Consider the following 57,493-nt stretch of genomic DNA (forward strand, 5'->3'; position numbering starts at 1 on the left):
GGGGCTGCTTGAAGGCGGGCGAGGGCGGGCGAGTTCGGCCGCAGGGCTGCTTGAAAGCGGTCGAGGGCAGGCGAGTTCGGCCGCGGGATTCCCCGATGGCGGGTGGAGTGGGGGCGGGACGGCGGCAGAGCCTTTCGACGGTGAGGGGGGTGGTGCGGCTTCGGGCTCGGGGTTTGTCGAAGTCGGGCGGGGTGGCTCGGGCCCGGGCGTGGGGCTGTCCGATGGCGGGACGGATGGTGCCGGGATGGCGGCGGGGCTTCTCGATGGGGTGCGGCAGTGGCTTGCCGAGAGCGGTGCCGAGCCGACGCCCGCGCGTGTGGCGCAGGCACTGCGCGAGCAGGGGAGGGTGCTCGGGGACGCCGAAGTCCTGGGCGCCGCCGCGCGGTTGCGTTCCGAGCTGGTCGGCAGCGGACCGCTGGAGCCGTTGCTCGCCGACCCGTCCGTGACCGACGTACTGGTGTCGGCACCGGACCGGGTCTGGGTCGACCGGGGCGGTGGGCTTCAACTGACCGGCGTCACCTTCCCCGACGCCGCGGCCGTACGACGGCTCGCGCAGCGCCTGGCCGCGGTGGCCGGGCGGCGACTCGACGACGCGCGGCCCTGGGCGGACGCCAGGCTGCCCGACGGGACGCGGCTGCACGCAGTGCTGCCTCCGGTGGCCGTCGACTGCACCTGTCTGTCCCTGCGGGTCGTGCGACCGCGCGCGTTCACGCTCGCCGAACTGGTGACGGCGGGCACGGTGCCGCCGGACGGGGACCGCGTGCTGCGGGGACTGGTCGACGCTCGGCTGTCGTTCCTCATCAGTGGCGGCACCGGCACCGGCAAGACGACGCTGCTGAGCGCGCTGCTGGGGCTGGTCGGGCCGGGGGAGCGGATCGTGCTCGCCGAGGACTCCGCGGAGCTGCGGCCCGACCACCCGCACGTCGTACGCCTGGAGAGCAGACCGGCCAACCAGGAGGGCGCCGGCCTGGTCACGCTCCAGGATCTGGTGCGGCAGGCCCTGCGGATGAGGCCGGACCGGCTGGTCGTGGGCGAGGTGCGGGGGCCCGAGGTAGTGCATCTGCTGGCCGCGCTGAACACCGGCCACGAGGGCGGGTGCGGGACCGTCCACGCCAATGCCGCCGCCGACGTGCCGGCTCGGCTGGAGGCACTGGGCACGGCCGCCGGGCTCGACCGTGCCGCGCTGCACAGCCAAGTGGCGGCCGCGCTGTCTGTCGTGCTGCACCTGGTGCGCGACCGGGCCGGGCAGCGGCGGATCGCCGAGGTACGGGTGCTGGAGCGGGACCCGTCGGGGCTGGTGCGCACGGTGCCGGCGCTGCGGTGGGGCGCGGAGGGTTTCGTTCATGAGCGGGGGTGGGAGCGGCTGCGAGGGCTGCTCGGACTGTCCGGAGAGGGATGTCATGGCCGGGGTGAGTGAGATGTCGGTCGGTGCTGCCGCGGCCTGCGCGGGGGCGGTCGTCTGGCTGGTGGGAGGGCCCCACGTCGGTGCTCGGCGGGCGCGGTTGCTGTTCGCGGGGAGCGGCGGGGTGGCTGGGACCGGGCCGCCGCCCCTGTGGGAGCAACTCGGGGGTGAGGTAGGCCGGTTGCGGGGGCGTCTGGGAGGCGAGTGGTGGTCGGCGGCGGCCGGGGTGGTGCTCGCCGTGCTGGGGACTTCGGTGGTGCCGCTGGTCATGGGGCTGGCCGGGGTGCCGTTGCTGCGGCGGGTTCGGCTGACACGTCGGGCGCGGCAGGCGCAGGAGCGCCGCGGGGACGAGGTCATCGCGCTGTGCGGGGCGCTGGCCGGAGAGGTACGGGCCGGACGGCAGCCGGGGCAGGCCCTGCTGCGGGCGGCGCGCGACGGCGACGGGCTCGGTGACGCCCAGCCGGCGGTGCTGGCGGCGGCGCGCTTCGGCGGTGACGTGCCGGACGCGCTCGCGGTGGCGGCACGGCAGCCGGGGGCCGACGGGCTCCTGGGACTCGCGGCGTGCTGGCGGGTCGCCGTGGACCGGGGCGCGGGGCTGGCCGCGGGGGTGGACCGGCTCGAAGCGGCACTGCGCGCCGAGCGGGACCAACGCGCCGATCTGCGCGCCCAGTTGGCGGGGGCCCGCGCCACGGCCGTGATGCTCGCCGGTCTGCCGGTCCTTGGCCTGCTGCTCGGTACGGCTCTCGGCTCCGACCCGCTGCACGTCCTGTTGCACACCGGGCCGGGGCTGGGGTGCCTGGTGGTGGGCGGGGTGCTGGAGGGGCTCGGGATGTGGTGGGCGATGCGGATCGTGCGGGGAGCGGAGGCGATGTGAGTACGGAAGTTGTCCACAGGCTGGGGGCGGTCGTGGGGAGCGTGCTGGTCGTGGCGTGGTGCGTGCGGTGGGTCGAGGGGGTCCGGCGCGAACGGCGGGTACGGCGGCGACTGGCTCGGCTGGTGGCGCGAGGGAGTGAAACTGCCGGGCCGCGGGGCGAGGCGCGGAGAGCCGTACGGCGGTGGCTGCCCTCGGTGGGGGTGGTGGCCGGCGGGTGGGCTCTGGTCGGTGGTGTCGCCGGGCTCGTGGTCGGGCTGGTCGTCGCCGCCGGGTTGTGGTGGTGGCGGAGGCGGGGCTCGGCCGCGGGCGCCGACGAGGAGTACGACGTCGAGGGGGCCGCCCGGCAACTGCCGCTCGCCGCCGATCTGCTGGCGGCCTGTATCGCGGCCGGTGCCGGTCCGGTGGTCGCGGCGCAGGCCGTGGGTGAGGCGCTGGGCGGACCGGTCGGGGAGGCGTTGGCGCGCGGGGCGGCGGAGGTGCGGCTGGGCGGTGAACCCGGTGACGCCTGGCGGCGACTGGCCTCGATGCCGGGGGCCGGGCCCCTGGCGAGGCTGCTGGAACGGGCCGACGTGACCGGGCTGCCCGCAGCCGTGCCGGTCGCCCGGCTCGCCGCGGAGGCCCGTGCCGACTGGGGACGCACCGCGACGGCACGGGCCCGGCGGGCCGCCGTCCTCGTGACCGCGCCGGTGGGGCTGTGCTTCCTGCCCGCGTTCATCGCGGTCGGGGTGCTCCCCGTGGTGATCGGGCTGGCGGGCGGGGCCTTGGGCGGGGGTGGTGGATGACGGGTACGGGCGTGCGGCGGTCGCCGTGATCGAGAAGAACGAGAAGAGCAAAAGGAACGAGAAGAACGAGAAGAACGAGAAGAGCAAGAAGAGCAAGAAGAACGCGACGAAGCAGGCAACAGAATTGATTCCTACGGGGGTTGAGATGTGCAAGGTGGTACTCGCGCGGCTGCGGGCGGCGCGGAGGGACGCGGGGATGGTCACGTCGGAGTACGCGATGGGGATCGTCGCGGCGGTGGCGTTCGCGGTCGTCCTCTACAAGGTGGTGACCAGCGGGGCCGTCAGCGCCGAGCTGCAGGGCATCGTGAAGCAGGCCCTCGATGCGCGGATGTGAGCGGGGCGCGGACCGGGGGTTCGTGACGGCGGAGTCGGCCGTGGTGCTGCCCGTGCTGGTGATGTTCGCGACGGCGCTGGTGTGGGGGCTGCTCGTGGTGGCCGCCCAGATCCAGTGCGTCGACGCGGCCAGGACGGGGGCCCGGGCGGCGGCCCGGCAGGATCCGGCCGACGCGGTCGTCGAGGTGGCCCGCGATGCGGCGCCGCGGGGTGCGCAGGTGACCGTCAGCCGGGAGGAGGCGCGGGTCAGGGTCGTGGTCGTGGCCAAGCCGCCGGTGCTGCACGGGTTGCCGTTCGAGGTGCGGGAGGAGGCCGTGGCCTCGGTGGAGGGCGGGACATGAGCGGGCGCGGGGCGCGCCGGCGCGGTCTCGGTTCCGACCGAGGCTCCGCCACCGTCTGGAGCGTCGGTGCGATCGCCGTCCTGTGCGTGGTGTTCGGGGTCGTGCTCGCCCTGGAGCAGGCCGTGGTGACGCGGCACCGTGCGGCCGGCGGGGCGGATCTGGCGGCGCTCGCGGCGGCGGACCACTGGGCGGACGGCGGGGCTGGGGCCTGCGAGCGGGCGGGGCGGGTGGCCCGCGCCCAGGGCGTGCGGCTCGTGCGGTGCACGCTTGTGGGCGAGGTGTCGGACGTGACGGCCGCGGCGGGGCGGGGGCCGTTCACGGCGGAGGTCAGGGCACGGGCGGGACCTGCGGAACAGCCGCTTCCGATGCCGTCTCCTGTGCCGGTGCCTGCGGGGTCTGCCCCTGCGCCGGCCCCTGCATCGATCCCTGCGGGACCTGCTCTTGCCCCGTCTCCTGTGCCGGTGCCCGCGGGGCCCGCTCCCGGGCCGCCCTGACCACAGACGCCGGTGTCTCTGCGGGCACCGAAGCTTCCGCAGGCACCGATGCCTCAGCAGACGCCTGAGCCTCTGCAACCTCCGGGGCTTCCGAGGCATCTGCAACCTCCGCAGCCCCTACAGCCCCTACAGCCTCCGGAGCTTCCGCAGCCCCTACAGCCCCTACAGCCTCCGGAGCTTCCGCAGCCCCCGGCTCCCCCGCCACCCCCTCCGTCCCAGGCGCGCCCCGCAGCAGCACCGTGAGCAAGCGCACCGCGCCCCTCTTGTGCAACGGGTCGTTGCCGTTGCCGCACTTGGGGGACTGGATGCAGGACGGGCAGCCGGCGTCGCACTCGCAGGAGGCGATGGCCTCGCGCGTGGCGGTGAGCCAGGCGCGGGCGGTGTGGAAGGCGCGCTCCGCGAAGCCCGCGCCGCCGGGGTGGCCGTCGTAGACGAAGACCGTCGGGAGGAGGGTGTCGGGGTGCAGGGGGATGGACACCCCGCCGATGTCCCAGCGGTCGCAGGTCGCGAAGAGGGGGAGCAGGCCGATGGAGGCGTGTTCGGCGGCGTGCAGGGCGCCGCCCAGGATCTCGGGGTTGATGCGGGCCTCGTCGAGCTGGTCCTCCGTGACGGTCCACCACACCGCGCGTGTGCGCAGCGTACGAGGAGGGAGATCGAGTTTCGTCTCACCCAGAACCTCACCGGTGATGAGGCGGCGGCGCAGGAAGGAGACCACCTGGTTGGTGACCTCGACGGAGCCGTAGCACAACCGGCCGTCGCCCCAGGGGACTTCGACGTCGGTCTCCAGGACGGCGATGGCGGTCGTGTCGCGGGCCACGGTCGAGTACGGCGGGTTCGCCTCCTCCACCAGCGCCACCGAGTCCTCCAGGTCCAGCGTCCGCACCAGATAGGTGCGGCCCTGGTGGAGGTGGACCGCGCCCTCGTGGACGGTCGTGTGGGCGGCGCCCGCGTCGACCGTGCCGAGCAGGCGGCCCGTGCCGGACTCGACGATCTGGACCGGGCGGCCGCCCTCGCCGCGGATGTCGGCGAGGTCGGCGGCGGATTCCCGGCGGGTCCAGTGCCAGGCCTTCGTGCGGCGGCGGAGCAGCCTCGCGGCCTCCAGCTGGGGGAGCAGTCCCTCGGTCGCCGGGCCGAACAGCTCCAGGTCCCCCTCCGTCAGGGGCAGTTCCGCCGCCGCCGCGCACAGGTGCGGGGCCAGGACGTACGGGTTGTCGGGGTCGAGGACGGTCGTCTCCACGGGACGGTCGAAGAGGGCCTCGGGGTGGTGGACGAGGAAGGTGTCCAGGGGGTCGTCGCGGGCGACCAGGACGGCCAGGGCGCCCTGGCCGGAGCGGCCCGCGCGGCCCGCCTGCTGCCACAGGGAGGCGCGGGTGCCCGGGTAGCCGGCGATGACCACGGCGTCCAGGCCGGAGACGTCGATGCCGAGTTCCAGGGCCGTCGTCGCGGCGAGGCCCAGCAACTCGCCCGAGTGGAGGGCCTGTTCCAGGGCTCGGCGTTCCTCCGGGAGGTAGCCGCCCCGGTAGGCCGCCACGCGGCGGGCCAGCGAGCGGTCGACCTCGGCCAGTCGTTCCTGGGCGATGACCGAGATGAGCTCGGCGCCGCGCCGGGAGCGCACGAAGGCGACCGAGCGGACGCCCTGGACCGTCAGGTCCGTCAGGAGGTCGGCCGTCTCCGCCGTGGCCGTGCGGCGGACCGGGGCGCCCTTCTCGCCCTGAAGCTCGGTGAGCGGGGGCTCCCAGAGGGCGAACACCAGTTCACCGCGCGGGGAGGCGTCGTCGGCGACCTCCACCACCGGCAGGCCGGTCAGGCGGCGGGCGGCGACCGCGGGCTCGGCGGCGGTCGCGGAGGCCAGCAGGAAGACGGGGGAGGCGCCGTAGCGGGCGCAGAGTCGGCGCAGGCGGCGCAGGACCTGGGCGACGTGGGAGCCGAAGACGCCGCGGTAGGTGTGGACCTCGTCGATGACGACGTACTTGAGCGCTTTGAGGAAGGAGGACCAGCGGGGGTGGGACGGGAGGATGCCGCGGTGCAGCATGTCCGGGTTGGTCAGGACGTAGTTGCCGTACTGGCGGATCCACTCGCGTTCCTCGAACGGGGTGTCACCGTCGTAGACGGCCGGTCGAACTGAATTGCCCAGCGGTTGTGAAAGTTCCTTCACGGAACGGCACTGATCTGCCGCGAGCGCCTTCGTGGGCGCCAGGTAGAGCGCGGTGGCGCCGCGGCCGTTCGGGGCCTCGGAGCCGTCCAGGAGGGCCGTCAGGACGGGCGTGAGGTACGCCAGGGACTTGCCGGAGGCGGTGCCGGTGGCGACGACCACCGACTCGCCGTCCAGGGCGTGCTCCGCGGCGCGTGCCTGGTGGGCCCAGGGGTGCTCGATGCCCGCCGCCTGGACGGCCGCGAGGACCTCCGGTCGAATCCGGTCAGGCCAGACGGCATGGCGGCCCTCGCGCGGGGGCAAGTGCTCCGTATGAGTGATGCGCGAAGCACGGCTCGGCCCCGAGGCGAGCCTGCCCAGCACCGTGCTCGGGTCCACCCGGGATACGGCGTCCGTCGGGGATCGATCGGATCGGTGATTCTTGGCCATCGGCACCGAGTGTGTCACCGGCGTGACGGACAATGGGACCAAGGCGTCGTGCACGCCTGCCGGTAAGTGATTGAATGCCATCGCGGCTGGCGAACCGTCCTGGGGGCTCTGCCGAGAGTCCTAACGGGCGACCGCTCGATAGCAAGGTGCTGGAGGATCCGTGGACCTGTCCCTGTCGACCCGTACCGTCGGCGATCGTACGGTCGTCGAGGTCGGTGGCGAAATCGACGTATATACCGCGCCCAAGCTGCGCGAGCAGCTGGTCGAGCTGGTGAACGACGGGAGTTTCCACCTCGTCGTCGACATGGAGGGCGTGGACTTCCTCGACTCCACCGGGCTCGGCGTGCTGGTCGGCGGCCTGAAGCGGGTGCGTGCCCACGAGGGCTCGCTGCGCCTGGTCTGCAACCAGGAGCGCATTCTGAAGATCTTCCGCATCACCGGTCTCACCAAGGTGTTCCCGATCCACACCTCGGTCGAGGAAGCGGTGGCGGCGACCGACTGAACCACCGGACCGGGGGCGGTGACCTGAACCGCGCCCGGGACGGCTGTAGTAGAGGGGGGTCCGGACTTTCGGCGGTCCGGTCCCCCGACAGCACGCCCGTAGTTCCGAGGGGGATGCATGGCCACCGTTGAACTCCGCTTCAGCGCGCTGCCCGAGCACGTCCGGACCGCCCGACTGGTGGCGGCAGCGGTGGCGCGCAGGGCCGGAGTGGACGAGGCCGTTCTCGACGAGGTGAGGCTCGCCGTCGGCGAGGCCTGCACCCGTGCCGTCGGACTGCATCAGAACAGCGGCATCACCGCACCGGTGAAAGTGCTGCTGATCGAGGAGGAGAAGCAGTTCTCCATCGAGGTCGGCGACGAGGCGCCGCGTTCGGCCCCGGGCGACCGGGCACCCGGCGCGGCCGCCGAGGACCCGGACGCGGAGACCGAGGAGGACGAGATGGGCCTCGCGGTCATCAGCGGTCTCGTCGACGACGTGGAAGTCACCGCGGGGGAGCACGGCGGGTCGATCCGTATGACTTGGCCGACCACTCCGCCGGCCGCGACGCTCCCCTGACTTCCGGCCTCACCCACCCTTCTTGCCCCGAAAGGCCCTACTCGGTAGGGCCTTTCGGCATGTCCGGGGGCCGGTGCGCGCTCATAGACTGATCGCGCACGGAATTCGTGAAGGAATTCACGATCAATCACGCGATAATTCGATCAAGTGTCAATGCCTTTGGGGCATTAGCTCTTTCGGGTTCCGTGGCGTGACGTCGATCATTTGCTGAAGAGCATGTGAAGGCCAATTCCGTTTACCGCGCACTGTTTTGATCAGGTTCCGGTACCTACAATCCGTCCACATCTTGAGCTCAGCCCAAGCGTCAAGGAGGACGAATGGCGGGGCTTTCTACCCCTCATCAGCTGGACCATCCCACCACCCTCGCAGCCGCGGTCCTGACCGACGACAACCGGATCATCATCTGGGTGATCGCCGCCGTCGCACTCGCCGCGCTCGTGGTCGCGGGCGTCCTGGTACGCCAGGTGCTCGCGGCGGGCGAGGGAACCGACAGCATGAAAAAGATCGCATCAGCCGTACAGGAAGGCGCCAACGCCTATCTGGCCCGGCAGTTGCGCACGCTCGGCGTATTTGCCGTCGTCGTGTTCTTCCTGCTCATGCTGCTGCCCGCGGACGACTGGAACCAGCGCGCCGGTCGATCCGTCTTCTTCTTGATCGGCGCGGCGTTCTCGGCGGCCACCGGTTATATCGGCATGTGGCTCGCCGTGCGCAGCAATGTGCGCGTTGCCGCGGCGGCACGGGAAGCGACACCTGCGGAAGGTGAGCCCGAAAAAGATCTCACCGCCGTCTCGCACAAAGCAATGAAGATCGCTTTCCGTACGGGCGGCGTCGTCGGCATGTTCACGGTGGGGCTCGGTCTGCTGGGCGCCTCCTGCGTGGTGCTGGTGTACGCGGCCGACGCGCCGAAGGTGCTCGAGGGCTTCGGACTCGGGGCCGCCCTGATCGCCATGTTCATGCGTGTCGGCGGCGGCATCTTCACCAAGGCCGCCGACGTCGGCGCCGACCTGGTCGGCAAGGTCGAGCAGGGCATTCCGGAGGACGACCCGCGCAATGCCGCGACCATCGCCGACAACGTGGGCGACAACGTCGGCGACTGCGCGGGCATGGCGGCCGACCTCTTCGAGTCGTACGCCGTGACCCTGGTCGCCGCGCTGATCCTCGGCAAGGCGGCCTTCGGCGACTCCGGGCTCGCCTTCCCGCTGATCGTGCCCGCGATCGGTGTGCTGACCGCCATGATCGGCATCTTCGCGGTGGCACCGCGCCGGTCCGACCGCAGTGGCATGTCCGCGATCAACCGGGGGTTCTTCATCTCCGCGGTGATCTCGCTCGCGCTGGTGGCCGCGGCCGTCTTCGCGTACCTGCCGTCGTCGTACGCCGATCTCGACGGCGTCACCGACGGGGCGATCTCCGGAAAGGACGGCGACCCGCGGATCCTCGCGCTCGTCGCGGTGGCGATCGGCATCCTGCTCGCCGCCGTCATCCAGCAGCTGACCGGCTACTTCACCGAGACCAACCGGCGCCCCGTCAAGGACATCGGCAAGACCTCGCTCACCGGCCCGGCCACCGTCGTCCTCGCCGGTATCTCCGTCGGTCTCGAATCGGCCGTCTACACCGCCCTGCTGATCGGCCTCGGCGTCTACGGGGCGTTTCTGCTCGGCGGTACGTCGATCATGCTGGCGCTGTTCGCGGTGGCGCTGGCCGGCACCGGTCTGCTCACCACGGTCGGTGTGATCGTCGCCATGGACACCTTCGGGCCGGTCTCCGACAACGCCCAGGGCATCGCCGAGATGTCCGGGGACGTCGAGGGCGCGGGCGCGCAGGTGCTCACCAACCTGGACGCCGTCGGCAACACCACCAAGGCCATCACCAAGGGCATCGCCATCGCCACCGCCGTCCTGGCGGCGTCGGCGCTCTTCGGGTCATACCGTGACGCGATCCTCACGGGCGCGCAGGACGTCGGGGAGAAGGTGTCCGGCGAGGGCGCCCCGATGAACCTGATGATGGACATCTCGCAGCCCAACAACCTCGTGGGCCTCATCGCGGGCGCCGCGGTCGTCTTCCTCTTCTCCGGACTCGCCATCAACGCCGTGTCGCGGTCGGCGGGTTCCGTGGTCTACGAGGTGCGGCGGCAGTTCCGCGAGCGTCCCGGGATCATGGACTACAGCGAGAAGCCGGAGTACGGCAAGGTCGTGGACATCTGCACCCGGGACGCGCTCAGGGAACTGGCGACGCCCGGACTGCTCGCCGTCATGGCGCCGATCTTCATCGGGTTCACGCTCGGTGTCGGCGCGCTCGGGGCGTATCTCGCGGGCGCGATCGGCGCGGGCACGCTCATGGCGGTGTTCCTCGCCAACTCCGGCGGTGCCTGGGACAACGCCAAGAAGCTCGTCGAGGACGGCCATCACGGCGGCAAGGGCAGCGAGGCCCACGCCGCGACCGTCATCGGTGACACGGTCGGCGACCCCTTCAAGGACACCGCGGGGCCCGCGATCAACCCGCTGCTGAAGGTGATGAACCTCGTCTCGCTGCTCATCGCGCCCGCGGTCATCAAGTTCAGCTACGGCGACGACAAGAGCATCGGCGTCCGGATCGGGATCGCCCTGCTCTCGCTCGCCGTGATCGTCGGCGCGGTCTATGTCTCCAAGCGGCGCGGTATCGCGGTGGGAGACGAGGAGAGTGCCAAGAAGGCGGCCAATTCGGCCGATCCCGCGGTGGTTCCGTAGGCGGTCTTACGACAGCCTGCTCACCGGGCGGGCGGTCGGCGCGCACAGGCGCGTCGCCCGCCCGTTCTGTGTGTGTTCACGCCCTCACCGTGAGCCTTCTCTCGCTTGGTGCAAATGGATATAAAAGGGTTCTTTGCGGATGCCCGGCATGCGGCCGTGGTCCGTCCGGCGTGTATCTTCCGGGGCCGAGAGCCATGGAAGGGACCAATCCGGTGAACAAGAAGCTCGCGGCCGCACTGTCCGGCGGTGCGGTACTGGTACTGGCGCTGTCGGGATGCAGCAGCGACGACAACAACGACAAGCTGAACTCCTGGGCCAAGCAGGTCTGCGACGCCGTGCAGCCGCAGGCCAAGAAGATCGAGGCCGCCAACGCCGCGATCCAGAAGCAGACCTCGGACAACAGCAAGCCGGAGGACGTCCAGAAGACCGACTCGCAGGCCTTCCAGGACATGTCCGACGCCTACAAGGCGATCGGGGCCGCGGTCACCAAGGCGGGCGCGCCGGACGTCGACAACGGCGAGAAGAAGCAGCAGGACGCGGTCAAGGAGCTCAACAGCATCTCCGCCTCCTACGCGTCCCTCAAGAAGCAGGTCGACGAACTCGACACCAAGGACCAGGGCAAGTTCGCGGACGGCCTCAAGGACGTCGCGACCGAGCTCGACAAGCTGAGCACGAGCGGCAGCGACGCCCTCAAGACCCTCGAAGAGGGCGACGTCGGCAAGGCGATGGCCGAGCAGGAGAGCTGCAAGAGCGCGTCCACCACGCCGTCGGCGACGAACGGCTGACAGCCCGCCCCGCGTGACCCCGGCGCCGTAGGCACCGCCTGCGGCGCCGCATTGCGTCCACAATGGGGTGGTGAGTGACTCCAGCCTTGCCTCTCTGCCCTCCGCCGACCGCCCCGACGTCGCCGCCGCGCTGCGCGACGCTCTCCTGGGCGCCTCCTTCACCGCCGACGGCCTGCTCGAACTGCTCGGCGCCCCCGCGTACGCGGCGCTCGCGCGCAGCGAGACGGTGCCCGCGCTGCGGGCGACCCGTGGGGACAGCGTGCTGGAGGTGCTCGTACGGCTCTTCTTGCTCCAGCAGCCCGCGCTCCACGCGCGCGTGGCGGACGTACTGCCCCTGGAGGCGTGTCTGGAGGCCGGGTGGCTGGTGGCCGCCGGCGCCGACGAAGTGGCCGCGACCGTGGACGTGCGGCCGTACGGCGGGCCCGCCGGCGAGGACTGGTTCATCGTGTCCGACCTCGGGTGCGCCGTCGGGGGCGCCGGGGGCATCGGCAGCCGTGACGAGGGCGTCGTCCTCGGCGTCGGCGGTGCCTCCACGACCCTCGCCGGGATCACCGTCCGCACGCCGGTCGGCTCCGCCCTCGATCTCGGGACCGGGTCCGGCATCCAGGCGCTGCACGCCACGCGGCACGCCACGCGCGTGACGGCGACCGACCTCAACCCGCGCGCGCTGCACATCACCGCGCTGACGCTGGCGCTCTCCGGCGCCCCGGCGGCCGAGCTGCGGGAAGGCTCGCTGTTCGAGCCGGTCCGCGACGACGAGACCTACGACCTGATCGTCTCCAACCCGCCCTTCGTGATCTCGCCCGGTGCGCGGCTGACGTACCGCGACGGCGGGATGGGCGGGGACGATCTGTGCCGGTCGCTCGTTCAGCAGGCGGGGGAACGGCTCAACGAGGGCGGGTTCGCGCAGTTCCTCGCCAACTGGCAGCACGTGGAGGGGGAGGACTGGCAGGACCGGCTCAGGTCGTGGGTGCCGCGCGGGTGCGACGCGTGGATCGTCCAGCGCGAGGTGCAGGACGTCACGCAGTACGCCGAGCTGTGGCTGAGGGACGCCGGTGACCACCGCGGGGACCCGGCGGAGTACCAGGCGCTGTACGACGCCTGGCTGGACGAGTTCGAGGCGCGCAAGGTGAAGGCCGTCGGGTTCGGCTGGATCACCCTGCGGAAGACGGGGGCCGCCGTGCCCTCGGTCGTCGCGGAGGAGTGGCCGCACCCCGTCGAGCAGCCCCTCGGCGACACCGTGCGGGCGCACTTCGAGCGGCTCGACTATCTGCGGGCGCACGACGACGCGGCGCTGCTGGAAGGGCACTTCAAGCTCGCGCCGGAGATCGTGCAGGAGCAGGTCGGGCTGCCCGGCGCCGAGGACCCGGAGCACGTGGTGCTGCGGCAGAACCGCGGCATGCGCCGGGCCACCAAGGTGGACACGGTGGGTGCGGGCTTCGCCGGGGTGTGCGACGGCTCGCTGAGCGCGGGGCGAATCCTGGACGCCATCGCGCAACTGGTGGGTGAGGACCCGGTGTTGCTGAGGGACCGCACGCCGGCGCAGATCCGGTTGCTGGTGGAGCAGGGGTTCCTGGAACCGGCGTGAGTGCGAAGCCTGCGCCCCGCGCGCACAACTGAGGCGCATGCGCCTGGTCTGACCTGATTGGTGAAGAAAAAGTCTCCTGTCAGTGGCACGTGCGAGGCTACCTTCGAGGGGCAGGCCCGATGCGTCCTCGGGGGAGGCGTACCCGCTCGGGCCTCGGGGGGAGGCGTGATGTCGGGGGAGACGCCGGATCAGGGTGAGGGCAGGGTCGTCGGCGGCCGCTACCGGCTGCTGCGGACACTCGGCGCGGGCGGCATGGGCCGTGTCTGGCTGGCCTACGACGACGAGTTGGCCTGCGAGGTCGCGCTGAAGGAGATCGCGCTCCCGGACGTGCCGATGGACGCGAGCGAGCCCGCGCAGCGCATCGCGCGGGCCCGCGCCGAGGCACGGCACGCGGCGCGGCTGCGCGGGCACCGCCATGTGGCGACGGTCCATGACGTGGTGGTGCACGAGGGGCTGCCCTGGATCGTCATGGAGTACGTGCCGGACGCGGTCGATCTCCAGGCGGTCGTACGGCGTTCGGGCCCGCTGCCGCCCGCCCAGGTGGCCCGCATCGGGCTGGCCGTGCTCGACGCGCTGACCGCGGGGCACCGGATCGGCATCCTCCACCGGGATGTGAAACCGGCCAACATCCTGCTGGGCTCGGACGCTTCGGGCGACCCGTACGCGCGCGTGCTGCTCACCGACTACGGCATCGCCCTGCAACCCGAGTCCCGCGAACCCCGGCTCACCGCCACGGCGGGCATCCTCGGCACGCCCGGTTACCTCGCGCCGGAACGCGCGCGGGGCGAGCCGCCGACACCGGCCGCGGATCTGTTCTCACTGGGCGCGACCCTGTACTGGGCCGTGGAGGGCCACGGCCCCTTCGACCGGCACGGCGACTACGCGACCCTGACCGCCCTGCTCGGGGAGGAGCCGACGGCACCGGTGCGGGCCGGTGAACTGACGCCCGTGCTCCAGGGGTTGCTGGTCAAGGACCCGGTGCGCAGGTCGTCGCCGGAGACCGTGGCGCGGGGGCTGGAGCGGGTGGTGCGGGGAGCGTCGCCGACCTGGCCCGCGGCGGCGGGAGGGGCCGACGCCGCTGCCGGGCAGGCGGGGTTCGGCGCGACGCCGGGATTCGGGCCGCCCGCCGACGGGTTCGGTGCCGGCGAGGGGCGGGGAGGACAGCCGGTCGGCTCCGGTGCGGCTGCGGGAGGCGGGGCGGTGGACGGCCCACCGCCGGGGTACGTCGCGAGCACGTCACCGGGGTGGGGCGCCGGTGGTGGTGCCGGTGGCGTGGGGCCCGGGGCGCCGCAGACGCCGGGCACCCCGCAGACACCGGGCGTCCCGGGCGCCTTCGACGTGCCGGGTACCCTGCAGACGCCCGGGACACCGCAGGCACCCGGGGTGCCGCAGGCGCCGGGCACGCCGCAGACTCCGGGCACACCGGGCGGGCCCTTCACGCCGGGTGCCCCGCAGGCGCCCCACACTCCGGGGGCCGCGTCCGACGGGGGCGGGGCGGCCACGCCCGGTGGGGCGCCGGGGGCGGCGTACGGCCCATGGCGGCAGAGCGCCGCCGCGCAGCAGCAGCCCGCGCCCGAACCCGGCAACCCCTACGCGCAGGGCCCCTACGGGAGCGGTGGCTCCGCGCCCTACGGCCCTTACGCGGGAAGCAGCGGCCCGTCGCCGTACGGGAACAGTCCGACGCCGCCCTACGCGGGCGGCCCGACGCCGCCGTACGGGGGCAACCCCTCTGTCGCCGCAAGCCCCACCCAGCCCTACGCCGGCGGCACTTCCGGTGCCGGCTGGGCCACCGGCGGGCCGGGGGCTCCTGGTGCGGGGCCGCCCGCTCCGCCCGGCCGCGACGACAGCGGCAAGAAGCGGCTCGCCCTGATCGCGCTCGTCGTGGCCGCCGTCCTCGTCGTCGCCGGCGGCACGTGGTTCGCCCTCTCGCTGACCGGCGGGGACGACGGCGGTGACAACAACACCACGGCCAGCAAGCCGCCCACCTCCAGCGTGCCCAGGACCTCAGCGCCGCCGACCGGGCCCGTGCTGCCGTACGGCGATGTCGTCGGACTCAGCAAGCCGCTGGAGACCGGGGACTGCGTACAGGCGGTCTGGTCGGGGACGCCGTTCAAGTCGGAGCCGAACCTCGGCGTGGTCGACTGCGCCGAGGACTGGCCGGACGGACAGGTCGTCGCGGTCGACACCGCCACCGACTACGCCGACGCGCGCGCGTCGGGCGCCCAGCGCTGCGCGAACCAGACACGCGCGGTCGTCGACGCCCTGCCCGACGCGGCGGTCTACGCCGTAGTGCCGACGAAGGCGGGGTTCACCGCGGCGAACAGCGGTACGGCATGTCTTGTACTGGGCCGCCATGCGGCGATCGGCGGTGAGGTCGGCCGGCTGCGCGACGAGGGCACGCGGCTGTGGGTCGGTCAGATGAGCATCGGCGACTGCTGGATCTACGAAGAGCAGGACGAGGGCTACAACGCCCCGCTGACCGACTGCGTGAAACCCCACACCGACCAGGTCATAGGCGTCGTTCAAGCACCCGCGGAAATGACCTACGAGAAAGCCACTGACAACGCGACCAAGCTGTGCGGCAACAAATTCGAGTCGACCTGGGCGCCGGGATCGGAGCGCACCGTGTACGGCTGGGTGGCCGACGAGGACGACTGGAACAAGGGGTTCAAGAAGGCCGTGTGCACGGTGAGCCGTGCCGACGGGGAGAAGACGACCGGAAAGATACCCGCGCCCGGCTCGGTCTGAGCCCGGTCGCGTCCGGTGGGGCAGGAACGGGCCCGGCGTCCCGCGCCCCCGTCGGTCCCGCGTTCACCTCGGGTTCGCCTGGCCGCCGCCCACGCGTGCCAACCTCCATGCCCGAGGCACGTGCGGTCGGGAGAAAAGGGGCACGGGGAGCCATGGAGAGCGGACCGGCGATCTTCGCCGGATCGGTGTTCGCGCTGTTCGGAGCCGGGCTGCTGACGTGGACCGTGGTCCGCGTACGGCACCGGGAGCCGGTGGCGCACGGTGTGAGCCCGGTCGCATCGGCGACCCTCGCGAGCTGTGCCGCGGTGATCGCGCTCGTGGTCGGCGCATGGTGCTTCACCCGCCTGTGACGACCATGAAAAGGCCGAGGTCCCGGTAATTGGGAGGGGGCCCTCCACTAAGGCTCGAAATGGCCGGTGGGTACTCCGGGCGGCAGGAATGGCGGTAGTCGGGTTACCGTTCGAGTGGCCGTTGCGGGCTTTTCCCGTTTGACACGGGGGCGGGATGTACCGTCACACTCCGCAGCGTCACCATGACCCGACCCCGGGGTCAAGCGACCCCGGGGAGGTGCAGGCACGTCCCCACGCCGCCCGGCACGCACTCTCGCCGCACCGGTCGAAGGCCCGAGTAGCTCCGCTACGAGGACCTCCCACCGGCACACCGAGAGCACGCACCGAACGACGCGGAAACGCACCTGCTCCTCCCCGGAGCCGCCTGCGCCTGGGGAGGCCCCAGCGTCGACCGGAGAGAAGAGCGAAGTTGTCCCCGACCAGCGAGACCGCACACGGCGGCCGCCGACTCGTCATCGTCGAGTCGCCAGCCAAGGCGAAGACGATCAAGGGCTATCTCGGCCCTGGTTACGTCGTCGAGGCGAGCGTCGGGCACATCCGCGACCTCCCCAACGGCGCCGCGGAGGTGCCGGAGAAGTACACCGGCGAGGTGCGCCGCCTCGGCGTGGACGTCGAGCACGACTTCGAGCCGATCTATGTCGTCAACGCCGACAAGAAGGCCCAGGTCAAGAAGCTCAAGGACCTGCTGAAGGACTCCGACGAGCTCTTCCTCGCCACCGATGAGGACCGCGAGGGCGAGGCCATCGCGTGGCACCTGCTCGAAGTCCTCAAGCCCAAGGTCCCGGTCAAGCGGATGGTGTTCCACGAGATCACCAAGGACGCGATCCGCGCGGCCGTCGCCAACCCGCGCGACCTCAACCAGCGCATGGTCGACGCCCAGGAGACCCGCCGCATCCTCGACCGCCTCTACGGCTACGAGGTCTCGCCGGTCCTGTGGAAGAAGGTCATGCCGCGGCTGTCGGCGGGCCGCGTCCAGTCCGTCGCCACCCGGCTCGTCGTCGAGCGGGAGCGCGAGCGCATCGCGTTCCGCTCCGCCGAGTACTGGGACCTGACGGGCACCTTCGGCACCGGCCGCGCCGGCGACCCGAGCGACCCGTCGACCCTCGTGGCCCGGCTCCAGACCGTCGACGGCAAGCGGGTCGCGCAGGGCCGTGATTTCGACTCCCTGGGGCAGCTGAAGAGCGCGAACACCCTCCACCTCGACGAGGCGAACGCCCGCGCCCTGGCCGCCGCGCTGGAGAACACCGACTTCGCCGTCCGGTCCGTCGAGTCCAAGCCGTACCGCCGCTCGCCGTACGCCCCGTTCCGGACGACGACCCTCCAGCAGGAGGCCAGCCGCAAGCTCGGCTTCGGCGCGAAGGCGACCATGCAGGTCGCCCAGAAGCTGTACGAGAACGGCTACATCACCTACATGCGTACGGACTCCACGACGCTCAGCGACACCGCTGTCGCCGCGGCCCGCGCGCAGGTCACGCAGCTGTACGGCGCCGACTACCTGCCGTCCGCCCCGCGCACCTACGCCGGGAAGGTCAAGAACGCGCAGGAGGCGCACGAGGCGATCCGCCCCTCGGGTGATCGTTTCCGCACGCCCGCCGAGACCGGTCTGACCGGCGACCAGTTCAAGCTGTACGAGCTGATCTGGAAGCGGACCGTCGCCTCCCAGATGAAGGACGCGACCGGCAACTCCGTCACGGTCAAGATCGGCGGCACCGCCGCCGACGGCCGGGACGTCGAGTTCAGCGCGTCCGGCAAGACGATCACCTTCCACGGCTTCCTGAAGGCCTACGTCGAGGGCGCCGACGACCCGAACGCCGAGCTGGACGACCGTGAGCGCCGGCTGCCGCAGGTCAGCGAGGGCGACCGGCTCTCCGCCGAGGAGATCACGGTCGACGGGCACGCCACCAAGCCCCCGGCCCGCTACACCGAGGCGTCGCTGGTCAAGGAGCTCGAAGAGCGCGAGATCGGCCGCCCGTCGACGTACGCGTCGATCATCGGCACCATCCTCGACCGCGGCTACGTCTTCAAGAAGGGCACGGCCCTCGTGCCGTCCTTCCTCTCCTTCGCCGTGGTCAACCTCCTGGAGAAGCACTTCGGGCGGCTCGTCGACTACGACTTCACCGCCAAGATGGAGGACGACCTCGACCGCATCGCCCGCGGTGAGGCGCAGTCCGTGCCGTGGCTGAAGCGGTTCTACTTCGGCGAGGGCACGGTGGGGGGTGCCGCCGACGCCGGCAACGGCGACGGGGACCACCTCGGCGGCCTCAAGGAGCTGGTGACCGACCTGGGCGCGATCGACGCGCGCGAGGTGTCGTCGTTCCCGGTGGGCAACGGCATCGTGCTGCGGGTCGGGCGCTACGGCCCGTACATCGAGCGCGGTGAGAAGGACACGGACGGCCACCAGCGGGCCGACGTGCCCGACGACCTCGCGCCCGACGAACTGTCCGTCGAGTACGCCGAGGAACTGCTCGCCAAGCCGAGCGGCGACTTCGAGCTCGGCGCCGACCCGGTCAGCGGCAACCAGATCATCGCCCGCGCCGGCCGCTACGGCCCGTACGTCACCGAGGTGCTCCCCGAGGGCACCCCGAAGACCGGCAAGAACGCCGTGAAGCCGCGGACCGCCTCGCTGTTCAAGTCGATGTCCCTGGACACGGTGACGCTGGAGGACGCCCTCAAGCTGATGTCGCTGCCGCGGGTCGTCGGCGCCGACGCCGAGGGCCAGGAGATCACCGCGCAGAACGGGCGCTACGGGCCGTACCTGAAGAAGGGCACGGACTCGCGCTCGCTCCAGACGGAGGAGCAGCTCTTCACCATCACCCTCGAAGAGGCGCTCGCGATCTACGCCCAGCCCAAGCAGCGCGGCCGGGCCGCCGCCAAGCCGCCGCTGAAGGAGCTGGGCACCGACCCGGTCAGCGAGAAGCCGGTCGTGGTCAAGGACGGCCGCTTCGGGCCGTACGTCACCGACGGGGAGACCAACGCGACCCTGCGCTCCGGCGACAGCGTCGAGGACATCACCCCCGAGCGCGGCTACGAACTCCTCGCCGAGAAGCGGGCGAAGGGCCCCGCGAAGAAGACGGCGAAGAAGGCGCCCGCCAAGAAGACGGCCGCGAAGAAGGCCGCCCCGGCCAAGAAGACGGCGGCCAAGAAGACCGCCGCGAAGAAGACGACGACGGCCGCGAAGAAGACGACCGCGAAGAAGGCGGCGGCTTCGAAGGCGGCGTCGGAGGACTGAGACAAGCCGCGATGCCCCATCGGGGCTTCGCAAAACGAACGCCCCGGCATCACTTTGGTGTCGGGGCGTGCGCACGTTCGGACGGGCGCCGCGTCCTGTCGGTGCTGCCCGATAGGCTGAAAGCATGACGCGAGCCGAGCAGCCAACGGCCCACCACCCGGCCCCCGACGACGCCCTTGCAGCGGACTCCCGCGAGCGCGCCGTCCGCGCCCTGCTGCGCCAACCTCAGCTCAGGCGGCTGTGGAGCGCGCAGTTGGTCGGTGGGATCGGCGACGCCCTGGCACTTCTGGTGCTGGTCGTCCTCGCCCTCCAGGCGGCGATCGCCGAGGGCTCCTTCGGAGGCGGTTACCGAGGTGTGGCGTTCGCAGTGGCGACCGTCTTCGGGGTGCGCATCCTGGCCACGCTGCTGTTCGGCGCGGTGCTCCTCGGCCCCCTGACGTCCCTCACCTCGCAGGAGGGGCCGCTCGACCGCCGCTGGACCATGGTCGGCGCGGACGGGGTCCGGGCGGCGCTGCTGATCGTCGCGCCCCTGTGGATCGACTGGACGCCGGAGAACGCGCTGGCGATGCTCCTGGTGACGGCCTTCGTCACCGGCGTCGCCGAGCGCTTCTGGACCGTGTGCCGGGAGAGCGCGGCGCCCGCCCTGCTCCCGGCCCCGCCGCCGGAGGGCGCGACGGTACGACCGCTGCCGGACCACCTCGACGCGCTGCGCCGCCTGTCGCTGCGTACGGGCTTCGTGGCGATCCCCCTGGCCGCTGCCGGGCTCGTCGCCGCCGCCCTCGTCAACAACCTGCTGGGTGCCGGGATCGACTGGTTCGACCAGCACCAGGCGGCGCTCGCGTCGTATGTCGCGGCCGGCCTGTTCGCCGCGTCGCTGTCCGTGCTGACCTTCCTGGAACTGCCCGACCTGCGCACCCCGCGCGCGCGGTCGCCGCTGGAGGGCCTGCGCCGCCCCAAGACGGGCACCGGCGTCGACAAGGGCCGCACCGGCGTGCTGCCGCTGCTGGTCCTCGCCTCCGCCGCCGTCGCGGGCGCGATCTCCGCCGCCGTCGCCGTGTCCGTGCTGCACGCCAAGGACCTGGGCGGCGGACCGGTGACGTACGGCCTGCTGGTGCTCGCGCTGACCGGCGGGGTCGTCGTCGGCATCCGCACGGCGCCCAAGGTGCTGGTCTCGCTCTCACGCCGCCGTCTGCTCGCGCTCGCGATCGCCTTCACCGGCGTCGCCCTGCTCGCCGCGGGCCTGGTCCCGGACGTCACCACCGTCCTCCTCATCGTCGCGCTGGCCGGGATCGGCGCGGGCGTGGCCGCCAACACCGGGCACGCACTGCTGGACCAGGAGACCGAGGACTACCGCCGCCCGCGCACGACCGAGCATCTGCACGCGGTCGTACGGGTCTTCGTGGCACTCGGCGCGCTCATCGCGCCTCTGGTGGCCGCGCTGATCGGACCGCACCGGCTGGAGAGCGGCAAGTTCGTCTTCGCGCACGGCGGGGCGGCTTTCACGCTGATGCTGGTCGGCGCGCTGCTGCTGCCGGTGGCCGCGCTGGTGCTCGCCAAGGTCGACGACCGCTCCGGCGTGCCGCTGCGGCAGGACCTGCGGGACGCGCTGCTCGGCGGCGACGACCCGGTGACGGCACCCGCCGCGAACGGCTTCTTCATCGCCCTGGAGGGCGGCGACGGCGCCGGTAAGTCCACCCAGGCCGAGGCGCTCGCCGAGTGGATAAGGGCCAAGGGCCACGAGGTCGTCGTCACGCGCGAGCCGGGCGCCACGCCGGTCGGCAAGCGGCTGCGGTCGATCCTGCTGGACGTGTCGAGCGCCGGTCTGTCCCACCGCGCGGAGGCGCTGCTGTACGCGGCGGACCGCGCGGAGCACGTGGACACCGTCGTCCGTCCCGCGCTGGAGCGGGGCGCGGTCGTCATCTCCGACCGGTACATCGACTCGTCGGTGGCGTACCAGGGCGCGGGCCGTGACCTGTCCCCGACCGAGATCGCCCGCATCAACCGGTGGGCGACGGACGGGCTGGTGCCGCACCTGACCGTCCTGCTCGACGTCTCCCCGGAGATCGCCCGGGAGCGGTTCACCGAGGCGCCGGACCGGCTGGAGTCGGAGCCCGCGGAGTTCCACGCGCGCGTGCGCTCCGGATTCCTGACCCTGGCCGCCGCCGACCCCGGCCGGTACCTGGTGGTGGACGCGGGCCAGGAGCCCGAGGCCGTCACCACCGTCGTACGGCACCGCCTCGACCAGCTGCTGCCGCTCTCCGAGCAGGAGATCCGGGAGCAGGAGGAGGCCCGGCGCAAGGCCGAGGAGGAAGCGCGCCGCAAGGCCGAGGAAGAGGCCGCGCGCAAGGCCGAGGAGGAGCGCCTGGAGCGCGAGCGCCAGGAGCAGCTGGAGCGGCTGCGCGCCGAGGAGGAGGAGCGCAAGCGGCGCGAGCTGGAGGAGGCGCAGCGGCGCGAGGCCGAGCGGCAGGCGGAGGAGGCCCGGCAGCGGGCCGAGGAAGCGCGCAAGCGGGCCGAGGAGGAGCGGGCCCGCCTCCTCGCCGAGGAGAAGGCGCGGGCCGAGGAGGAAGCGCGCCGCAAGGCCGAGGAGGACCGGCGGCGCAAGCAGGCCGAGGAAGAGGCGCGGCTGCGGGCCGAGGCCGAGGCGCGGCGCGTGGAGAAGCAGCGCAAGGCCGAGGAGGCGCTGCTGCGGGCCGAGGAGGCGCGGCGGCTCGCCGAGCAGGCGTCCGCGGCGGCCGAGGCGGGCCCGAAGAAGCCGACGCCGTCCGCGGTGGGGCCGGACGCGGCGACCGTGCCGACGCCGGTGGTGACGCCGACGAACGCGTCGGGCGGGCCGGTGGAGGAGACGGCGGTGCTGCGGAAGGTCTCCGACACGGCCTCCGGCGAGGCCTCCGCCAAGATTTCCGACAAGGTCTCCGACGAGGCGGGTGCCGGTGCGGGGCGTGCCGCTGAGGAGCCGTCGGCCGAGGGGCGTGGCTCCGAGGGGCGTGGCTCCGAGGGGCGGGTTCCTGACAATGAGGTGACCGCCGAGCTGCCCAAGCCTCCGCCGGCTTCGGCCGCTGACGAGACCGCGGTGCTGCCTCCCGTCGTGCCGGGCGCGGCGGACGAGACGGCCGTGCTGCCGCCGGTGGTGCCGGGGGCCGCTGACGAGACCGCGGTGCTGCCTCCCGTGGTGCCGGGTGCGGCCGACGAGACGGCTGTGCTGCCGCCCGTGCCGGGCGAGGCTCCGGTGGACCGGGTGCCGCCGGGGTTCTTCCGGGAGGAGCGGGCGCGGCCCGACGGGGCCGAGGACCGTACGCGGGAGATGCCTCAGGTCGACGAGACCGGGGCGCCCCGGCGGCGGCCGCGGTCGGACTGGGCCGAGGAGACCCCGCTGGACGATCTGCCGTCGCTCGCCGACGAGTTGCTGGGCCCGCGGGACGGCGAGGAGTTCGGTGACGGTCGCGGACGGCGTGGGCGGGGACGCCGGGGCTGAGGCCGGCGGTGGGGCGGCGTTGTCAGTGCCGCACCGCACAATGGATGCCGCGACCCCAACCGTGACGAAAGGGCGGCGACACGCATGACCGTCTGGGACGACCTCGTCGGGCAGGACAAGGTGAGTGAGCAGCTGAGTGCTGCCGCTCGGGATGCCGACGCGTTCGTCACCGCCGCCGCTTCGGACGCGCCGCCGCCCGTGGCGTCGAAGATGACGCACGCGTGGCTGTTCACCGGGCCGCCGGGCGCCGGGCGAACGCAGGCCGCGCGGGCCTTCGCCGCCGCGCTGCAGTGCGTGAGCCCGGACCGGGCCCTCGGCGGGGTCCCCGGGTGCGGGTTCTGCGACGGCTGCCACACCGCCCTCGTCGGGACGCATGCCGACGTCACCACCGTGGCCGCCGTCGGTACGCAGATCCTCGCCGACGACATGCGGGACACCGTCCGGAAGTCCTTCACGTCGCCGGCGAACGGCCGCTGGCAGGTGATCCTCGTGGAGGATGCCGAGCGGTTGAACGAGAAGTCGGCGAACGCCGTGCTGAAGGCGGTCGAGGAGCCCGCCCCCCGCACGGTCTGGCTTCTCTGCGCCCCCTCCATCGAGGACGTCCTGCCCACCATCCGCTCCCGCTGCCGGCACCTCAACCTGCGGACCCCCTCCGTGGACGCCGTCGCCGACCTGCTCGTACGCCGGGAAGGCATCGAGCCGGACGTGGCGGCGGCCGTCGCCCGGGCCACGCAGGGGCATGTCGCCCGGGCCCGCCGACTGGCCACCGACCCGGCCGCGCGGGAGCGCAGGGCCGCGGTCCTCAAGCTCCCCCTGCGCGTCGACGACGTCGGCGGCTGCCTCAAGGCGGCACAGGAACTCGTCGACGCCGCCGCCGAGGACGCCAAGCTGCTCGCCGAGGAGATGGACGGCAAGGAGACCGAGGAGCTGAAGGCGGCGCTGGGCGCGGCCCAGGGCGGGCGGCTGCCGCGCGGCACGGCGGGCGTGATGAAGGACCTGGAGGACAAGCAGAAGCGCCGCAGAACCCGGACCCAGCGCGACAGCCTCGACGTCGCGCTGACCGACCTCACCGGCTTCTACCGCGACGTCCTCGCCCTTCAGCTCGGCTCCCGCGTGGCCATCGCCAACGCGGACGCGGAGGACGCCCTGGAGCGGCTCGCGCGCGGCAGTTCCCCGGAGTCCACGCTCCGCCGCATCGAGGCGATCGCCGCCTGCCGCGATGCCCTCGACCGCAATGTGGCGCCGCTGCTCGCGGTGGAGGCGATGACGATGGCGCTGAGAGCCGGCTGACCGCCCGCGGAAGCGACCCGTACCGACGATCAACAGGGGGTTGACCAGGTAACTCGTACGAGCAGGATCGAGCACGGAGAGCATTCGTGCGGCTGCGCAGAGTTACGCTCGCCTGATGCACATCAGGCGCAGTCCCCGCTCCGCAGACCCGCTCGACCCGCCCCCCACCCCGCCCCGCCACCGGCGCACCCGCACCGGCGGTGCCGTGCTCGCCCTCGCCGCGCTGCTCGTCTCCGCGTGCTCCTCGGGGAGCGCGACGGGCTCCCCGAACTCGGCGGCGGAGGCGGCGCTGGCCGCGCTGCCGAAGGCCACGCCGGCCGCCCTCGCCTCGTACTACGGGCAGAAGCTGAGCTGGCGCAGCTGCGGTGTCCCCGGCTTCCAGTGCGCCACGATGAGGGCGCCGCTGGACTACGACAAGCCGGACGCCGGTGACGTGCGCCTCGCCGTGGCCCGCAAGAAGGCGACCGGCTCCGGCAAGCCGCTCGGCTCGCTGCTGGTGAACCCGGGCGGGCCGGGCGGCTCCGCGGTCGGCTATCTCCAGGCGTACGCCGGGATCGGCTACCCCGCCGAGGTCCGCGCCCGGTACGACATGGTCGCGGTCGACCCGCGCGGCGTCGCCCGCAGCGAGCCCGTCGAGTGCCTGGGCGGGCGGGACATGGACACGTACACGCAGACCGACACGACACCCGACGACACGGAGGAGACCGACGAACTCGTCGCCGCGTACCAGAAGTTCGCGGAGGGCTGCGGGGCCCGGTCACCCGAGCTGCTGCGCCATGTGTCCACCGCCGAGGCGGCCCGGGACATGGACATCCTGCGGGCCGCGCTGGGCGACGGGAAGCTGACGTACGTCGGGGCGTCGTACGGGACGTTCCTCGGGGCGACGTACGCGGGCCTGTTCCCGGACCGGGTCGGCCGACTGGTGCTGGACGGCGCGATGGACCCCTCGCTCCCCGCCCGCCGCATGAACCTGGACCAGACGGCGGGCTTCGAGACGGCGTTCCAGTCGTTCGCGCGGGACTGTGTGCAGCAGCCGGACTGCCCGCTGGGCAAGAAGGCGGACCAGGTGGGGACCAGGCTGAAGGCCTTCTTCGGCAAGCTGGACGCGCACCCGATCCCCACCGGCGACGCGGACGGCCGCAAGCTCGGTGAGGCCCTCGCCACGACCGGCGTGATCGCGGCGATGTACGACGAGGGCGCCTGGGCGCAGCTGCGCGAGGCGCTGACGTCGGCGATGAAGGACAACGACGGCGCGGGGCTCCTGGTCCTCTCGGACAGCTACTACGAACGGGACGCCGGCGCCCGCTACTCGAACCTGATGTTCGCCAACGCCGCCGTGAACTGCCTCGACCTGCCCGCCGCGTTCTCCACGCCGGACGAGGTGCGCGCGGCGCTCCCCGAGTTCGAGAAGGCGTCCCCGGTCTTCGGCGAGGGTCTGGCCTGGGCCTCCCTGAGCTGCGCGTACTGGCCGGTGAAGGCCACGGGCGAGCCGCACCGCATCACCGCGCGCGGCGCCGCCCCGATCGTCGTCGTCGGCACCACCCGCGACCCGGCGACGCCGTACCGCTGGGCGCGGGCGCTGGCGTCCCAGCTCACCTCGTCCCGCCTGCTGACCTACGAGGGCGACGGCCACACCGCCTACGGCCGCGGCAGCACCTGCATCGACTCCGCGATCGACGCCTATCTCCTGCACGGGACGCCTCCGGAGCGGGGCAAGCGCTGCTCGTAACCCCTCCTCCCGGCCCCGGAGCGGCTGCCTCCGGGGCCGGTGCGGAGCACCCCCGGAAACTGTGTAGACTTACCGACGTTGCTGATCGCACCATAGTGCGGTCGGCGCGCCGCCTTAGCTCAGATGGCCAGAGCAACGCACTCGTAATGCGTAGGTCTCGGGTTCGAATCCCGAAGGCGGCTCTGTGAGAAACCCCAGGTCAGTCCTCTGATCTGGGGTTTCTCGTTTGCGGTTGGCCTTGGGATTCGGGCCGATCGGGCAGGTCCGGTCTGCGCGTCGCCCTGTGCAGGTCTCAGCGCGTTCGAGCTGCGTCCCCGTGCTTGTGTCTTTCGCTGCCCCGTACATACGAAGGGCCCCGTCTCTCGACGGGGCACCGCGGGGTTCCTGGAGACAGTCGGTGGGTGAGGCCGGGCCCGGCCTCACCCACCGACGACTGCCTCACCATGGCTGAGGCAGTGTGCCGCCTGCGGATCACACGTGCGGCACACGATCCAGGGGCCCGCCCGACCGGCGGGGCCGGGTCTCAGCCGGCGGCCCGGCGGGCGAGGATTCCGACCGCGGCACGGCCCATGGTGCGGCCCTGCACGTCGAGCGTGACGTCCTCGAAGCCGGCCTTCACCAGCTCGTCGTGCAGCTGTTCCGGCGTGGTGTTCATGGTGTGCCGGTGGTGCACGATCACCAGGCGGCCACCGGGGCGCAGTACGCGTTGCAGCTCCGTGTAGGCCGCGGGGCGGTCCCACAGGGTCACGTTGTTGACGGAGAGCGCGGCCGACACGGAAGCGTCGGGCAGTCCCGTGTCCTCGGCGGTGCCCTCCCGGAGCGAGGCGTGGCCGACGGCGAGGTGCAGGGCGCAGTGCTGCCGGGCCATGGCACGCATCGTGGCCGACGGGTCCACCCCGATCGCCCGGCCGCCCGGCGCGACCGCCTCGGCGGCCAGCGCGAGACCGATGCCGGGACCCGGGCCCACCTCAAGGACCTGGTCCCCGGGCTTGAGGCCGGCCTGTTCGACCGCCCACGCCTCCTGTTCGGCGTTTCCGCGCTGCATGATCGCGCCTCCGATGAGGCCCGGAATTCCGCTGGGGCGTCCGAAGATCGGCCCGAGGACCGCCAGTAGGAGCGAGTTCATTCGGTCGGCTTCCCCATCTCTGTGAGTGACGTCCCCGGTGTGCGCCTGGTGCGTGCCCGGTGCCCGGGTCGGTCCTGCATCGGCAAAGGCCCTGCTGCAAGGGCCGGAACCAGAGCGTCGGAGGCGGGACTCGAGGATCACTGGAGAACTCTGTGTGACCAGGGCGCCGTGGCCGCGTCCGGCGTGCCGTCCAGTGAGGCTCGACCGTTCGTCTAGCACCCCCGCCGACCTTGGCGGCCCGTCGAGCGGAAGGGGAGTCATGAGCGGGTTCACCCTCACCGAGTTCCGGAAGGTCGTGGAGGCGTGTCTCGAGGGGGCGGATGCCGCCGCCCTCGACGAGTCCACCGTGGACACCGACTTCGGCGACCTGGGATACGACTCCCTGGTCGTCTACGAGATCGCCATGCGGGTGCAGGACGAGTACCGGGTCACCATCCCGGACGAGGCCTTCGACGACCTGCGCACGCCGGCCGCGTTCATCGCCTACGTGGACGCCGGGCTGCCGGCGGACCGATGACGGCCCTGCCCTACGAGGAGCTGTTCCAGTGAGCCGAACCGTCGCCATCACCGGCATCGGCGTGATGGCCCCCAGCGGAGTGGGCCGCAAGGCGTTCTGGGATCTGCTGATCTCCGGACGCACCGCGACCCGCACCATCACCAGTTTCGACCCCGCCCGATTCCGCTCCCGGATGGCGGCGGAGGTCGACTTCACCGCCGAGCAGAGCACCCTCACCCCCCGCGAGCTGCGGCGTCTTGACCGGGCCGCGCAGCTCGCGGTGCTGAGCACCCGGGAGTGCCTGGAGGACAGCGGGCTCGAACTCGACACCCTCGACCCCGGGCGGATCGGCGTCAGCGTCGGCACCGCGGTCGGCGGGACGACCAGCCTGGAGCGCGAGTACCTGGTGCTCAGCGACAGCGGCCGGCTGTGGGAGGTGGACGAGAGCTATCTGTCGCCCCATCTGTACGACGCCTTCGTGCCCAGTTCCTTCGCCGCCGAGATCGCCACGATGACCGGGGCGGAGGGGCCCGCGGCCGTCTTCTCGACGGGCTGCACCTCCGGCATCGACGCCGTGGGTCATGCGCGCGACCTCATCGTCGAGGGCACCGTCGACGTGATGATCGCAGGGGGCACGGACGCGCCGATCTCCCCGATCGCGGTGGCCTGCTTCGACGCGATCAAGGCCACGTCACCCCGGAACGACGACCCGGAGCACGCCTCACGCCCCTTCGACCGCACCCGTGACGGCTTCGTCATCGCCGAGGGCGCCGCCATGCTCGTACTGGAGGAGCTGGAGCACGCGCGGGCCAGGGGCGCCCATGTGTACGCCGTCATCGACGGGCACGCCTCGCGGTGCAACGCCTTCCACATGACCGGGCTGAAGCCCGACGGGCGGGAGATGGCCGACGCGATCACCAGCGCGCTGAACGAGGCGCGGCTCGCGCCGGAGGCCGTCGACTACGTCAACGCGCACGGGTCCGGCACCAAGCAGAACGACCGGCACGAGACGGCGGCCTTCAAGCTGGCGCTCGGCGAGCACGCCTACCGGACGCCGGTGAGCTCCATCAAGTCGATGGTGGGGCACTCGCTCGGCGCCATCGGTTCCATCGAGATCGCCGCCTGCGCCCTGGCGATCGAGTTCGGGGCCGTGCCGCCCACGGCGAACCTGCACGAGGCCGACCCCGAGTGCGACCTGGACTACGTACCCCTCGAAGCCCGCCCGCGCGACCTCGGCACCGTTCTGACGGTCGGGAGCGGCTTCGGCGGGTTCCAGAGCGCCCTGGTGCTGTCGCGCGAGCCGCGGGGGGTGCGGGCGTGATCGGCACAGAGACCTCCGTGCCCGCCGCGGGCCGGTCCTCCGCCGGCACCGCCCCGCCGGTCGTCACCGGTATCGGTGTCGTCGCGCCGAACGGGCTCGGCGTCCAGGAGTGGTGGGACGCGACCCTGCGCGGCGCGTCCGGCGTCCGGCTGGTCCCGGGGTTCGACGCCGCCCGCTATCCCTCGCCGCTGGCCGGCGTGGTCACCGGCTTCGACGCGGCGGCGATGCTGCCGGGGCGGCTGCTGCCGCAGACGGACCGGGTCACCCGGCTCGCGCTCGTCGCCGCGCAGTGGGCGATCGAGGACTCGGGGGCCGATCCGGCGGCGCTGCCCGAGTACACGACCGGGGTGGCGACCTCGAACGCGACCGGCGGCTTCGAGTTCACCCATCGCGAGGTCCGCAAGCTGTGGACCGAGGGGCCCGGCCGGGTCAGCGTCTACGAGTCGTTCGCCTGGTTCTACGCCGTGAACACCGGCCAGATATCCATCCGGCACGGTCTGCGCGGCCCCGGCAGCGTGATCGTCGCCGACCAGGCGGGCGGCCTCGACACCTTCGGCCAGGCCCGGCGGATGCTGGGCAAGGGCGCCGCCCTGGTGGTGTCCGGCGGGGTCGAATCCGCCCTCGACCCCTGGGGCCTGCTCTCCCATCACTCCGGCGGACGGCTCTCGGGGGTGCGTGACCCGGCCCGGGCGTATCTGCCGTTCGACGAGGCCGCCGCCGGGCATGTGCCCGGGGAGGGCGGGGCCCTGCTCGTGGTGGAGAGTGCCAGCGCCGCCGCCGAGCGCGGCGCCCGGCAGGTGTACGGACAGCTGGCCGGGCACGCCTCGACCTTCGATCCGCCGCCGGGCTCCGGCCGGCCACCGGGCCTGGCCCGCGCCGCGCGGCTCGCGCTCGCCCAGGCGGGGGTGGAACCGGCGGACGTCGACGTGGTCTTCGCCGACGCGGCGGCGCAGCCGGCGCTCGACGACATCGAGGCCGCCGCCCTGGCGGAGCTGTTCGGCCCCTACGGCGTCCCCGTCACCGCGCCCAAGACCCTCACCGGACGGCTGACCGCGGGGGGTCCGCCGCTGGACGTCGTCGCCGCGCTGCTCACCCTGCGGCACGGGCTGATCCCCCCGACCGCTCATGTGGAGCGACCCGTTCCACGGCATCGGCTCGACCTCGTACGCGGCGAGCCCCGCGCCGCCCGGGTGCGCACGGCACTCGTCCTGGCCCGTGGCCACGGGGGCTTCAACTCGGCTCTGGTCGTCACCGCCCCGCCCGGCAGTCCGGCGGACGCGGACCACGGCCCACGAACAGAACAGGAAGGCATCGCGTGAACGACATCGTCCTGCCGGAGCACTCCGGCCCCGAACTGCACCGCGACGGCCCCGAACTGCGGCTCGCCGATCTGCGCAGCGTCCTCGCCGAATGCGCCGGCGACCTGGACGACGTGGAACTCGGCGAAGCGGCGCTCGACCGGCTCTTCACCGACCTGGGCTACGACTCGCTCGCGATCCTGGAGACCGCCGCGGCGGTCGGGCAGCGCTACGGCGTCCAGCTGCGTGACGAGGACGTGGCCGACGCCGTGACCCCGCGGGCGTTCCTGCTGCTGGTCAACCGCAGCCTGGCGACCGCGGCCCAGGGGACGCCGTCATGACCGGGACGCGGGCCGCCGGGCCCGGCCCCGCTCTGGTGACCGGCGCGACCCGGGGCATCGGCCGCTCGGTGGCGCTGACACTCGCCCGCCGAGGGCACCCGGTGTTCCTGTGCGCGCGCGACGCGGACGCCGTCGCCGCCGAGGTCAAGCACCTCACCGATCTCGGCCACACGGCCGCGGGCGCCGCCTGCGACGTCACCGACGCGGCGCAGGTGCGCGCCTGGGTCGGGGCCGCCGTGGACCGCTTCGGGCCGGTGCGGGTCCTGGTCAACAACGCGGGCCGCAGCGGCGGCGGGCCGACGGCGCAGTTGTCCGAGGACCTCTGGGACGACGTGATCGCCACCAATCTGAAGAGTGTCTTCCTGGTCACCCGCGAGGTGCTGACCACGGGCGGCATGACCGGCCTGGACAGCGGACGCGTCATCAGCATCGCCTCGACCGGCGGCAAGCAGGGCGTCGTCCTCGGTGCCCCGTACTCCGCCTCGAAGCACGGCGTGGTCGGGTTCACCAAGGCCCTCGGCCTCGAACTGGCCAAGACCGGCATCACCGTGAACGCCGTCTGCCCCGGCTATGTGGAGACGGAGATGGCGGCGGAGGTGCGCAAGGGCTACGCCGATCTGTGGGCGACCGACGAGCAGACGGTCCTGGAGCGGTTCCAGGCGAAGATCCCGATCGGCCGGTACACGGAGCCCGAGGAGGTGGCCGCATTCGTCGGCTTCCTCGTCGGCGACGAGGCGGCCGCCATCACCGCGCAGGCGCTCAACGTCTGCGGCGGGCTCGGAAACTACTGACACGGGGAGGGGTCGGCCGTGCCGATCGATTCGACCACCACGACGACCGCCGCTGAGCACACGGCCCGGTACGCCGGGCCGGCCCACCGCGGCTACGGGCTGATCGCCGACGTGACCCGCTGGCCGGTCCTCTTTCCGCCGTGCCTCGCGGCCGAGGTGCTGGAGAGCGACCGGGACTCGGAGCGGATCCGGCTGTGGGCCGTAGCCGGTTCCGAGATCCGCACCTGGACGTCCCTGCGGATGCTGGACGAGGAGCGGCTGCGCATCGACTTCCGGCAGGAGGTGCCGGGACCGCCGCTGGAGTGGATGAGCGGGCACTGGCGGTTCGAGGAGCGTGACGGGGACACGGAGCTGGTCCTCGGGCACGAGTGGATCCTGGAGGCCGGGGCGGAGAGCGCGCGGACGACGGTCGCCGAGGCGCTGGGCCGCAACAGCGAGGCCGAGGTCGCGGCCGTGGCCCGCTGGGCGGGGCGGGACGAGGATGTGGAGGAGCTCCTGTTCACCGTCCGCGACGAGTACGTCGTACCCGGACCGCCGGCCGCGGTGTACGACTTCCTGTACCGGGCCGACCTGTGGCCGGAGCGCGTCCCGCATGTCGCCGGGCTCGACCTCCAGGAGGACGAGACGGCCCTGGTCGGCGGTGCCCGGGTGCAGACGCTCGACATGCGCACCCACGGCGCCGACGGCTCCGTGCACGGCACCCAGTCGGTGCGCCTGTGCTTCCCCGGCGAGCGGCTCGTCTACAAGCAGACGACCGTGCCGCGCGGGCTGCTGGGGCACAGCGGTGCCTGGCTGCTGACGGGGACGGACGACGGCACCCGTGTGGTCAGCCTCCACCAGGCCGCCCTCGACCCGGACGCGCTCGACGCGGTCTTCGGCGCCGGCACTTCGCTCGCCGGGGCCCGGGACCGGGCGGCCGCGCTGCTGGCCGGCAACAGCCGCCGCACTCTGGAGAGTTGCGGGGCGCACCTCAAGGCGGGGGCCCGGCGGTGAGCGCGTCCGGCACGGCGGCCGGGGCGGCGTACGCGCCCGTCGTCCTGGAGGAGATCGCCGACGGGGTTCACGCGTATGTGCAGGAGACCGGCGGCTGGTGCGTCAACAACGCAGGCGTGCTGCTCGACGAGGGCCGGGCGCCGGTCGTCGTGGACACCGTCGCCACCGAGGCACGGGCCCGCCGGTTCGGCGAAGCGGTCCGCCGGCTCGGCGGGGCGGCGCCCCGGGTGCTGGTCAACACGCACTTCCACGGGGACCACACGTTCGGCAACGCGCTGGTCGGCGGCCCCGACACGGTGATCGTGGCGCACGAGCGGGCCCGCCAGGAGATGGCGGCGGCCGGCCTCGGGCTCACCGGGCTGTGGCCGGGGGTGGACTGGGGCACCATCGACCTCAGGCTGCCGGACATGACGTACGACCGCCGTATGGAACTGCACCTGGGCGGGCGTACGGTCCAGCTGCTGCACCCCGGACCGGCGCACACCTCCGGGGACACCCTTGTCTGGCTCCCCGCCGACCGGGTGCTCTTCGCGGGGGACGTCGTCCTGCCGGGCTGTACACCGTTCCTCCTCATGGGTTCGCTGCGCGGCTCCCTGCGGGCCCTTGCCGAGCTGCGCGCACTGGCGCCGCGCGTCGTGGTCGGCGGCCACGGGCCCCTCGCCGGGCCCGAGGCGATCGACGAGACGGAGCGGTATCTGCGCTGGCTGCAGCGGACGGCCGAGCAGGCGCGGGCGGCGGGCCTCGCACCGCTGGAGGCGGCACGCCAGCTCGGCACCCACCCCTTCCAGGACTGGACGGACCCCGAACGCCTGGTGGGCAACCTGCACCGCGCCTACGCGGAGGCGGACGGCGGTCCGGACGGCGAACCCCTGGACGTGGTGCGGATCTTCGGCGAGATGGTCGAGTTCAACGGCGGCCGGTTGCCCGTGTGCCACGCGTGACGGCCGGGCCGCGGCTGCTGGGAAGGCTGCTTCCCGGCTGGGCCCGTGCGGTGGAGACGTCCGCCGACGCGCCGGTCACGGCGTTGCACGACGAGGAGCGTGCGCTGCTCGCCCCGGCGGCGGTGGAGCGGCGGCGACGTGAGTTCGCCACCGGGCGGGTGTGCGCCCGGCAGGCCCTCGCCGCCCTCGGGGTGCCGCTGTCCGGTCCGCTGCTGCGCGGGCCGGACGGCGCGCCCAGCTGGCCCGACGGCGTGCGGGGCAGCATCACGCACTGCCCCGGCTATCGCGCCGCGGCGGTCGCCTTCGCCGCCGACGCCCGGGCGTTGGGGATCGACGCGGAGCCGCCCGCACCGCTGTCGCCGGCCGCGACGGCGGCGCTGACCACGGCCGCGGAACGAGCGGCGCTCCCGCCGCCGCACGCCCGAGTTCCCTGGGAGACGGTGCTGTTCAGCGCGAAGGAAGCGGCGTACAAGGCGTGGATGCCGACGCTCGGGCCGGGGCGCTCCCTCGCTCTGCGGGACGCGCGGGTGCGCCTCGTCCCCGTCACCGCGCACAGCGGCCGCATCGAGGTCCGGCACGCCCGCCGGGAGGTGCCGCGACTGTGCGGTGCCTATCGGCTGACGTCAGACCTGATCGTGACGGCCGCCTACCTGCCGACGCACACCGACGCCGACGCTGTCGCCGCTGCGGGCGGGTGAGCGCGGCGGTGCGCAGGCCGTGACGGCCGCCATCGCCTGGTCGAAGGTCTCCGAGTCCGCCGGACCGCCGGTGCGGTGGGCCGGAGCGAGCAGGGGCAGGACCCGGGAGGCGCCGGCGCGCACGGCGGGGTGACGGCGGGCGGCGGCGCCCAGCGAGCGGTCGGGGGAGGCGTCGAGCAGCAGCAGCCCCGGATCGGTGCCCGAGGCGTCGAGCAGCGACTTGAGCGCGGGCCAGTACCGCACGGGCAGCGCGATCTGGTCGCCCCAGAACGCGGGGTCGACGGCCTCGCTGTCGCGCAGGGGCCGTGCCGTACGGCAGGACACCAGCGGGGCGCGGGCGGGCGCCGGGCGCAGGGCCGCCACCTCCCGGGTGAAGCGCCGTGCCGTGGCGGACACCGACGGGCTGTGGAAGGCGTGTCCGGAGCGCAGCGGCAGCACCGTGCGGCCCGCCGCCGTCAGTGTCGCGCGGGCCCGCTCCAGCGCGTCGGACGGACCGGCGAGCACCGTCTGGCGGGGGCCGTTCACCGCGGCGACCGTCACCGGCCCGAGCCCGGCGGGCAGTTCGTCCTCGGCCGCCGCCACCGCGAGCATCCCGCCCCGGCCGTCGTCCCCGACGACCCGCGCCCGGGCCGCCGCGAGCCGGCCCAGATCGGCGGCGCGGAACACCCCGGCCAGCGCGGCGGCGGCCAGCTCACCGGCGCTGTGCCCGAGCAGCAGCCCGGGCGGGCCCACGGTGGCGGCGACCGCCCGTCCGAGCGCGTACCCGACTCCGAGCAGGAGCGGCTGGGCGATCCGGGCGTCGTCGAGATCCGGATGGGGCGCGGGCCGCAGCCAGTGCCGGGCCAGTTGCTCGCCCTGCGCGCCGGGCGCGTCGAGCGCGGCGAAGAAGCCGTCCATGGCGGCGGTGAACTGCGGGTGCGCCCCGTACAGCCCCGCGGCCATGCGCTCGCGCTGACTGCCCTGTCCGGGGAGCAGCAGCACGGTCGTCGGGTGACTCACACGCGGGCTCCTTCCTGTTCTGTGGACCGGCCCTCGCGACCGGAGCCGCCGACCCTGCCCGCGGCTTCTCGATCCGGAGTGGACGCGGGCTCGAGCGGATCTCGTGTCCGGGTGCCGACACTCGCGGCCCGCGACCACGTCTCCGGAGGGACCATGGAGCTGTTCGACGACGTTTTCCGCGCCGGCCTCGACGACGCCTGGGACGTGCCGCCGCTGCAACCGGCGACCGTGCGGATCGCGGCCGACGGAATGACCGTCACGCCGGCCGACACCGACCCGCTCACCGGCGAGCCCGCGTTCGCACCCCCGGCACAGGGGCGCGGGACCGGTCCCGGCGACCACCTCGCGTGGGTGGCGCTGGCCCGCGGGCCGGGTGGCGCGCGGGGGTTCGAGGTGCCGGCCGACGGGACCGTGGAGTGCACGGCGACCCTGTCGGCGCGCGGCCTGGGCGGGGCCCGTCATCCCTTCGGTGCGGCGGTGCCCGATCCGGACGGTGACGTCCGGCTGGCCACCGCGGCGCTGATCACGATGGACCCGGTCACCCATGTGGTCTGCGACTTCCTGCTGACCAACACCCGTGTCCACGCCCTGTACGAGCGGGTGCCGTTCCCCGGCGAGCGGTACGCCGCCTTCTCGTACGCCGTCCCGGTCGCACCCCGCACGCCCGGCGCGTGGCACCGGCTCTCGGTCCGGTACGAGGCGGGCGGCACCCGGGTGGTGTGGCGCGTCGAGGGCGTGGAGGTGTTCCGGGTGGACCGCCCGGGGCTGCGGCCCGCGGACCGTGGCGGGCTGCTGCTGGACCACGGCGGGGAGGAGGGCGAGCCGGTGCGGCTGGGCCGGATGGTTCCGGCGCTCGGGCTGCTCACCCTGCTGGACGGCGCGGGCCCCGACGGCCGGGGGCTGGTCCGGCCGGCCGGCGGGAGCGGGACGTGGTTCGCCCCGCGCGAGGGTCCCCCGCACCACCAGGAGTTCGTGGGCGACGACGACCTGCTGAAGCAGTCGGCGTGGCGGCCCGGCGCCGTGCTCGGGGTGCGTCGGGTGACAGTGCGGGCCGAGGTTGACAGCGGGGTGCGGGGATCTTAGATTCGGCATTAGATTTGCTTTTAAAGCAAATAAAAGGGGACGGAGACTTTCATGAGTGAAGAGCAGGCAGACAGCGGTCTGAGCTGGAACGAGCGGGTCATCCAGGAGTTCCGGGCGAACAACGGCCGGGTGGGCGGGATGTTCGAGGGCGCACCGATGGTGGTGCTGACCACGATGGGCCGGAAGACCGGAAAGCCCCATGTGAATCCCGCGATCTACTACAAGGACGGCGACCGTTACCTGGTCTTCGCCTCCAACGCCGGGCGCGGCAAGAACCCCGACTGGTACCACAATCTGCTGGACAGTCCGCAGGTGACGATGGAGATCGGCACGGACGAAGGTTCCGTACGGCCGTACGCCACCCGGGCCCAGGTCCTGGAGGGCGAGGAGCGCGACCGGTACTGGGAGCTCCAGTGCTCCCTCGACCCCGCGTTCCGGGAGTACGAGGAAAAGGCGGGCCGCGCCATTCCCGTGGTCGCCCTGTACCCGCTCGACCTCGGTGTGATCACCGAGCGCAGCCGGATGATCGGTACCCAACTCCTCAAGCATCACGCCGACTTGAGGGCCGAGCTGGCGCGGGTGCGCGCGGCCGTCGACGAAACGCTCACCGAGGGCGGCGCCGACCCCCGGTCCATGGCGGACCTCTCGGAACAACTGCGCAAGCGCTGCCTGACGTACTGCTACGGGCTGCAGATGCACCACATCCGCGAGGACGGCTCGTTCTCCGCCTTCGAGAAGCGCTTCCCGCATCTCGTCCCGGCGATCACCCGGCTGCGCGAGGAACACAAGGTGGTGGAGCAGGCGTTGGCCGAGTTCGAGGAGCTGCTCGACAAGGGCGGTTTCCAGAACCCGGAGGACGTGGCGCGGCTCCGCGCGGAGCTGGACCGGGTCGTCGGCGGCCTGGAGGACCACTTCCGCTACGAGGAAGAGACTCTGCTGCCGGCGCTGGAGGTCTGAGCGATGACCGAGATGCGCTACCGCGTGCTCGGCAAGTCGGGCTTACGCGTCTCCGAACTCGCTCTGGGCACCATGACGTTCGGCGACGACTGGGCGTTGCCCGAGGGGCGCGCGGGCCGGCTCCTCGACCTGTTCGCCGAAGCCGGCGGCAATGTGATCGACACCTCCAACGAGTACGGGCGCGGCAGTGCCGAGTCCACGCTGGGCGAGCTGCTGAGCGGTCGCCGCGACTCCTTCCTGCTCACCACGAAGTACACCCTCCAGATCCGCCCGGGCGATGTGAACGCCGCGGGCAACCACCGCAAGAACCTGGTGGTCTCGCTGGAGGACAGCCTGCGACGGCTGCGCACCGACCACCTCGACATCCTGTGGGTGCACGCCCGCGACACCCTCACCCCGGTCGCCGAGGTGATGCGGGCCCTGGACGACCAGGTGCGGGCGGGCAAAGTGCTCTACGTCGGCGTCTCCAACTGGCCGGCCTGGGAGATCGCCCAGGCCAACACGCTCGCGGAGGCGCGGGGCTGGACCCCGTTCGCGGCCATGCAGGTGCACTACAACCTGTTGGACCGCGCCGTCGAGAACGAGTTCCTGCCGATGGCGCACGCCTTCGACCTTCCCGCCTTCGTCTGGGGACCGCTCGCCGACGGCCGCCTCACCGGCAAGTACCTCAGGGGCGAGGAGGGGCGTCTCGACAAGGTCGCGTGGGGCAGGGCCCGCGGCGCCGGTGACGACGTGGTGCGTGAAGTGGTCAGGATCGCCGAGGAGTTGGACCGCCCGCCCGCCCAGGTCGCCCTGGCCTGGCTGCGCTCCCGTCCCGGCACCGTGATCCCGGTGATCGGCGCCACGACCGAGGAGCAGCTGCGGCAGAACCTCGGCAGCGTCGACCTCCAGCTCGGCCCCGGGCACCTGGCCGAACTGGACAAGGCCACCGCGGTGCCCGCCGGTTACCCCCATCTGTTCCTGCGCTTCCCGGCGATGACCCGCATGATCTACGGCGAGCACTGGGAGCGCGTCGACGACCGCCGGACGACGACCCGGCGCGCGGTCGCCGACGACCTCTACTCGACGAGGGACTGAGCGTCCGACGCCGCCCCGTCACGCACAGCGCCCGGCCGGAAGGATCCCGGCCGGGCGCTGTCCGTCGTACTCGACTCACTGGCGCACGTTGATCAGTCGGACGTCGTGATGCTGAACGACCGCACCTTCAGCGTCACGCCCTGCCCCCACAGCCGGTTGCTGAGGAGGCTCTTGTCGTCGTGGAACTTCTGCGGTGCCGGGGCGCCCTTGGCCGGGTCGTAGTAGAAGTTCGGGCTGTCCTCCAGGCGGACCAGGCCCGCCTTGTCGCGGTCGTTCGCGCCGCCGCCGCCGTCCAGGAGGTTGCCGGTGGCGATGCCGCACTGCACGGAGGTGGCCGTCACCTGCTCGTCCGGGCCCTCGTGCTCGATGCGCAGGTACTTGCGGTCGAAGGCATGGGTGCCGATCTTGTCCGTCGACAGCACGGTCTTGCCGTTCACCAGCCAGCTGACCCGCTTGCCGCCCTGGTCGTAGCGGATCCGCAGCTTCACGGGCTGACCCGCGGTCCGCTTGAAGACCGGCACCGAGTAGTGGAACGCGGCGTACTCGCCGCTCTCCACCGGGAGGCGCTCGTAGACGGCGTGGACCTCGTGGTTGGTCACCGAGAAGTTGGCCACCGTGTGGGAGGCGTGGTCGACGGTGATCACGGTGGCGCTGGCCAGCCGCGGGTCGGACTGCGGGTCGCTCACCGCCTTGCCGAACGGCTGGTCCTCGACGCCCTCGGCCTTGACGGTGACGTTCGCGTTGCAGTTCCAGGACCCGGTCGCGGGGACGGGGAAGCCGTTCGCGGAGGACACCCGGGGCTGGGCCACCCACTTGAGGTGGTCGCCGGTGCCGCCGCCGAAGCCGGACGCGTTCTGGTCGGAGGTCGCGGCGAACGCGGGCCGACCGGTGCGCGGGTTGCGGCCCGTCGGTACGACGGTGATGCCCTGGGCGTTGGAGGTGATGACGCCGTCGCCCTGCGCCAGCTTGCCCTCGGGGGTGCTGGACGAGCCGAGCAGCCAGGTCTGCTGCGCGTCGAAGCCCTTGCTGAAGTCGTCCGCGAACAGGATCTTCTCGGAGTGCGAGGCCCCGGTCCGCTCGGCTGCACCGGCGCCCGGGGTGAGCGTGAGGGCCGAGCACACGGTGGCCGCGGCCACCAGGGTCACGGCGGTGCGGCGGGAGCGGACCAGGGGGCGGGTGCTGTGACCAGCCGCTGCGGGCATGGGGTCTCCTTCGTACATCGGTACGTCGACCATCGGCACGTCGACCGTCGTCAGCGCGGCCCCGGTCGGACCGCGCGGCAGCACCGTGCTCACCACCCCTCGATTTCCGCTCGAAGCACACCCGTGCCCGCGACGCCGGATCGAGCGGTCTTCGAGCCGGCGCTCCCACGCTGTGCGCGCACCCGGACAGCACCCCCTAGGGCACGCGCACGGAAAGGACGGCAGGCACATGAACGGCACAGCCCCGTTTCCCCAGGTCGCCAAGGGATCTCCCCAGATCTCCGAGGAACTCCTCCAGGTCTCCGAGGAAGTGGCCACCGCGCTCGCGGAGCAGCGGCCGGTGGTCGCCCTCGAGTCCTCCCTCATCACCGCGGCCCCCACGCTCGACCTCCCGCTGGCCATCGAGAAGTCCGTCCGCGACGCGGGCGCCGTACCGGCGACGACCGGTGTGGCCGACGGACGCCTCCTGGTGGGCATGGACCCCGATCAGATCGAACGGATCCGCGGCGCCGAGCACGTCCAGAAGCTGAGCGCCCGCGACCTGGGCGCCGCCGTGGCGGGCGGCGGAGTCGGCGCCACCACCGTCGCCGGCACGATCGTCATCGCCGAGCGGGCCGGGATCGAGGTCTTCGCGACCGCGGGCATCGGCGGGGTGCACCGGGGCGCCACCCGGACCCTCGACATCTCGCCCGACCTGCTCCAGTTCACCCGTACCCGGATGGCCGTCGTCTCGGCCGGGGCGAAGAGCATCCTGGACGCCCGGCTGACCGCCGAGTACCTGGAGACCGCCGGCGTCCCCGTCCTCGGCTACGGCACCCCGTGGCTGCCCCGCTTCTACGTCCGGGGCGACGACATCCCGGTCACCCGGGTCGACGACCTGACCACGGCCGCCCGTGCCGCCCGCACCCACTGGCAGCTCAACGGGCGCAGCACGGTCCTGCTCGCCGTCCCGGTGGATGACGCGGAGGCGGTCGACGGCGACCTGGTCGAGGAGGCCATCGCGGGCGCCCTGGCCGAGGCCGAGCGCACCGGGGTCACCGGCAACAAGGTCAGCCCGTTCCTGATGCGCGCCGTCTCCCGCGCCACCGGCGGCCGCACCACCAGCGCCGGACGCTCGATCCTGCTGGGCACCGCGCGTGTCGCCGGTGAGCTGGCCGTCGCCCTCGCCGCGGAACGCGCCAAGGCCACGGAGGCGGACCGGTGACCGGCGGTGCGCCGGTCGCCGGACTCGTCCTGGACCTCGACGGCACCCTGGCCGACACTCCCAGGGCCATCACCGCGATCATGCTGAAGATCCTCGCCGACCGGGGCGCCCCGGCGGACGAGGCGGAGGTCCGCCCCCTGGTGGGCCGCCCGCTGGAGCAGAACTTCGCCCGGCTGCTCGGCCAGGCACCCGACGGCCCCGATGTCGCCTCGGCGCTCGCCGCCTACCGGGAGTTGTTCCGGGCCTACCTGGAGGCGACCGGCCCGGCCGAACTGGCCTGCGCGGGCGTCGTCGAGGGGCTGCACGCCGCACGCTCGGCGGGGCTGCGGCTCGGCATCGCCACCTCCAAGCCGCGCCGGGCGGCCGACCGGGTCCTCGCCCTGATGGGCGTCGCCGAGTTGTTCGACGCCGTGGCCGGCGACGACAGCGTGCGGCACGGCAAACCCGACCCCGAGATGGCCCTCCTCGTCGCCGGCGGACTCGGGCTGCCCCCGGCCCGCTGTGCCGTCGTGGGGGACGGGGTCGCCGACATGGAGATGGCCCGCGCCGCCGGGATGCGGCCCGTCGGGGTCTCCTACGGCGTCGCCACCCCCGCCGAACTCCGCGCGGCGGGCGCCGAGGTGGTCGTGGACTCCTTCGCCGCCGTGCTCGCGCTCGTGACCGGGTCCGCAGCGGACCGCCCCACCTACGACAGGGAGTCGTGATGACCCAGCCGACCACCGACCGTGCCACCGTCCTGTGGCGGGACGACTTCCGGGAGGGCGTACGGACCGAGGGTCCCGACGCGCCCTGGCGGTTCGTCCAGGCCTCGGCCGAGCTCATCGCGAACGACGCCGTGATCGGCACGGGTTCCGACGGGCTGAGCCTGGTCGCGCGCGGTCGTCACCCGCGTACCGGCGAACCGGCCTTCACCCGCACCGTCCCGCGGGAGACCGGTGAGCCCGGGTCCATCCCCGGCTTCGCCGACCACGCCAAGTGGATCGCCTACGTCAACCGGCAGTCCACGGCCGGATTCCAGGGGTTCGACACGGAGCCCGGCCGGGTGCTGTCCGTCGAGGCCGTCGTCTCGGGCCGCGTCTACGGCACCGCCGGCCACCCCTTCGGGGACGCGGTCGCCGACCCGGAGGACGACATCCGGCTCGCCGCCGCGATGCTGAACACCATCGACCCCGAGACCTCCGTGGCGTTCGACTTCCTGCTCACGAACAAGCACGTGTACGCCTTCTACGGCCGCACCAACTTCTCCCGCCGCCACCTCGGCGCCTACGGCTCCTTCGCCAACACCGTTCCGCTCGCCCCGCGTTCACCGGGCGACCGGCACCGGGTGCGGATCTCGCACGACCGGTCGGCCGGAACGGTGAGCTGGATTCTGGACGGCGAGACCGTGCTGACGGTGGACCGGATCGGGCACCCCCTGAATCGCGAGACGCTCACCCTCGACGAGGGTGGCACCCTGACCGTGGTCGAGCCGCGCCAACTGAGCTTCGGCATGGGACTGATGAGTCTGCTGGACGGCTCCTGGCCCACCGGACGCGGCCTGGTCAGGCTCTCCCGCGCCACCACCTACTACCGGCCGGACCAGGGGGCGCCGGCCGAGCAGAGCTTCGTCGACGAGGACAGCGCCGAGCACAGCAGGCTCTTCGGCCAGGGCGCCGAACTCCGCATCGCCGACTACGTGGTGACGAGCAGCCCGTCTGTCTGACCGTGCACACGGATCATGAATGAGGGGCCGCCGGGGGATCGGCGGCCCCTCGTCGTACGCGGGCTCAGGACAGGTCGCCGAGCGGCACCGCGAGCCGGGCTGAGCCGAACCGGCGGGCGGCGGGCTCCCACTTGAGGACGGCGTGCCCCGCCGCCGTGTTGGCGTCCCGCCAGAACCGCTGCAACTCGGCGCCCAGCGACTGGCCGCCGGTGCCGCCCGTGCGCTGCAGCCGGTTCACGGCGTCGAGCAGCAGATCGACGGCGGCGACATGGTCGCGCTGGGCGCGGGCCCCGGTCAGTTCCGTGCCGAGCAGCCCCCGGTCGGCGTCGCGCGCGGCCCGGGTCAGCAGCAGCTCGGCCGCGTCGGTCTGCGCGGAGCTGTGCGCCAGGTCGAGTTCGGCCGACACCGCGGGCGGCTGGGTGGACGGCGCCGCCGCCCGCTTGTGCGCCGTCGTCCGCGTCCAGGCGTCGAGGGCGCCGCGGACCGCACCGAGCACCGGTGCCGCGAAGGTCAGACCGCTCACGTTCTTGTGCGGCACCTCCAGACAGGCGGGACCCGCGCCACCCGGGTCGCGTCCGGTGGCCAGCTGCCGCTGCAGGAACGTGTGACCCTCCGGCACGAAGACCTCGTCCAGCACGACGGTGTCGCTACCGGTCCCGCGCATGCCGACCGTGTCCCACGTCCGCTCGATGCCGTACGCGGCCCGCGGGACCAGCAGGAACCGCACCTGCGAGCGGCCCGAGGGCAGTGGGACCTGCGCGGCGAGCAGCGCGAAGTCGGAGAAGTGCACGCCGCTCACATAGGGCCAGCGACCGCTGAGGATCCAGCCGCCCGACGCCATGCGCGCCGCACCGCCGGGCACCAGGGCGCCCACGACGAGGGCGTCCGGCCCCTGCGCCCACACCGTGTCCCGGCCCTCCTCCGGCAGGAACGCGGCCATCCGGGAGAGCGAGGCGAGGATGGCGGCGCACCAGCCCGCCGAGGGGTCGCGGCGCGACACCTCGGTCACGGCCGTCAGGTAGTCCTCGAAACCGCCCTCGCACCCACCCCACTTCGCGGGGACGAAGTGACGCGCGAACCCGGCCTCGCGCAGCGCCTCGGCCACCTCGGGGTGGAGCACCTTCTCGCGCTCCGCGTACGCCGCGTGCCGCGCCGCCAGCTCGGGCAACTGGGCCGGGAGCCCGGACAGGTGGGTCGGGCGCGATCCGTTAGGGCGCTGGAGCGGCGCCTGGTACGTCGTTGTCTCCGGCACGGAGTCCTCCCCGCGGTCGAGCCGCCGCGCTGGTGCGACGGCAAGGGAGGGCAGCGTGGGCGGCCAGGGTCGAAGCTGCCTCGACAGCGACTGGACGAGCGGCCCGGACGCCGCCCGACGGACAGCCGCCTGACGGAGTACGGCCGCCCGACGCCGTACGGCCGTCTCTCCGGTGCGGGAGAGACGGCCGTACGGCCCTGTCGGGACGGTGGCTCAGTCGGCCGTCCGGCGGGCGGCGTACGAACCGGAGGCCGCGTCCTCGTCCGCGGGCGCCGCACTCCCGGTCTCGCCCTTGTCCTCCGCGCCGTCGCGCTCGTCGGCCGGGCCCGCCTGCCGCGGCGGCTTCGCGTTGCCCGCGGCGGCGAACATCAGGCGGCCGGGGGGAAGGATGAGCGCGGCGGGGGAGGCCAGCAGATAAAGGACGACGACGGTCAGCAGGCCGGCCGCGGCGGCGTCGACGGCCTTGCCGTCGTCGTCCAGGGAGCCGAAGAAGACCGTGCCCACCACGGCGATGCCGACGGCAACCCCGATCTGGATGGCGGTGTTGACCAGCGCGGCGGCGGAACCGGCCAGCCGGCCCGGCGTCTTGGCCAGCACCGTGGCGATGAGTACCCCGGAGGTCATGGAGACGCCGAGGCCCGTGACGAGCATCCCGGGCACGAGCTGCCAGGAGTGCAGATCCTCGCCCGCGGAGCGGACGGCGAGCAGGTTGCCGGCCATGCCGATCGCCGCGAGCAGCGAGCCCACCACCGCGACGGGCCTGCCGTACGGCCGGATCTTCGGCGCGAACGGGCTGAAGAGCCCGACACCGACGGCGAACGGGACCATGGTCAGCGCGGTGTGCAGGGGGCTGTAACCGAGCCCGGACTGGAGGTGGACGGTGATCACCAGGGTGTAGCCGGTGCCGGCGAAGAACAGCACGGCGACCGAGAGGCCGCCCATCGGCGCCCGCTCCCGCAGCAGCCCGGGGTCGATGAGCGGGGCGTGACCGCGCCGGACGACCGTCTTCTCGTACCGCCCGAAGAGCCACAGCAGGACGGGGCAGGCGGCCATCAGGGCCCAGGTCCACCACGGCCAGCCCATGGTGCGCCCCTCCACCAGGGGGTAGAGCAGGGCGAGCACGGCGCAGGTGGCGATGGCGAGGCCGCGGACGTCGGTGGTGGCGGCGTGCTGCGCGCGGGAGTCGCGGCACAGGACGAACGTGCCGATCAGGGCGGCGATCCCGATGGGGACGTTGATGAAGAAGATCGGCCGCCAGTCGAGCCCGAACAGGTCGGCGTCGAGGATCACGCCGCCGATGAGCGGGCCCGCGACGCCGCCGACCGAGAAGTTGAGGCCGAAGAGGGTGGCGGCCTTGTGCTGCTCCTCCGGGGGGAACTCGACCCGGAGCATGGCCAGCACCTGCGGCACCATCATCGCCGCGGACGCGCCCTGGGCGACGCGGGCGGCGACCAGCATCTCGGCGTTGACGGCGAGGCCGGTGAGCGCCGAGGTCACCACGAACGCGGCGAGGCCTCCCTGGAAGACGCGTAACCGCCCGAAGCGGTCGCCCAGCCGGCCCGCGGTGATCATCCCGGCCGCGAAGGCCATGACGTACCCGGCCACGGCCCATTCGAGCTGGGTGCTGGAGGCGTCCAGGTCACGGCGGAGGGAGGGCAGCGCGACGTTGATCACCGTGGTGTCGACCAGGTCCATGAAGGCCGCGGACAGCGTGACGACGAACGCCGCCCAGCGCCGTGGGTTGTACGTGGTCATGTCCGGTGCGGGTGGGGCGGAGAACGACATCGGCCGTCCCTTTCCTGATCAGTCCCGGAGCGAGGGTGTCCGGTATCGTGGAGAACGGAGAGATGATTTGCTTTGAAAGCAAAGGTATTGGGAGTTGGGGCTGATGTCAACGCAGCGCGGGGCGCGGCGCGCCGAGGGCGACGGGCCCGAGGCCGCCGGTGCGGACCAGGCAGCCGGTGGCGCCGTCGGTGACGAGGAGATGAGCCGGGACGACGCCGTCCGCGCGATGCTCGTCCTGATGCCCCGCGTGGCCCAGCGGCTGAAGAAGACGACCGTCCCCGAGCAGCTGAGGTCGCTCAACCTCGCCCCCCGGCATCTGTCGCTCCTGTCGCACCTGGTCTTCGACGGCCCCGCGCTGGTGAACGAGCTGGCCGCGCGGCTGCAGGTGGCGCCGACGACAGTGAGCCTGATGGTCGCGGACCTCAACCGCCAGGGAGTGGTCGAGCGCAAGCCGGACCCGGCCGACCGGCGCCGCACGATCGTCTCCATCTCGGACGACCCCGAGACCCAGGAGGCGATCAACGGCTGGCTGGCCCGCGGCGCCAGCTCCTGGGGCAAGGCCCTCGAACCGCTGACCCCCCGGGAACGGGCGGTGTTCGTACGGACCATGGAGGCGTACGAGCGCGGCGCCTCCGGCGAACCGGACAGCTGACGCCCGTTCCCGGAGCGTCACCGGACCGGCCTGAGTGGTCCTGGAGTGTTCTTCGAGCGGGGCCTGGTGTGTTGCGCGTCGGCGGCGGGCAACACCGCCCGCCGCGCACTCCGGGAGGATGCGCATGCCCGAGACCGTGCTGGTCACCGGTGCCACCGGAACGGTGGGACGCCGCCTCGTCGCGGCGCTGACCGGCCAGGGGGGCCAGGGGGCCACCGTCCGCGCCCTGGTTCGTGACCCCGGGCGGGCCGGCCCGCCGCTCGCCGCGGACGAGACCGTGGCCGGGGACCTGACCGACTCCGCGGCGATGGCCGAGGCCCTGCACGGCGTCGCCACCGCCTTCGTCGTGCTCGCCGGGGACGCCGGGGACGCGTTCGCGCAGGCCGTGGAGAAGACCGCGACCCTCCGTCATCTGGTGGTCGTCTCCGCGGACGCGCCCCCCGACTCCGCGCACCGCGGACCGCTGTTCGCCCGGCATGTGCTCGGCGAGGCGCGGATGATCGCCACCGGGGTGCCGGTCACCGTGCTCAGGCCCGCCCCGTTCGCGACCCAGGCGCTCGGATGGGCCGCGGATCTGGCCGCCGGGGACACGGTGGGCGTGGTCCACCCCGACCTCGCCGTCCCGGTGATCGACCCGCAGGACGTCGCCGAGGCGGCCGCCGCCGCGCTGCGCGGCACCCCGCCGGACCGGTCCCGTGTGCTGGCGCTCTCGGGGCCGCAGATCCTCGACGTCCCTGAGCGGGTGCGCATCCTCGGGGAGGTGCTCGGCCGTGAGCTGAGCGTGGCACGGGTGGAGCCCGACGTCTGGGTGGACCGGGTCGCCCCGTTCCTGCCCGAGGCGTACGCCCGTGGCCTGCTGGACGTGGAGCGCTATCTGTACGAGCGCCGGCTGCCGGTCGTACCGACCGTGCGGGAGCTCACCGGTCGGCCGCCCCGGTCCTTCCGCACCTGGGCCGAGGATCACGCAGCGGCATTCGGTGCCCCCGGCAGGGGGCCGTCATCCAAGGAGGCATCATGAGCACCGCAGCCCGCCCCACCCCCTCGACGTCCGTCCGGCAGATCGCCCAGTCGGGGCTCTACGCGGAGGTCCAGCTCTTCTACGCCCGTCAGGTCCACCACCTCGACGCCGTCCGCGCCGAGGAGTTCGCGGCCACCTTCGCCGAGGACGCGCTGTTCGCGCACTCCCCGGACGAGCCCGCGGTCCGCGGCCGGGCCAACATCGCCAATGAGGTACGGGCGTACAACGAGCGCCGGTTCCGGACCGACCCGGTGCAGCGCCGGCACTGGTTCACCATGCTCGACGTACAGGAGCAGGACGACGGCTCCGTCCACACCGAGTACTACGCCCTGATCGGCACCACCCGGCCGGGTGAGCCGCGTCCAGTGATCGCGCCGAGCTGCCTGGTGCGCGATGTGCTCGTCCGGGAGGACGGTGAACTGCGGACACTGGAGCGGCAGGTGACGCAGGATCAGGAGCTCGTCGGCTGACAGCTGACGGCTGACACTGTCGGCTGACGGCTGCGGATACGAGGAAGGGCCGGGGCGCGCTCGCCCCGGCCCTCATCGCTGCCTCGCCTTCAGACGGCCGGCCCGTCGCTCTCCACCGGCCCGGACTCCCGCACCGCTGCGATCACCGCGTTCTGCCCCCGGTCGCGCCAGGCGGCGAGCCGCTGGTAGTCGTACCCGCCGAACGCCTCGTCGGCCTGGTCGAGCAGGGTCTCCTTGAGCTCCTCGTCGACCGACGGGTTGCCGAGCCCGGCCCAGCCGCGCTCCAGTCCGTCGCCCAGGTGCGCCATCAGATGGCGCAGGCCGCCCGGGCCGCCGCCCAGATGGAAGGCCCGGAAGGGACCGGTGACCGCCCACCGCGAGCCGAGGGAGGCGGTGACGATGTCGTCCAACTCGCCCACGGTGACGACGCCTTCGCGCACCAGGTGGATGCTCTCGCGCAGCAGCGCCGACTGCAGCCGGTTGGCCACGAACCCGGGCACGGCGCGGCGCAGCAGCACCGGCGTCTTGCCCAGATTGCGGTAGAAGTCCATCGCCGCCTCGACCCGTGCGGGGTCGGCCTCCTCGGCGGCCACGACCTCCACCAGCGGCACGATGTGCGGCGGATTGAACGGATGCCCCACGATCACCCGCCCCGGCTTGCCGAGCGTGGCGCCCAGGTCGGCCGGGAGCAGCGTGGACGTCGAGGACAGCAGCAGGGCGTCCGGCGCGGCCTCGGCGACGGAGCGGAAGACGTCCTGCTTCAGCGCCAGGTTCTCCAGGACGTTCTCCTGGACGACCTGGGCCCCCTCGGCGGCCTCCGCGGGGCTGCCCCAGAAGGTGAGCCGCGCGGCCAGTTGCCCGGGGGGCAGCCGCCCGCCGGGCAGGGAACGGGCGTACAGCGGAAGGGCGCGTCGGACCTGTTCCTCGGCGTCCGGGCGGGTGCTGCTGATCCGGACGTCGAGGCCGGCGGCGGCGAACAGCGCCGTCCAGCCGAGGGCGATGGTCCCGGTGCCGAGAACGGCGACCGTGCGGGGGCTCTCGAAACCGGTCATGCCGCACTCCGCTCGTTGTCGCGTCCGGAACTGAGGATCTCCTGGTGCAGCCGCTGGATCCGGGTGCACGGCTCCACGCCGAGCTCACGCATCAGCGTGCCGCGCAACTGCTGGAACGCCTCCAGCGCCCGCCAGGTGTGGCCGGAGCGGTGCAGGGCGGTCATCAGCAGCGCCCAGATGTTCTCGCTGAGCGGGTTGTGGGCGGCGACGGTCACCAACTCCGCGAGGATCTCCCCGTGCCGCCCCATCCGCAGGTCGGCCGAGAGGCACAACTCCAGAGCGCGGGTGCGGGCTTCGTCCATCGCGAGGATCTCGATGTCCAGGATGCGGCCGGCCGGTACGTCGGCCAGTGCCGGGCCGCGCCACATGTCCAGCGCCTCCCGCAGCAGGGCGGAGGCCTCGGCCGGTGCTCTGCGCTCCAGCGCGAGGGCGCCCGCCGCGGCCTTCTCGTGGAACTGCGCCATGTCGGACCGGCCGGGCTCGGCGCCCAGCTGATAGCTGCCGAACCGGGTGATGAGAACGTCTTTCGCGGTGAGCGGCGAGCCCGCCGGGAGAGCCTTCCTGATGAGCCGCCGTAATTGCATGACATAGGTCTGCAACGTGGTCTGTGCGCTGCGGGGTATGTGCTCACCCCACAGTTCCTCCATGAGCGTCGGGATCGGGACGAGATGTCCCGACCGCAGGGCGAGAAGTGCCAGAAGCTGACGGGGTTTCCCGGCACTGGGCACCAGTGATGTGCCGGCCAGGCGTACGTGCAGCGGACCCATTACCTCGATATCCATAACTCGGCCTTCGCTGGGTAATCAGGACGGCCTCGAGTCTGGCACGAGTAATTCGCGGTTCCCAGTGATCTCTTCATGACTCGACGGGATATTTTCATGTCTCGCCGAGGGAATATGACAGGACGTCAGATAAGCCCGTCCTCCCGCGCCATCCGGATGGCATCGACGCGATTCCTGGCGTTCAACTTGCTGACGATCGACGTCAGATAGTTGCGCACCGTGCCCGCGGACAGGTGGAGCTGCGCGGCGATGTGGCCCGCGTCGTGCCCGTCCGCCGCGCGCGCCAGCACTTCGGTCTCGCGTGGGGTGAGGATCCCGGAGCCGAGGGTGAGGGCCTCCAGCGTCATCTCCTGGTCGTAGACCCGCTGTCCCGTCATGACGTCGCGCACCGCGGCCGCGAGCCGGTCCGGCGGCGCGTCCTTGAGGAGCAGTCCCGCCAGCCCGGCGTCCAGGGCCCGGCGCACGACCGCGGGCCGTGCCGTGCTGGTCAGGAGGAGGGTGCGGCATTCCGGCAGGGTCGCGCCCAGCTCCACGGCGGCGGTCAGGCCGTCGGTGCCGGGCAGTCCCACGTCGATGAGCGCCACATCGGGCCGCGTCCGCCGGGCGGCGGGCACGATCTCGTCACCGTGGCCGATCTCGGCCACCACCGTGAAGTCCGGTTCGAGGTTGAGCAGGGCCACCAGTGCCCCGCGGACCATGTGTGCGTCCTCCGCGATGAGTAGGCGTACCACGTCCGCGGCCTCCCCCGAGCTGCCTTGGTCATCGGCTGAAAAGAGCCTTGCCCAACAATACGGCTGGTACTGACGTTGTCACAGACAACTATCAGCCAATCAACCAAGTGTGTGGTCGGGGTCGAGTCGTACTCGAGAAGTGCTCCACCGGCCGCGGTGACGGTGCGCCGTGTTCTTTTCTCACTCCTGCGGATTCTTTCTCGTCAGGACGGCGAAGTGGAGAAGGCGTTGACAAGAAGGACAGGTATCAAGGTTTCCGATACGCCGCACCCGCGCACGAGTTCATACGGCAGGATTCTCGGCGTCGGCAGCTATCGCCCGCGCGCGGTGATCGACAATGCGGAGTTGTGCCGGACGCTCGACTCCACGCCCGAGTGGATCGAAACCCGCTCCGGTATTCGGGAGCGACGTTTCGCGGCCCCTGACGAAACGCTGGAGCACATGGCCGTGGCGGCGTCGGGCAAGGCGCTCGCCCAGGCCGGAATCGGCCCGGAGGACCTCGATTTCGTCCTGATCGCCACGATGACGAACCTGCTGCACGCTCCACCGCTGTCGGCCCGTATCGCACGCTCCCTCGGGGCGGACCGGGCCGCCGCCCTGGACACCTCCGCCGCGTGCTCCGGTTTCTGCCACACCCTGGCGATCGCCTCGGACATGGTGAGCGCGGGCAGCGCCCGCCATGTCCTGGTGATCGGCGCGGACCGGATGACGGACATCGTGCAGCGCACCGACCGGGGCAGCGCGTTCCTGTTCGCCGACGGCGCGGGCGCGGTCGTGGTGGGCCCGTCGGACGAGCCCGGGTTCGGCCCCGTCGTACGACGCACGGACAGCCGGTACGTCGACTCCGTCTGGATGACGGCTCCTTGGGCCGAGGGCGGTGAGCATCCGTGGCTGCGCATCGACGGCCGGCGCATCTTCCGCTGGGCGATGGACGAGGTGGCGCCGGCCGCGGAGGAGATGCTGCGGGTCGCCGGCGTCGCCCCCGACCAGCTCGGCACCTTCGTCCCGCACCAGGCGAACGTACGGATGATCGAGCTCATGGCGGACCGCCTCGGCCTGGGCCCGGAGACGGTCGTGGCCCGGGACGTCGTCCACACCGGCAACACCTCCGCCGCCTCCGTGCCGCTCGCGCTCGACGCCGTGCTCGCCGAGGGGCGGGTGAGCCGCGGCGACACCGCCCTGCTGATCGGGTTCGGCGCGGGGTTGAGCTTCGCCGGACAGGTAGTGGTGCTGCCATGACCGAGCAGACCACCGGCGTTCCGCGCTCCGTGCCTGCCGAGGCGTTCCGGGCGGCCATGGCCTGTCACGCGGCCGGCGTGGCGGTCGTCACCACCAGGGACGCGACGGGGCGCCCCTGGGGACTGACCGTCACCTCGTTCAACTCGGTGTCGCTGGAACCGCCCCTGGTCGTGGCGTGCGTGGCCCGACGCGCGGGCGGCTACCGGGCGTTCGCGGACTGCACACGGTTCGTGGTGAGCCTGCTGGACGAGCAACAGGAGGAGGTCGCGGCACGGTTCGCCCGCAGCGGCGCGGACAAGTTCCTCCCGCACGAGCACGACGCCACCGCCCCCGGCCCGCCCCCGGCGGTGCCGGGAGCCCTGTGCCGCCTCGACTGCCGCGTCCACGCCCGCCACCCGGCAGGCGACCACCTGCTCCTGGTGGGCCGCGTGACCGAGACCCACTACCGCGAGGGCGCCCCCCTCATCCACCACCGCCGAACCTTTCACACCCTGCGCTCGGACGCCGTACGGTCCTGAGGGCCGCGGCGTGCGAGCCGGCCGAGGGGGGAGGGCCGTAGCCACCGCATGAGGGCCCGGTCGGCGGGGCGAGGAACCGGAATCGTTCCTCGCCCCGCCGACCGGGCCCTTGTCAGTGCGTCGTGCGGGACTGCCAGTCCTGGAGTGAGCGGAGCCGGGCGCGTTCGCGCGGGCGCCGCAGGGCGTCGATGCCCTGGACGGCGGCGGCCAGGTCCCGGACCGTGGTCAGACAGGGAACGCCGTGGGCGAGTGCGGCGGCCAGGACCCCCTGGCCCTCGGTGGGGACCTCCCCCCGGTGGTGCGTGGCGACGACCAGGTCGATCTGCCCGTCGCGGACCAGCCGTGCGGCACTCGTCCGGCCGATCGTGTGGACGACGCCGGCCTTGACGCCGTTGCGCCGGAGCAGGCCCGCCAGGCCGCCGGTGGCCAGCAACTCGAAGCCCAAGGAAGCCAGTTCACGGGCCGGGAAGATCACCGAACGCCGGTCGCGGTCGGCGATGGACAGCAGGGCACGGCCCTTGGTGGGCAGCGGGCCACCGGCGGCCGCCCGGGACTTGGCGTAGGCGGTGCCGAAGGTCTCTCCGATGCCCATGGCGTTGCTGCTGCCGGTCGTAGTCCCGATGCCCATGGCGTTGCTGCTGCCGGTCGCGGTCCCGATGCCCATGGCGTCCCTGCCACCCGGCGTCTCCGTGCTGTCCATGGGCACCCCGCTCCCCGGCGTCCTCCCGGCCCGCGGCAGGGTCTGCCCGACGGCTACCGGCGCGTCCGGGGGCAGCGTGGCGCCGTCTCCGGTACCCCGCAGCAAGCCCTCCGCCCGCAGCCCGGCTATGGACGCGCCGAGCGCGATGCGGGCGGCGGCCCGCGCGAGCGGCACGCCGGTGGCCTGCGAGGTGAAGGGCACGGTCCCGGACACCCGGGGTTCGGCGCCGCGCACATGGACCACCCCACCGGCCAGAGCGCACCGCACGGTGAGCGCACCGCGCACCCCGAGCGCCCCGGCGAGCACCCGCGTGGCCGCACGCAGGCACTCGATGTCATGGCCGCCCAGCGTGACGGCCGGCAGGACGTGCACCGCACCGGCATCCGGGGCGTCGACCCACCCGAGCCGCTCCAGCACCCCGCCCAGATAGACCTCCTCCCCGTCGGACAGCGCGTCCACGGTGACCTCGACGGCATCGCGCACCACCTGCCCGATCACCACGGGCCACCCACCGCCGACGCCTCCGCGCGGAGCGAGCAGAGAGGCCAGCGCCCCGGCGTCCAGCACCAGTTGCTGCGTCGCCCCGGACCCTGTCCTGCCGCCCCGTCCACCACCGGCCCCACCGGCTCCACCGGCCCACCGGACCGTCACCGGATACCCGACGGTCTCGGCGGCGACCCGGGCGGCCTCGGGCGGTGAGGACGCCGTCGCGTGCCGTACGGCGGACAGCCCGACGGTGCGCAGGAGGTGCTGGAACGTGGCGTGCTCCTCGGTGGCGCGGACGGCTGACGGCGGGGCGCCGAGGACCCGTACGCCCTGGTCCGCGAGGTCCCGCGCGAGCCGCGTCGCATCCGCGCCGCCGAACTGCACACACACCCCGGCGACGGGACCACCGCGTCGCTCGGCGTGCACCACCTCCAGGACCGCCTCGGTCGTGAGGGGTGCGCAGTGGAACCGGTCGGCGGCCCGTTCGTCCCAGTCCGGGGACGCCGGGGCGCAGCCGACCACGACGGTCTTGTGCCCCGCCGCGCGCAGGGCGGCGGACGCCTGGAGCCAGGCGTGCGCGGGCCCGCTGCCGTGCTGCCCCAGGACGATCACCGCGGGCTTCGTACGTCCGGCCGCCGGCCCCCGCCCGTCCTGGCCCCGGTCCCGTCCCAGCATCGGGGGCACCGAGCGCACCCCCAGGGCGTACCGGAGCTCCCGGACGACGTCCTCGCGCAGCCCGCGGAGCTCACCGATCCGGCGGTCCCGAAAGCCGTGCCGCTTGGCCTCGGCGATGAGCTCCCTGGTCAACTCGGGCGCGGCGACCAGCTCGTCCGCCACCTTCCGGATCACGGAGAGCTGCTCGTCGAGCCAAGGATCGACCTCGGTACGCCGACCGCCCGTCATTTCGGGCGCAGCGCCCTCGTGCCCGCCCCCGTGCAGACAGGCCAGCGCCTCCTGGAGGGCCGCGGTGAAGGTGTGGCCGACGGCCAGTGCCTCCGCTCCCGAGGACGCGACCGCGCGGACGGCGACATGGCCGGGCGCGGGCCGGGAGCGTACCGGCGTCTCGGGGAGCGTGCGGCCGGCGGCCAGTTCGGCACAGATCCCCGCTATCGGCAGACCGGTGGCACACGCCACGAGAGCCGCCTCGCGTGCACCCCGCGGGTCCACGTCGAGGACGACAACGCGCCCGCTCCCCGGGTGCACCGCGCACCACAGGGTGCAGCCCCCGGCGCCCGCGCCGATCTCCCGGACCACGGACCGGCCGACGTCGCGCAGTGCCTCGTACAGCCGCGTCGTCGGCGTCCGCGCGGGCGCGACGGTGATCGTGCCGCCGCCCGGCAGGTCGAAGGTCTCGAAGGAGCAGACGACCTCGATGCCGTCGGTCCTGTCGCGCATCAGCTGGAGCCCGTATCTGCGCCACCCCGCAACGGCCCCCGCCCCGGCGGTGTCCGCCCCGACGACCTCCGCGGCCCGGTGGAGCGCCACGGCGTCGGTGCCGAGGAGCCGGACGCCGTACCGGTCGAGCGTGCCCGCCTCGTGCAGGGCCACGGCCGTGTCGACGGCCGTGCGTCCGTCGAGGGCCGGCAGCAGCGCGTCGGGGCGCTCCCTGGCGATGATGTGCTCGGCGGACTCGGGGGTGAGGGGTTCGACGTACGTGGCGTCGGCGAACCCGGGATCGGTGGTGGCCGTCGCGGGGTCGGGGTCGACGAGGACGACCCGCAGCCCCAGGTCCGTCAGTGCTTGGCACGCCTGTGGGCCGGCCCCGAGGACCAGGACCGACCGCACGGTGCCGGGCTCAGGCACGAGGCCCGCTCCAATAAGTACGGGCGTCCGGTCGCAGCGCGCGGTCCAGGGGGTCGCGCAGCAGCCGGGCGACCATGCCGGCCGGGACGACGACGAAGAGATAGGCGACGGCGAGCAGCGCCAGGACGCAGGCGCGGCGAAGCGCATCCATGATGAGGCCTCTCAGCAGGGGGAGTTCAGTCCGGGAATCCAGATGCCAGTCCAGGGGTTCAGTCCAGCGGGATCAGTTCGCGCCAGTTGTCGTTCTCCGGCCACGCCGGCTGCTCCGCCTTCTCGATCAGGAAGCCGCCGATGGCCAGCGTGTCGATGTTGGTGCGCATGAAGCAGCGGTAGGCGTCCTCCGGCGTCGCCACGATGGGTTCGCCCCGCACGTTGAACGACGTGTTGACGAGGACAGGGCACCCGGTGAGCCGGTCGAACTCGGTCAGCAGCCGGTGGAACCCGGGGTCCTGGTCCGCGTCGACCGTCTGCACCCGGGCCGAGCGGTCGACATGGGTGACCGCCGGGACGGTGGACCGGGGAACCTTCAGCAACTCCAGACCGGAGACCTGCCCAGCGCCCTGCCCAGCACCCTGCCCGGAGTCCCGCTCGGCGAGCTGCTGCCGTGCCGCGATCCGGGCGACGATCAGCATGTACGGGCTCGGCTGCCCCAAGTCGAAGTACTCCTGGGCCCGTTCGGCCAGCACCGCGGGCGCGAACGGCCGGAACGACTCACGGAACTTGATCTTCTGGTTCATCGCGGACTGCATCGCCGGATCCCGCGGGTCGCCGAGGATGGACCGGGAGCCGAGCGCCCGCGGGCCGAACTCCATCCGCCCCTGGAACCAGCCCACCACCTTGCCCTCGGCGAGCTGCCCGGCCACCGCGCGGCTGAGCTCCTCGGGGCCGAGCCGGCGGTGCGGGATGGCGGAGGCGTCCAGGTATGCCTGGATGTGGTCGTCGTCGAACCGGGGGCCGAGGCGGGAGGCCCGCATCGCGTCGCCGCCCGTGCGGGTGTGGCTCCGGGTGCGGGCCGGCCCCCGCTGGGCCAGCAGTGCCGCCCCGAGGGCACCACCCGCGTCACCGGCGGCCGGCTGGACCCACAGTTCGTCGAAGATCCCGGCCTCGGCGAGCTTGCCGTTGGCGACGCAGTTGAGCGCCACCCCGCCCGCCAGGCACAGCCGGCTCTCCCGGGTGAGCCGGCGCGCGGTCCGCGCCAGCTTCAGCATGATCTCCTCCGTCACGGCCTGCACCGACGCGGCCAGGTCGAACTCCCGCTGGGTCAGCGGGCTCTCCGGCTCCCGGCGCGGACCGCCGAACAGCTCCTCGAAGCCGCGGCCCGTCATGACCTGCCCGTACTGGAACGCGAACCGGCGCAGGTCGAGCCGGAAGGAGCCGTCGTCCTTGATGTCGACCAGCCGCTCCCGGATCAGGTCGGCATAGACGGGCTGCCCGTAGGGGGCGAGTCCCATGAGCTTGTACTCGCCCGAGTCGACCTTGAATCCGCAGAAGTAGGTGAACGCCGAGTAGAGCATGCCGAGGGAGTGCGGGAAGGACAGCTCGGCGACCGGGACGACCTCCCCGGCCACGCCGTGCCAGATCGACGTGGTCGTCCACTCGCCCACCCCGTCGACGCACAGGACGGCCGCGGTCTCGTACGGGCTGGGCAGATAGGCGGACGCGGCGTGCGACTCGTGGTGGCCGAAGGCCATGATCTCGGGGACGGGACCGGAGAACAGTTCGCCCAGCCGGTCCCGGACCGTGTCCGGCGCCCGGCGCTTCCAGCTCAGCCAGTCGGGCATCACCTCCCGGAACGAGCTCCAGGAGCGCGGTGCCGTACCGACATAAGTGGCCAGGACCCGGCGGAACTTGAGATCCGACCGCTCGTAGTACGCGACGGCGTCGAGGTCGCCGAGGGAGAGGCCCGCCTCGTCCAGGCAGTAACGGACGGCGAGTTCGGGAAAGGACGGGTCGTGGCGGCGTCGGCTGAACCGCTCCTCCTGAGCGGCGGCGACGATCCCGCCGCCGTCGACCACGGCGGCAGCGCTGTCGTGGTAGTACGCGGACAGACCCAGGACGGTGGTGACGGGGGCATCAGATGCCATGGACCGAGCTCCTCGGTGTCAGTGGGAGGCGGGCGCGAGGCGCGCGAGGGGCGGGGTACGGCGTACGGTGCGCAGCGCGGCGTAGAGGGCGGCGGCCCGGCCGGCGGGCGGGTTGAGGGAGCGCTGGCCGACCCGGACGCGCTCCCAGACCTCGCTCTCGCCGCCGGGCCCGGGGCGCGCGGGCAGCTCGTTGAGATGGCTGTCGATCGCGTCGGCCGCCCACGCAGAGTGACCGGTGGCCACGTTGTCGATCGTGTTGTGGAGATCGACGAACTGGGTGCTGAAACCGTGGTGCCGCAGCGCCACCCGGGCATCGCGGTAACTGCCGCCGACCCCGGACAGCTCCATCGCCAGATTGAGCCCGAGGATCTCCGGCATGAACTCCTCCGGGAACCGGGAGACGCTCAGCCAGAACACCGGCATGGCGAAGGCCTCGTCGCGCAGTCGGGGCCAGGCGATGAACTCGGGCGAGGCGGTGGGCGGCAGATCGATGCCCATCTGGCGCAGCAGGGCCCGGTAGATCCGCGGGTGGTTGAGCTCCAGCTCCCCGTTGCCCAGCTCGTCCCAGTAGGTACGGAACAGGAAGTGGCCGGCCCGGGACGCGGCGAGCCGGTAGTCCGTGAACCCCTGCAACCAGCCGCCGTCGATCATGATGAGCGGCGCCAACTGGAGTGTGGAGTCGATGAGTTCGGCCCGGCTGGGCAGGTCCACCCGCTCCTCGTCGAAGCCCTCGGCATGCTGGTCGTGGGCCCGGGCCAGCCAAGGGCGCAGCCCGTTCTCCCGGTCCCAGCGCTCGGGCAGGGCACCCTTGGCCGGCCGGTTGAGGGCGTATCGGGAGCGGGCCAGCCAGCGGGTCGCGTAGGCGTGCGCGAACGCGCGCAGACCGGGCGAGTCGGCGCGCCCCAGGAGCAGGG

Annotated in this window: 48 protein-coding genes, 1 tRNA gene and 1 pseudogene (1 of these 50 only partly in view); 37 read left to right on the forward strand and 13 right to left on the reverse strand. The window is 73.0% G+C overall.

The annotated features are described in order from the left end of the window. Window positions 1-244 precede the first annotated feature (244 nt). The 6 genes and pseudogenes from DI272_RS25160 to DI272_RS25185 all read left to right on the forward strand — a co-directional run. Window positions 245-1,417, forward strand: a complete 1,173-nt coding sequence (locus DI272_RS25160) for a TadA family conjugal transfer-associated ATPase (RefSeq protein WP_109497541.1) — start codon at window positions 245-247, stop codon at window positions 1,415-1,417. Continuing rightward, on the forward strand, window positions 1,401-2,276 hold the full coding sequence (locus tag DI272_RS25165; RefSeq protein ID WP_109497542.1) for a type II secretion system F family protein: 876 nt from the start codon (window positions 1,401-1,403) through the stop codon (window positions 2,274-2,276). The genes DI272_RS25160 and DI272_RS25165 overlap by 17 nt, the downstream gene beginning before the upstream one ends. After that, window positions 2,273-3,058 carry a type II secretion system F family protein gene (locus tag DI272_RS25170; RefSeq protein ID WP_109497543.1) on the forward strand — a complete coding sequence of 262 codons (786 nt, stop codon included), beginning with the start codon at window positions 2,273-2,275 and terminating at the stop codon, window positions 3,056-3,058. Before DI272_RS25165 ends, DI272_RS25170 begins: the two co-directional genes overlap by 4 nt. 145 nt (window positions 3,059-3,203) lie before the next feature. After that, entirely contained in the window at window positions 3,204-3,392 is a 189-nt protein-coding gene (locus tag DI272_RS25175; protein WP_109501021.1) for a DUF4244 domain-containing protein, read from the forward strand. Continuing rightward, window positions 3,379-3,732, forward strand: coding sequence for a TadE family type IV pilus minor pilin (locus DI272_RS25180; RefSeq protein WP_109497544.1), 354 nt, complete (start codon window positions 3,379-3,381; stop codon window positions 3,730-3,732). The genes DI272_RS25175 and DI272_RS25180 overlap by 14 nt, the downstream gene beginning before the upstream one ends. Further along, window positions 3,729-4,115: pseudogene (locus DI272_RS25185) on the forward strand (Rv3654c family TadE-like protein); the annotation flags it as partial. The gene DI272_RS25180 and the pseudogene DI272_RS25185, both read left to right, overlap by 4 nt. On the opposite strand, the gene DI272_RS25190 reads toward DI272_RS25185, so the two are convergent. Continuing rightward, window positions 4,060-6,888 (reverse strand): DEAD/DEAH box helicase, encoded by a 2,829-nt coding sequence (locus DI272_RS25190; protein ID WP_258314666.1) that lies wholly within the window; start codon window positions 6,886-6,888, stop codon window positions 4,060-4,062. The pseudogene DI272_RS25185 and the gene DI272_RS25190 sit on opposite strands and share 56 nt — an antisense overlap. 79 nt (window positions 6,889-6,967) lie before the next feature. On the opposite strand from DI272_RS25190, the gene bldG reads away from it, so the two are divergent. From bldG to DI272_RS25250, 12 genes are all read left to right on the forward strand, one after another. Beyond that, window positions 6,968-7,309 carry an anti-sigma factor antagonist BldG gene (gene bldG, locus DI272_RS25195; protein WP_003975386.1) on the forward strand — a complete coding sequence of 114 codons (342 nt, stop codon included), beginning with the start codon at window positions 6,968-6,970 and terminating at the stop codon, window positions 7,307-7,309. 117 nt (window positions 7,310-7,426) lie between these two features. Continuing rightward, a complete protein-coding gene (locus tag DI272_RS25200) occupies window positions 7,427-7,864 on the forward strand; it encodes an ATP-binding protein (protein ID WP_109497546.1) in 438 nt (145 codons plus the stop codon). A 317-nt stretch (window positions 7,865-8,181) separates the two neighbouring features. Continuing rightward, the gene (locus DI272_RS25205; RefSeq protein WP_109497547.1) at window positions 8,182-10,587 is read left to right on the forward strand and encodes a sodium-translocating pyrophosphatase; all 2,406 of its coding nucleotides are present in this window, start codon (window positions 8,182-8,184) and stop codon (window positions 10,585-10,587) included. 194 nt (window positions 10,588-10,781) lie between these two features. Beyond that, window positions 10,782-11,372 (forward strand): small secreted protein, encoded by a 591-nt coding sequence (locus tag DI272_RS25210; RefSeq protein WP_109497548.1) that lies wholly within the window; start codon window positions 10,782-10,784, stop codon window positions 11,370-11,372. Window positions 11,373-11,442: 70 nt separating this feature from the next. Then, a complete protein-coding gene (locus DI272_RS25215) occupies window positions 11,443-12,960 on the forward strand; it encodes a class I SAM-dependent methyltransferase (RefSeq protein ID WP_109497549.1) in 1,518 nt (505 codons plus the stop codon). A 168-nt stretch (window positions 12,961-13,128) separates the two neighbouring features. Beyond that, entirely contained in the window at window positions 13,129-15,708 is a 2,580-nt protein-coding gene (locus DI272_RS25220) for a serine/threonine-protein kinase (RefSeq protein WP_109497550.1), read from the forward strand. Window positions 15,709-15,860: 152 nt separating this feature from the next. Further along, complete coding sequence (locus DI272_RS25225) at window positions 15,861-16,058, forward strand: hypothetical protein (protein WP_109497551.1); 198 nt, start codon at window positions 15,861-15,863, stop codon at window positions 16,056-16,058. Window positions 16,059-16,467: 409 nt separating this feature from the next. Next, window positions 16,468-19,287, forward strand: coding sequence for a type I DNA topoisomerase (gene topA / locus DI272_RS25230; protein ID WP_109497552.1), 2,820 nt, complete (start codon window positions 16,468-16,470; stop codon window positions 19,285-19,287). Window positions 19,288-19,411: 124 nt separating this feature from the next. Further along, window positions 19,412-22,759, forward strand: coding sequence for a dTMP kinase (gene tmk, locus DI272_RS25235; RefSeq protein WP_109497553.1), 3,348 nt, complete (start codon window positions 19,412-19,414; stop codon window positions 22,757-22,759). A gap of 84 nt (window positions 22,760-22,843) precedes the next feature. Continuing rightward, window positions 22,844-24,049 (forward strand): DNA polymerase III subunit delta', encoded by a 1,206-nt coding sequence (locus tag DI272_RS25240; RefSeq protein ID WP_109497554.1) that lies wholly within the window; start codon window positions 22,844-22,846, stop codon window positions 24,047-24,049. Window positions 24,050-24,164: 115 nt separating this feature from the next. After that, entirely contained in the window at window positions 24,165-25,778 is a 1,614-nt protein-coding gene (locus DI272_RS25245) for an alpha/beta hydrolase (protein WP_109497555.1), read from the forward strand. Between the two features lie 108 nt (window positions 25,779-25,886). Further along, window positions 25,887-25,960 (forward strand) — tRNA-Thr (locus DI272_RS25250). 341 nt (window positions 25,961-26,301) lie between these two features. Here the strand turns inward: DI272_RS25250 and DI272_RS25255 are convergent. Further along, on the reverse strand, window positions 26,302-26,904 hold the full coding sequence (locus tag DI272_RS25255) for a class I SAM-dependent methyltransferase (RefSeq protein WP_181387309.1): 603 nt from the start codon (window positions 26,902-26,904) through the stop codon (window positions 26,302-26,304). 259 nt (window positions 26,905-27,163) lie between these two features. Between DI272_RS25255 and DI272_RS25260 the strand changes: the two genes are divergently transcribed. Genes DI272_RS25260 through DI272_RS25295 form a run of 8 tightly spaced genes read left to right on the forward strand, consistent with a single transcriptional unit; the run spans window position 27,164 to window position 33,783 of the window. Continuing rightward, window positions 27,164-27,421, forward strand: a complete 258-nt coding sequence (locus DI272_RS25260; protein ID WP_109497557.1) for an acyl carrier protein — start codon at window positions 27,164-27,166, stop codon at window positions 27,419-27,421. A 28-nt stretch (window positions 27,422-27,449) separates the two neighbouring features. Next, window positions 27,450-28,721: a beta-ketoacyl synthase gene (locus tag DI272_RS25265; RefSeq protein ID WP_109497558.1), complete on the forward strand. Its 1,272-nt coding sequence runs from the start codon at window positions 27,450-27,452 to the stop codon at window positions 28,719-28,721. Continuing rightward, on the forward strand, window positions 28,721-30,040 hold the full coding sequence (locus tag DI272_RS25270) for a ketosynthase chain-length factor (protein ID WP_258314904.1): 1,320 nt from the start codon (window positions 28,721-28,723) through the stop codon (window positions 30,038-30,040). The genes DI272_RS25265 and DI272_RS25270 overlap by 1 nt, the downstream gene beginning before the upstream one ends. Window positions 30,041-30,096: 56 nt before the next feature. Next, a complete protein-coding gene (locus tag DI272_RS25275) occupies window positions 30,097-30,360 on the forward strand; it encodes an acyl carrier protein (protein WP_109501023.1) in 264 nt (87 codons plus the stop codon). Continuing rightward, a complete protein-coding gene (locus DI272_RS25280) occupies window positions 30,357-31,151 on the forward strand; it encodes an SDR family NAD(P)-dependent oxidoreductase (protein ID WP_109497559.1) in 795 nt (264 codons plus the stop codon). The genes DI272_RS25275 and DI272_RS25280 overlap by 4 nt, the downstream gene beginning before the upstream one ends. Before the next feature lie 18 nt (window positions 31,152-31,169). Next, window positions 31,170-32,144 carry an aromatase/cyclase gene (locus DI272_RS25285; protein ID WP_109497560.1) on the forward strand — a complete coding sequence of 325 codons (975 nt, stop codon included), beginning with the start codon at window positions 31,170-31,172 and terminating at the stop codon, window positions 32,142-32,144. After that, complete coding sequence (locus DI272_RS25290) at window positions 32,141-33,085, forward strand: MBL fold metallo-hydrolase (protein ID WP_258314667.1); 945 nt, start codon at window positions 32,141-32,143, stop codon at window positions 33,083-33,085. Before DI272_RS25285 ends, DI272_RS25290 begins: the two co-directional genes overlap by 4 nt. Beyond that, complete coding sequence (locus tag DI272_RS25295; protein WP_109497561.1) at window positions 33,073-33,783, forward strand: 4'-phosphopantetheinyl transferase; 711 nt, start codon at window positions 33,073-33,075, stop codon at window positions 33,781-33,783. Before DI272_RS25290 ends, DI272_RS25295 begins: the two co-directional genes overlap by 13 nt. Here the strand turns inward: DI272_RS25295 and DI272_RS25300 are convergent. Further along, on the reverse strand, window positions 33,709-34,782 hold the full coding sequence (locus tag DI272_RS25300) for an acyltransferase domain-containing protein (RefSeq protein ID WP_109497562.1): 1,074 nt from the start codon (window positions 34,780-34,782) through the stop codon (window positions 33,709-33,711). The two genes, DI272_RS25295 and DI272_RS25300, sit on opposite strands and share 75 nt — an antisense overlap. Window positions 34,783-34,893: 111 nt before the next feature. On the opposite strand from DI272_RS25300, the gene DI272_RS25305 reads away from it, so the two are divergent. The 3 genes from DI272_RS25305 to DI272_RS25315 are packed head-to-tail and all read left to right on the forward strand — an operon-like array spanning window position 34,894 to window position 37,899. Beyond that, window positions 34,894-35,865 carry a DUF6081 family protein gene (locus DI272_RS25305; RefSeq protein ID WP_146238386.1) on the forward strand — a complete coding sequence of 324 codons (972 nt, stop codon included), beginning with the start codon at window positions 34,894-34,896 and terminating at the stop codon, window positions 35,863-35,865. A gap of 51 nt (window positions 35,866-35,916) precedes the next feature. Continuing rightward, window positions 35,917-36,822, forward strand: a complete 906-nt coding sequence (locus DI272_RS25310) for a nitroreductase/quinone reductase family protein (protein ID WP_258314668.1) — start codon at window positions 35,917-35,919, stop codon at window positions 36,820-36,822. Between the two features lie 12 nt (window positions 36,823-36,834). Next, the gene (locus tag DI272_RS25315; protein ID WP_109501026.1) at window positions 36,835-37,899 is read left to right on the forward strand and encodes an aldo/keto reductase; all 1,065 of its coding nucleotides are present in this window, start codon (window positions 36,835-36,837) and stop codon (window positions 37,897-37,899) included. Between the two features lie 92 nt (window positions 37,900-37,991). Here the strand turns inward: DI272_RS25315 and DI272_RS25320 are convergent, their stop codons facing one another. Beyond that, complete coding sequence (locus DI272_RS25320) at window positions 37,992-39,194, reverse strand: DUF6081 family protein (protein ID WP_146238387.1); 1,203 nt, start codon at window positions 39,192-39,194, stop codon at window positions 37,992-37,994. Between the two features lie 136 nt (window positions 39,195-39,330). On the opposite strand from DI272_RS25320, the gene DI272_RS25325 reads away from it, so the two are divergent. From DI272_RS25325 to DI272_RS25335, 3 genes are read left to right on the forward strand one after another with little or no spacing between them, the layout of a single operon-like run. Next, window positions 39,331-40,305 (forward strand): pseudouridine-5'-phosphate glycosidase, encoded by a 975-nt coding sequence (locus tag DI272_RS25325; RefSeq protein ID WP_109497565.1) that lies wholly within the window; start codon window positions 39,331-39,333, stop codon window positions 40,303-40,305. After that, entirely contained in the window at window positions 40,302-41,009 is a 708-nt protein-coding gene (locus DI272_RS25330; protein WP_109497566.1) for an HAD family hydrolase, read from the forward strand. Before DI272_RS25325 ends, DI272_RS25330 begins: the two co-directional genes overlap by 4 nt. Further along, the gene (locus DI272_RS25335; RefSeq protein WP_109497567.1) at window positions 41,009-42,007 is read left to right on the forward strand and encodes a DUF6081 family protein; all 999 of its coding nucleotides are present in this window, start codon (window positions 41,009-41,011) and stop codon (window positions 42,005-42,007) included. Before DI272_RS25330 ends, DI272_RS25335 begins: the two co-directional genes overlap by 1 nt. Window positions 42,008-42,071: 64 nt before the next feature. Here DI272_RS25335 and DI272_RS25340 read toward each other — a convergent pair whose 3' ends face one another. Then, window positions 42,072-43,259 carry an acyl-CoA dehydrogenase family protein gene (locus tag DI272_RS25340; RefSeq protein WP_258314670.1) on the reverse strand — a complete coding sequence of 396 codons (1,188 nt, stop codon included), beginning with the start codon at window positions 43,257-43,259 and terminating at the stop codon, window positions 42,072-42,074. A 213-nt stretch (window positions 43,260-43,472) separates the two neighbouring features. After that, window positions 43,473-45,044 carry an MFS transporter gene (locus tag DI272_RS25345; RefSeq protein ID WP_109497568.1) on the reverse strand — a complete coding sequence of 524 codons (1,572 nt, stop codon included), beginning with the start codon at window positions 45,042-45,044 and terminating at the stop codon, window positions 43,473-43,475. Between the two features lie 199 nt (window positions 45,045-45,243). On the opposite strand from DI272_RS25345, the gene DI272_RS25350 reads away from it, so the two are divergent. The 3 genes from DI272_RS25350 (at window position 45,244) to DI272_RS25360 (ending at window position 47,184) form a co-directional block, all read left to right on the forward strand. Beyond that, on the forward strand, window positions 45,244-45,696 hold the full coding sequence (locus tag DI272_RS25350; protein WP_109501028.1) for a MarR family winged helix-turn-helix transcriptional regulator: 453 nt from the start codon (window positions 45,244-45,246) through the stop codon (window positions 45,694-45,696). A gap of 124 nt (window positions 45,697-45,820) precedes the next feature. Beyond that, window positions 45,821-46,714 carry an SDR family oxidoreductase gene (locus DI272_RS25355; RefSeq protein ID WP_181387310.1) on the forward strand — a complete coding sequence of 298 codons (894 nt, stop codon included), beginning with the start codon at window positions 45,821-45,823 and terminating at the stop codon, window positions 46,712-46,714. Further along, window positions 46,711-47,184, forward strand: coding sequence for a nuclear transport factor 2 family protein (locus DI272_RS25360; protein WP_109497570.1), 474 nt, complete (start codon window positions 46,711-46,713; stop codon window positions 47,182-47,184). Before DI272_RS25355 ends, DI272_RS25360 begins: the two co-directional genes overlap by 4 nt. 89 nt (window positions 47,185-47,273) lie before the next feature. Here DI272_RS25360 and DI272_RS25365 read toward each other — a convergent pair whose 3' ends face one another. From DI272_RS25365 to DI272_RS25375, 3 genes are all read right to left on the reverse strand, one after another. Continuing rightward, complete coding sequence (locus DI272_RS25365) at window positions 47,274-48,236, reverse strand: 3-hydroxyacyl-CoA dehydrogenase NAD-binding domain-containing protein (RefSeq protein ID WP_109497571.1); 963 nt, start codon at window positions 48,234-48,236, stop codon at window positions 47,274-47,276. Further along, entirely contained in the window at window positions 48,233-49,018 is a 786-nt protein-coding gene (locus tag DI272_RS25370) for an AfsR/SARP family transcriptional regulator (protein WP_109497572.1), read from the reverse strand. Before DI272_RS25370 ends, DI272_RS25365 begins: the two co-directional genes overlap by 4 nt. A gap of 125 nt (window positions 49,019-49,143) precedes the next feature. Then, window positions 49,144-49,749 carry a response regulator transcription factor gene (locus DI272_RS25375; protein WP_109497573.1) on the reverse strand — a complete coding sequence of 202 codons (606 nt, stop codon included), beginning with the start codon at window positions 49,747-49,749 and terminating at the stop codon, window positions 49,144-49,146. 216 nt (window positions 49,750-49,965) lie between these two features. On the opposite strand from DI272_RS25375, the gene DI272_RS25380 reads away from it, so the two are divergent. Further along, entirely contained in the window at window positions 49,966-50,988 is a 1,023-nt protein-coding gene (locus DI272_RS25380; RefSeq protein WP_309221670.1) for a beta-ketoacyl-ACP synthase III, read from the forward strand. Further along, window positions 50,985-51,506: a flavin reductase family protein gene (locus tag DI272_RS25385; RefSeq protein ID WP_109497574.1), complete on the forward strand. Its 522-nt coding sequence runs from the start codon at window positions 50,985-50,987 to the stop codon at window positions 51,504-51,506. Before DI272_RS25380 ends, DI272_RS25385 begins: the two co-directional genes overlap by 4 nt. 112 nt (window positions 51,507-51,618) lie before the next feature. On the opposite strand, the gene carB is transcribed toward DI272_RS25385, so the two are convergent. The 4 genes in view from carB to DI272_RS25400 are tightly spaced (at most 58 nt apart) and all read right to left on the reverse strand, a layout consistent with a single transcriptional unit that may run on beyond the window. Continuing rightward, window positions 51,619-54,495 carry a carbamoyl phosphate synthase large subunit gene (carB, locus tag DI272_RS25390; RefSeq protein ID WP_109497575.1) on the reverse strand — a complete coding sequence of 959 codons (2,877 nt, stop codon included), beginning with the start codon at window positions 54,493-54,495 and terminating at the stop codon, window positions 51,619-51,621. Continuing rightward, entirely contained in the window at window positions 54,488-54,646 is a 159-nt protein-coding gene (locus DI272_RS44630; RefSeq protein ID WP_181387311.1) for a hypothetical protein, read from the reverse strand. The genes carB and DI272_RS44630 overlap by 8 nt, the downstream gene beginning before the upstream one ends. Before the next feature lie 58 nt (window positions 54,647-54,704). Beyond that, entirely contained in the window at window positions 54,705-56,579 is a 1,875-nt protein-coding gene (locus tag DI272_RS25395; RefSeq protein ID WP_109497576.1) for a carbamoyltransferase, read from the reverse strand. Between the two features lie 18 nt (window positions 56,580-56,597). Then, on the reverse strand, window positions 56,598-57,493 hold the 3' portion of the coding sequence (locus tag DI272_RS25400) for an iron-containing redox enzyme family protein (protein WP_258314671.1). The gene runs 1,414 nt beyond the window's last position; only the last 896 of its 2,310 coding nucleotides appear in the window; its start codon lies off the right edge, out of view; it ends in the stop codon at window positions 56,598-56,600.

The sequence above is a fragment of the Streptomyces sp. Act143 genome (genome assembly GCF_003143935.1).
In the GTDB taxonomy this organism is placed as follows: Bacteria; Actinomycetota; Actinomycetes; order Streptomycetales; family Streptomycetaceae; genus Streptomyces.

Excerpts from the sequence above, each read along its gene's own strand:
- DI272_RS25160 (WP_109497541.1), top strand. The coding sequence starts at position 245 with ATGGCGGCGGGGCTTCTCGATGGGGTGCGGCAGTGGCTTGCCGAGAGC.
- DI272_RS25165 (WP_109497542.1), top strand. The coding sequence starts at position 1,401 with ATGGCCGGGGTGAGTGAGATGTCGGTCGGTGCTGCCGCGGCCTGCGCG.
- DI272_RS25175 (WP_109501021.1), top strand. The coding sequence starts at position 3,204 with ATGTGCAAGGTGGTACTCGCGCGGCTGCGGGCGGCGCGGAGGGACGCG.
- DI272_RS25180 (WP_109497544.1), top strand. The coding sequence starts at position 3,379 with ATGCGCGGATGTGAGCGGGGCGCGGACCGGGGGTTCGTGACGGCGGAG.
- DI272_RS25190 (WP_258314666.1), bottom strand. The coding sequence starts at position 6,888 with ATGGCATTCAATCACTTACCGGCAGGCGTGCACGACGCCTTGGTCCCA.
- DI272_RS25200 (WP_109497546.1), top strand. The coding sequence starts at position 7,427 with ATGGCCACCGTTGAACTCCGCTTCAGCGCGCTGCCCGAGCACGTCCGG.
- DI272_RS25205 (WP_109497547.1), top strand. The coding sequence starts at position 8,182 with ATGGCGGGGCTTTCTACCCCTCATCAGCTGGACCATCCCACCACCCTC.
- DI272_RS25210 (WP_109497548.1), top strand. The coding sequence starts at position 10,782 with ATGGAAGGGACCAATCCGGTGAACAAGAAGCTCGCGGCCGCACTGTCC.
- DI272_RS25220 (WP_109497550.1), top strand. The coding sequence starts at position 13,129 with ATGTCGGGGGAGACGCCGGATCAGGGTGAGGGCAGGGTCGTCGGCGGC.
- DI272_RS25225 (WP_109497551.1), top strand. The coding sequence starts at position 15,861 with ATGGAGAGCGGACCGGCGATCTTCGCCGGATCGGTGTTCGCGCTGTTC.
- tmk (WP_109497553.1), top strand. The coding sequence starts at position 19,412 with ATGACGCGAGCCGAGCAGCCAACGGCCCACCACCCGGCCCCCGACGAC.
- DI272_RS25240 (WP_109497554.1), top strand. The coding sequence starts at position 22,844 with ATGACCGTCTGGGACGACCTCGTCGGGCAGGACAAGGTGAGTGAGCAG.
- DI272_RS25245 (WP_109497555.1), top strand. The coding sequence starts at position 24,165 with ATGCACATCAGGCGCAGTCCCCGCTCCGCAGACCCGCTCGACCCGCCC.
- DI272_RS25255 (WP_181387309.1), bottom strand. The coding sequence starts at position 26,904 with ATGAACTCGCTCCTACTGGCGGTCCTCGGGCCGATCTTCGGACGCCCC.
- DI272_RS25260 (WP_109497557.1), top strand. The coding sequence starts at position 27,164 with ATGAGCGGGTTCACCCTCACCGAGTTCCGGAAGGTCGTGGAGGCGTGT.
- DI272_RS25280 (WP_109497559.1), top strand. The coding sequence starts at position 30,357 with ATGACCGGGACGCGGGCCGCCGGGCCCGGCCCCGCTCTGGTGACCGGC.
- DI272_RS25310 (WP_258314668.1), top strand. The coding sequence starts at position 35,917 with ATGAGTGAAGAGCAGGCAGACAGCGGTCTGAGCTGGAACGAGCGGGTC.
- DI272_RS25315 (WP_109501026.1), top strand. The coding sequence starts at position 36,835 with ATGCGCTACCGCGTGCTCGGCAAGTCGGGCTTACGCGTCTCCGAACTC.
- DI272_RS25325 (WP_109497565.1), top strand. The coding sequence starts at position 39,331 with ATGAACGGCACAGCCCCGTTTCCCCAGGTCGCCAAGGGATCTCCCCAG.
- DI272_RS25335 (WP_109497567.1), top strand. The coding sequence starts at position 41,009 with ATGACCCAGCCGACCACCGACCGTGCCACCGTCCTGTGGCGGGACGAC.
- DI272_RS25345 (WP_109497568.1), bottom strand. The coding sequence starts at position 45,044 with ATGTCGTTCTCCGCCCCACCCGCACCGGACATGACCACGTACAACCCA.
- DI272_RS25350 (WP_109501028.1), top strand. The coding sequence starts at position 45,244 with ATGAGCCGGGACGACGCCGTCCGCGCGATGCTCGTCCTGATGCCCCGC.
- DI272_RS25355 (WP_181387310.1), top strand. The coding sequence starts at position 45,821 with ATGCCCGAGACCGTGCTGGTCACCGGTGCCACCGGAACGGTGGGACGC.
- DI272_RS25360 (WP_109497570.1), top strand. The coding sequence starts at position 46,711 with ATGAGCACCGCAGCCCGCCCCACCCCCTCGACGTCCGTCCGGCAGATC.
- DI272_RS25365 (WP_109497571.1), bottom strand. The coding sequence starts at position 48,236 with ATGACCGGTTTCGAGAGCCCCCGCACGGTCGCCGTTCTCGGCACCGGG.
- DI272_RS25370 (WP_109497572.1), bottom strand. The coding sequence starts at position 49,018 with ATGGATATCGAGGTAATGGGTCCGCTGCACGTACGCCTGGCCGGCACA.
- DI272_RS25385 (WP_109497574.1), top strand. The coding sequence starts at position 50,985 with ATGACCGAGCAGACCACCGGCGTTCCGCGCTCCGTGCCTGCCGAGGCG.
- DI272_RS44630 (WP_181387311.1), bottom strand. The coding sequence starts at position 54,646 with ATGGATGCGCTTCGCCGCGCCTGCGTCCTGGCGCTGCTCGCCGTCGCC.
- DI272_RS25395 (WP_109497576.1), bottom strand. The coding sequence starts at position 56,579 with ATGGCATCTGATGCCCCCGTCACCACCGTCCTGGGTCTGTCCGCGTAC.